This is a genomic window from Actinokineospora alba (assembly GCF_004362515.1).
Classification (GTDB): Bacteria; Actinomycetota; Actinomycetes; order Mycobacteriales; family Pseudonocardiaceae; genus Actinokineospora; species Actinokineospora alba.
On the sequence record NZ_SNXU01000001.1, the window covers coordinates 2,678,671 to 2,736,341 of the forward strand.

The window sequence follows — 57,671 nt, forward strand, 5'->3', positions numbered from 1 at the left end:
ATGGGCGCTGTGCTCGTCGTGCCTATCCATGGGATTGCTCCTAGCCCGCCGCGGTGTCGCTGTCGGCGTCGCCGTTGGTCAGTTTCACGATCTTGTTGATGTCCAGCGGCTTGTGCGGGTCGATGGTGACGCCGTAGCTGCGCAGGGTGCCGTCGATCGCGGCCCAGATGGTCATGGTCAGGTACTCGACGACCGCGTCACGGCCCATCGTGCGCCGCTCCAGCCACCACTCGCCGACGTTCTGCACCATGCCGACGATGCCGTGGCCCCAGACCTCCGCGCCGCCGGAATCGATCTTGAACGCGCGCATGTAGTCGCCGAGCAGGCTCGACAGGGCGTTCGCGATGACCTCTTTGTCCTCGGCGACGATGTCCGCGTCGATCTTGCGGTCGGCGAACGTGCTGCGCACGAGCAGGCGGTAGAGGTTCGGGTACTCCTCGATGAAGGAGAAGAACGCGTCGAGGCTCTTGCGGATGCGGGGCATCGGCGCCTCTTCGCGGTTCATCGCCGGGATGAGCCGCTCGAAGAGGATCTCGGTCGCCCGGTGGCCCAGGGCCAGGAACAGATCCGCCTTGTCGGTGAAGTGGCGGTAGAGGACGGGCTTGGTGACCCCGGCCTCCGCCGCGACGTGCTCCATGGCCAGGTCCGGCCCGTGCGTCGCCAGCGCCCGCAGCGCGGCTTCGACGAACTCCTCCCGCCGGGCGGCGCGGTGCGACTTCCACCGGTCCCGCCGGGCGTCTCCGGAATCCGCCGAGCTGTGTCCCTTGACACGATCCGTCATGGATTGCATGCTACCAGAAGTAACTGTTACCTGCAGTCACACGCATGCCGAGGAGATGACTCGACGATGAGCCGCGCTCTACAGATCGCCAAGGTAGCCGACCGGGAGAAGACCGCGGGTCGTTTGCTCAAGTCTTCGGCTGAAAAGTTCTACGACCCGGACATCGACATCGACTGGGAAGCGCCGGTCGTCGACGGGCTGCACTACCACCCGGAACACCGCATCTCGCTCTACGGCACCGAGCTGTGGGACCGGATGACCCCGGAGCAGCGCATCGAGCTGGGCAAGCACGAGATCGCCAGCATCGCCAGCACGGGCATCTTCTTCGAGGTCCTGCTCATGCAGATGCTGCTCAAGCAGGTCTACCGCAACGACCCGACCACCAACCACGTGCACTACCTGCTGACCGAGATCGCCGACGAGTGTCGGCACTCGACGATGTTCGGCAAGGCGTGCAAGCGCTTCGACGTGCCCGCCTACGGCCCGCGGGTGTGGGTCAAGCAGCTGGCCAAGATCCTGCCCGTGATCGGCCGCGGCCCCTCGACCTACGCCGCGATCCTGGTCGCCGAGGAGGTCCTCGACCGCATGCAGCGCGAGGCGACCGCCGACGAGACCATGCAGCCGCTGATCCGCATGGTCAACCGCATCCATGTCCTCGAAGAGGCCCGGCACGTGACCTTCGCGCGGGCCGAGGTCGCCAACGGCATGGCCGAGGCGGGCTGGTTCGCCAAGAAGTACCACCGGCTGCTGACCGCGCTGGTGTCCTACTTCGTGGCGCTGAGCCTGGTGAACCCGAAGGTCTACAAGGCCGTCGGCCTGGACCCGCGGGCCGCCCGCAAGGCGGCGCGGAACAACCCGCACTTCCAGGCCACGATGTCATACTGGGGCGAGCGAATCATGGGCTTCCTCCGCGAGGCCGACCTGGTCGGCGGACCCGGGATGGTGCTGTGGCGTCACTCGATGTTGCTCCCGCGATGACCTTCCACACCTCGGACGGCGTCCGGCTCAACGTCGTCGAGAGCGGGTCCGGGCCGGACACGCTCGTGCTGCTGCACGGCTGGGTCATGGACCACCGCTCCTGGGACCACGTCGCCGCCGAGACGCGCGGCGTGCGGGTCCTCCGGTACGACGCCCGCGGGCACGGCGCCTCCGGTGCCGCGCCGAAGTCGGCGGCGACCATCGACCGGCTCGCCGACGATCTCGCCGAGCTCATCACCCACCGCGCGCATGGCCGGGTCTTCCTCGCGGGCCATTCGCTGGGCGGGATGACGATGATGGCGCTGGCCGACCGCCATCCGAAGCTGGTGGCCGAACGCGTCGCAGGGGTCGCGTTCGTCAACTCGGCCTCGGGTGGGCTCGCCGAGCTGACCTTCGGGCTGCCCAGGTGGGTCGCCGCGCCGATCCTGTTCATCGAGATGCTGGCGAACCTGCTGATCGTGCGGCTGCGCGGCCGCAGGCTGCTGAGCCCGCGGCTGTGCGGGGTGACCAAACCGGTGGTGCGGTTCCTCGCGTTCGGCCGCAAGCCCGGCAAGGGGCACGTGGCCGCGGCGGCGAGCCAGCTCGGCGCGTGCAGCCCGTCCGGGATGGTGGCGTTCCGGGAGGAGCTGAAGTCGCACGAACGGGCGCACGCGCTGCGGGTGTTCAGCGACGTCCCGGCGATCGTGCTGGCGGGCGACCGCGACCGGCTGTGCACCCTGGCGCAGGCCCAGGCCATCACGGACGCGCTGCCCAAGGCCGATTTGGTGGTCTATCCGGGCGCCGGGCACATGCTGCCGTACGAGCGGACGGAGGAGGTCGTGTCGCACCTGTCGAGGCTGGTTGCTCACACGGGGCTTCTCACCAAAGCTACTGCCTAGTAGGTTAGGTGGGTGGCTGACTCTTTCCGCACCTCGGACGACCTCGACCTGCACGTCGTGGAAACCGGTCCGCCGAACGCGCCGGTGACCGTGCTGCTGGCCCACGGCTGGACGAGCTCGCAGGCCGTCTGGGACCACGTCGTGCCCGAACTCGGCCCGGACGTGCGGACCATTCGCTACGACCACCGGGGCCACGGTCGGTCGATGCCCGCGCCGGTGGACGCGGCGACCATCGCGCACCTCGCGGACGACATGGCCGAGCTGATCAAGGCCAAGGTGCCGTCGGGGAAGCTGGTGCTGGTGGGGCACTCGATGGGCGGCATGACGATCATGGCGCTCGGCGAACGCCACCCCGAGCTCGCCCGGCGGGTCAGCGCGGCGCTGTTCGTCTCGACTTCGGCGGGGCGGATGAGCGAGGTGACCTTCGGGTTGCCGAAGCCCCTGGTCCGGGCCTATGTGAAGCGGACCAGGCGGCCCGCGGGCGCGAAGCCCTCCTCGGCGTCCAGGGTCCCGCGCAAGCGGGCGGTCAAGGTGGAGGTGCCCGTGCCCGTCCAGCGCGCGCTTTCGCTGGCTCTGACTCGTTGGCTGGTGTTCGGCAGCCGATTCCGGATGATCGACGTTCGCGCGACCGCCGACCACGCGGCTGCCGTTCACCGTCGGACCGCCGCCTTGTTGCGGCGCAGCATCGGGAAGCACGACGGGGTGTCGGCGCTGACCGCGTTCGCCCATGCCGATGTGCGCGTGCTGGTCGGGGACCGCGACCGGGTCACGCCGGTCGACCACGCCCGGGCGATCGCCGACGCTTTGCCGGACGCCCGGTTCGTGCTCTATCCGGCGGCGGGCCACATGCTCCCGTATGAGCGCGTTCGTGAGGTCGCGGCGCAGATCCGTCGAGCCGCCGCCGCGTGAGGGGCTAGGTCCTGTGCCCGCAGTGCTTGTGGGGCACCAGTCGCTGGTCGGCGGCGACCAGAAGTCGTTCGCTGATCAGGTAATCCGGCAGTTCGTGCCGGTGTCCCTGTGGGGCGCCCCAGATCTCGGTGACCACCTCGTTCAGTGCCCGTTCCAGCTGGGTGAACGACGTCAGTCCCATGCACAGCCGGGTCTGCATCCGGTCGAGCGGCGCGGGTGAGGCGATGCCGGGGGTGAAGTACTCCCGGTAGTACGCCGCCAACACCGTGCGGTGGCGGGGTTTGCGGCTGAGCAGCAACTCCACCCGCACCGCCGCGCCCGAGAGGCCGAACGTCGTCGGTGGTCCGATGTGGACAGTCTCGGTGGTAGTCGGTGTGTCGCTGACGATCAGGCGCACCCGATATCGGGAGTCCCACACGTGCAGCTCGGATTCCCCGTCCGGCAAGGGAAAGGCGCACCGCTCGCCGACCGTGAACCTGCGGCTCTCGCCTGCCACGTACACGGCCAAGGGTGCCTGTTTGCTGTTGACCACCCACCAGCGCCCGTTCATGTGCCGCAGATAGGGCGCGTTGCAACCGCGCGACAGGCGCTCGTCGGTGCCGGCGCTGAGGAAGTCGCGGTCCAGCGTCAGCTGTTCGTCCGGTGACAGCGGGCGTGGTTCGGGCAAGCAGTGGTAGTCCACTGTCAGACAGGCCATGCGCACCTCAGACGATGTCGGCGACGACCACCGTCACGTTGTCGTGCGCGCCGGCGTCGCATGCGAGCTTCACCAACGTGGACGTGCAAGTCTGCGGGTCCGTTGCCCGCAGGTCCGCCAAGATCGGCCCGAGATCCTCGCCGAGGGCGTCGGTCAGGCCGTCCGTGCACAGGACGTAGCGCTCGCCGAGGACCGCCGGACGCGACCACGTCTCCGGTTCCACCTCGGTGTCCAGGCCCACCGCCCGCACCAGGGCCGCGCCCTTCGGGTGCCGCGCGGCCTGCTCCGGGGTCAGGTGCCCGGCCGCCAGCAGTTCGGCGGCCAGGCTGTGCGGCCAGGTGACGCGCTCGGACTCCACGAACGTCACGCTGTCGCCGACGTGGGCGCCCAGGACGTGGCCGTCCCACAGCACCGCGATCTCCAGGGTCGTGGCCATTCCGGTGGTCGCCGGGTCCTTGGCCGCCCGGGCCCGGACCGCCTCGTTGGCCCGCCGGGCGGCCGTGGCCGGGTCCACGAGCGGACCCGCCGCCACGACCGCGTCGACCGCCAGTCGGGACGCGACCTCGCCCGCGGGTGCCCCGCCGACGCCGTCGGCGACGACGATCAGCGGGCCGTCCGCGTGGAACGAGTCCTGGTTGTTGGTCCGTCCGCCGAGCACACTGGCGCCCGCTACCCGCATCCTCATGAGTCCACCGTGCCGCATTTCGGCCGAAGTCAGCAGGGGGAGCGCTCTCCCTGCCCGGTCAGTCGTGCGGCTGCAGCGGGAAGCCGCCGCCGATGCCGCGCCACGCCAGGTTGGAGATCAGTGCGATCGCCTCGTCCTTCGGCATCGCCCGGTTGTCCTCCAGCCACGCGCGGGCCGCCACCTGGCTGACCCCCACCAGGCCGACCGCGAGCAGGCGCGCGCGGTGCACGTCCAGGCCCGCGTCGGCGGTGATGGTCGCGGTGATGGCGTCGACGCTGGCCGTGGTCGCCCGGTCGATGGCGTCGCTGACCAGCGGCTCACCGCGCAGGTCGGACTCGAAGACGAGCCGGAACGCCTGGCTCTCGCCGTCGACGAAGTCGAAGTACGCGCCGACGGCGTTGCGCACCCGGACCTTGTTGTCGGTGGTGGAGTCCATCGCGGCGTTGACCCGGCGGATCAGCTCGTCGACGTGCTTCTCCAGCAGCGCCATGTACAGCTCGAGCTTGCCGGGGAAGTGCTGGTAGAGGACCGGCTTGCTGACCCCGGCGCGCTCGGCGATCTCGTCCATCCCGGCCGCGTGGTAGCCGTTGGCCGCGAACACGTCCTGGGCGGCGGCGAGCAGCTGTGCCCGGCGCGCGGTCCGCGGGAGTCTGGCCCCCCGGCCGACCCCGTTCTGCTGAATCGTCTCAGACATTCAAGTCTCCACCCTCGGTTGTGCCTACGGGCCGGGATCGCCAACCCGCGACGGGTGGTTCGACCGTACTACTCGGTAACCCCATTCGGGGTCAGTGTCCAGCCATACGGACAGCCCGTCCAGTATCGGACGTGACGCAGGTCTCACCCGAGCGAGGGCCTGAATCACACTGCACACTGGTCAGGTGTCCCTTTCCACCACTTTCCGCGCGCCGCTGACCCGGGTTCCGCTGTCGGAGACGCCGCTGCCGCCCCTGGACCTGTCCAGCCCGGCGTGGCCCGGGGAGGAGATCACCTCCGGCGGCCACACCCTGCATGTGCGGCGCACGCCGGGCGCGGGCGACGAGACGGCCGTCTACGTGCACGGCCTCGGCGGCTCGGCGATGAACTGGACCGACCTGGCCGGGCAGCTCAGCGGACGCGCTCCCGGGCTGTCGGTGGACCTGCCCGGGTTCGGCCGGACCGCGCCGTCCGAGGGCTTCCCGTACACCCTCGAAGCGCACGCCGACACCCTCGCCGAGTGGCTGCGCGGCCTCGACCTGGGCCGCGTGCACCTGCTGGGCAACTCGATGGGCGGGGCGATCTCGATGGTGCTCGCCGCCCGCCACCCGGACCTGCTGCGCACCCTGACCCTGGTCTCCCCGGCCGTGCCTGACCTGCGGCCCAGCGTCAACCGGATGTCCGACCCGCGCATGGCGCTGGCGTTCCTCCCGCTCGTCGGCCCGCCGATGCGCAGGCAACTAGCCATGCTCAGCCCGCACCAACGCGCCAGACAGCTGCTCGACCTCTGCTTCGCCGATCCCACCCAGGTCACCCAGGAGCGTCTGGACGAGGCCGCCCACGAGTTCGCCGAGCGGGCGAAGCTCGCCTGGGCGAACCCGGCGCTCGCCCGCAGCACGGTCGGGCTGATCCGCGCGTGGATGGTCCCGCGCACCCGCTCGCTGTGGTCGCTGGCGCCCAAGATCACCACGCCGACGCTGGTCGTGTGGGGCACCGAGGACAAGCTCGTGACCGTCCGCAAGGCGCCCCGGATCACCCGGCTGCTGCCGCACGCGCGGCTGCTGGTGCTGCCCCGGGTGGGTCATGTCGCCCAGATGGAGCGACCCGTCACCGTCGCCCGCGCGGTACTGGGCCTTTGGGAGACGGCGGCGCTGGGTGAGTGGTAGCCCAGGGTGGCGCCTAACTGACAGTGCGCTTACCCCTCAGTGCACTGGTCCGAACCGGTGATGTGGCACCCTAGATGCCGTGAGCGACACCTCCCAACGTGAGCGCGACGCGCGCACCCGGGATCCGCGTCGCCCGCAGGAGCGCCGCACCTCGGGTGAACCGCTGGCCGCCTCCTGGGCCCCGAAGCCACCGCCCCGCCGCCGTCCCGCCAGGTCACGAGGCGCGCGCGGCATCCTCGCCACCTACGGCTGGCGCGTCTACGCCCTGCCCGTCCTGCTCGCGGTGACCGCGCTCGTCGCGGTCCAGACGGCGGGGGAGAAGGTCCCCGACACCACGGCCGCGGCCAACACCGAGGCCGTCATCGGCCCCGGCCCGACCGAGGAGACCTCGCTCCCGCCGGACGTCCAGGAGACCCCACCGGCCCCCGTCGACGTGAACATCCCGTCGGCGGAGCTGCCCAACGGCGGCCCGTACACCCAGACCGGCGCGGGCAAGTGGCACGTCGTGCCCGGGGAGACCGCCAAGGTCGGCACCGGGACGAAGTTCTTCACCTACACCGTCGAGGTCGAGGACGGGATCGACGCGACGGCGTTCGGCGGCGACGACAGCTTCGCCAAGCTCATCGACCAGACCCTCGCCGACCCGCGCGGCTGGACCGCGGGTGGGCAGATCTCGGTGCAGCGGGTCTCGGCGAACTTCCCGAACCCCACCATCCGGATCAGCCTGACCAGCCCGGACACCGCCCACCGCAGCGACATGTGCGGTTACTCGATCAAGTACGAGTCCTCCTGCTGGCGCGGCACGGAGAAGCGGCTGATGATCAACCTCGCCCGCTGGGTGCGCGGCGCGGTGGCCTTCGGCGGCGACATGCTGACCTACCGGCAGTACGCCATCAACCATGAGATCGGCCACGCCTTCCGCAACGGCCACGTCGGCTGCGCCCAGGAGGGCGCGCTCGCGCCGGTGATGATGCAGCAGAGCTTCGGGGTGGCGAACAACTACGTCGCCCAGCTCAACCGGGCTGTCGGCGTGCGTGACGCGGTCAAGGAGGACGGCCTCACGTGCAAGCCGAACGCGTGGCCTAACCCGACAGCCAAGCCCGCGGGCTGATTCCCGCATGCTGGAACCCGGGGAAGCTCGGGTGGGATTTGGGTGTTGCATCGGACGACAATCGAGCACATATCCGTGTTCTAGGAGGACCTGATGCCAGGCACTTTGCCGCCGCTCGTCGAGCCGGCGCAGGAGCTGACCAAAGAAGAGGTCGAGCGGTACAGCCGCCACCTCATCATCCCGGACGTCGGCATGGCCGGGCAGAAGCGGCTGAAGAACGCCAAGGTCCTGGTCGTCGGCGCGGGCGGCCTCGGCAGCCCCGCGCTGCTGTACCTGGCCGCGGCAGGCGTCGGCACGCTCGGCATCGTCGACTTCGACGTGGTGGACGAGTCCAACCTGCAGCGCCAGGTCATCCACGGCGTCTCGGACGTGGGCAAGCCCAAGGCCCAGTCGGCCAAGGAGTCCATCGCCGAGATCAACCCGCTGGTCAACGTGATCCTGCACCAGGAGCACCTGAACTCGACCAACGCGCTGGACATCTTCGAGCCGTACGACCTGATCCTCGACGGCACCGACAACTTCGCCACCCGCTACCTGGTGAACGACGCCGCGGTGCTGCTGGGCAAGCCGTACGTCTGGGGGTCGATCTTCCGCTTCGAGGGCCAGGTGAGCGTCTTCTGGGAGGACGCCCCCAACGGCCAGGGCCTCAACTACCGCGACCTCTACCCCGAGCCCCCGCCGCCCGGCATGGTCCCGTCCTGCGCCGAGGGCGGCGTGCTGGGCGTGCTCTGCGCGTCGATCGGCTCGATCATGGTGACCGAGGCGATCAAGCTGCTGACCGGCATCGGCGACCCGCTGCTGGGCAGGCTGATGGTCTACGACGCGCTGGACATGACCTACCGGACCATCAAGATCCGCAAGGACCCGGAGACCAAGCCGATCGAGGGCCTGATCGACTACGAGGCCTTCTGCGGCGTGGTGACCGAGGACGCGCAGAACGCGGCGGCCGGGAACACGATCACCCCGCGCGAGCTCAAGGAGAAGTTCGACAAGGGCGAGGACTTCGCCCTGATCGACGTCCGCGAGCCGCACGAATTCGAGATCGTCAAGATCCCGGGCGCCATCCTGATCCCGAAGGACCGCATCCTCTCGGGTGAGGCGCTGGCGGAGTTGCCGCAGGACAAGCCCATCGTCCTGCACTGCAAGTCGGGTGTCCGCTCGGCCGAGGCGCTGGCCGCGCTGCACAAGGCGGGCTTCGCCGACGCGGTGCATGTCGGCGGCGGCGTGCTGGGCTGGGCGCGGGATATCGACACCAGCCTGCCGACGTACTGAACCAATGAAGCTCGGCACGCACAGTGTCGATGAGCCGCGGGGAGGCGGAGTCCGGGTAGCGTGCGCGCCCGTGAGTACTCCGCCTCCCCAGCACGTCCGGGCCGCCTTCGGGGCCAAGAACGCGGAGCCCGTGCTGATCGAACACGGGCCGGTCTGGCGGTGTGACGACGTCGCGCTGCGCCCGGCGGCGAGTCCGGCCGAGGCCTCCTGGGTGGCGCAGACCCTGGGCGACCTCGACGTCCCGGACCTGCGGATCGCGCAGCCGATCCGGTCCAGCGATGGCCGCTACGTCGTCGGCGGCTGGGTGGGGTTCCGGTTCATCGACGGCCGGGCGGAGCCGCGCTACGACGAGGTGGTCGCCGCCTCCATGCGCCTGCACAAGGCGACCGCGGACCTGCCCAAGCCGCGGTTCATGAACCTGCGCACCGACGTGTTCGCGCTGGCCGACCGGGCGGCGTGGAACGAGGAGCAGGCGCCGCTCGACCCGGATCTCGGCGGCAAGCTGTTCGACAAGTTCGCCCCGTCCCGGGAGAAGATCCAGGCCCGCCCCCAGGTCGTGCACGGCGACCTCTTCGGCAACGTCCTGTTCGCCGGGGACGCGGCGCCCGGGATCATCGACTTCAGCGCGTTCCACCGGCCCGCCGAGTGGGCGGCCGCGGTGGTCGTGGTCGACGCGATGGCGTGGGGCGGCGCCGACGACGGCATCGCCCAGCGCTGGTCGCACCTGCCGGACTGGCCGCAGTCGCTGCTGCACGCCTTACTCTTCCGGCTGGCCGTCCACGCCCTGCACCCCAAATCCACGACCCGGTCCATGCGCGGTCTGGAACGCGCCGCACACCGAATCGCAGATTTCCTTTAGGCCACCCGCGGCCCGCACCTAAGGGGACCGTGACGTCACTTGACCACGGTTACCGCCAATCCGCAGGTATCGGCGTCGGGTGACCAATCGTCAAAATTTCGGGGTGGCGGACTAGTTTCGCTGTGATGTGGGCGACGTTACCGAAACCGCACATCCGGGCACAGAGCGTCGATTTGTGTGGCGCGGGTCGCTTCTCACGGCCCAAAACAGGGCGCTGGGCAGGCAAGTTGTCCTGCACGAAACATTGCCGAATCGTCAGGTAACACCGCGTCCTTAACGTCTGGATCGACCCACAAAGCCGATCCGGGAGCCCGGGATGACGCAGCTGGCCGCGCCCGCAGTCGACACGCACTGCCCGTACTGCGCCCTGCAGTGCGGTATGCGGCTGACCGGCGCCCGCGTGGAGCCGCGCCAGTTCCCGACCAACGGCGGCGGGCTGTGCCAGAAGGGCTGGACGTCGGGGTCGCTGCTGACGTCGCCCTCGCGGCTGACCACCCCGCTGGTGCGGGTGGACGGCGAACTGCGCCCGGCGAGCTGGGACCTCGCCCTCGACCTGATCGCCCACAAGATCAAGGCACTGCAGGGAGCGCACGGCGCCGACGCCATCGCCGTCTTCGGCGGCGGCGGGCTGACCAATGAGAAGTCGTACGCGCTCGGCAAGTTCGCCCGGGTCGCGCTGGGGACCTCGCAGATCGACTACAACGGCCGCTTCTGCATGTCGTCGGCGGCAGCCGCGGGCATCCGGGCGTTCGGCCTCGACCGCGGGATGCCGTTCCCGGTCACCGACCTCGGTGCGGCCGACGCGGTGCTGCTCGTCGGGGCCAACCCGGCTGAGACGATGCCGCCGTTCATCCAGCACCTGACCAACGCGGCCCGCTCCGGCGGCCTGATCGTCGTCGACCCGCGCCGCACGCCGACCGCCGAGCAGGCCACGCTGCACCTGCAGCCCCGGCCGGGCACCGACCTGGCGCTGGCCCTGGGCATCCTGCACGCCGTCGTCGCCGACGGGCACCTGCGCCACGACTACATCGCCGAGCGCACCACGGGCTTCGACGCCGCCTGGCGCATCGCCGCGGCGTGGTGGCCGGAGCGGGTCGAGCGGGTCACCGGTGTCGCCGCGTCCGACCAGCGCCGCGCCGCGGCCATCCTGGCGGCCGCGAGCAAGGCCTACGTGCTCACCGCGCGCGGCACCGAGCAGCACTCCCGCGGCACCGACATGGTGGGCGCCTGGATCAACCTGGCGATGTCGCTGGGGCTGCCCGGCACCCCGGGCTCCGGCTTCGGCTGCCTCACCGGCCAGGGCAACGGCCAGGGCGGACGTGAGCACGGCCAGAAGGCAGACCAGCTCCCCGGCTACCGCAAGATCGACGACCCGGCCGCTCGCGCGCACGTCGCGGGTGTCTGGGGTGTGGACCCCGACTCGCTGCCCGGCCCCGGCCGCTCGGCCTACGAGCTGCTCGACGCGCTCGGCACCGAGAACGGCCCGAAGGCGCTGATGGTGTTCGGCAGCAACGTGATCGTCTCCGCGCCGAGCGCAGGCGCGGTCGGCGACCGGCTGTCCTCTTTGGACTTCCTGGTGGTGGCCGACTTCGTCCTGTCGGAGACCGCCGCGCGGGCCGATGTCGTCCTCCCGGTCACCCAGTGGGCCGAGGAGGACGGGACCATGACCAACCTCGAAGGCCGGGTCCTGCTGCGCACCAAGGCCCTTTCCGCTCCCGATGGCGTCCGTAGCGACCTTGAGGTCCTGCGCGAGTTGGCGATCCGCTTGGGGCAGCCCGAAGAGCGGTTCCCGGTGGAGCCCGAGACCGTGTTCGCCGAACTGCGCCGCGCGTCGGCCGGGGGAGTGGCCGACTACGCCGGTGTCACCTACGACCGGCTGCGCGCGGGCGAGGCGCTGCACTGGCCGGTCCCGTCGGAAGACCACCCCGGCACGCCGCGGGTCTTCCTCGACCGCTTCAACACCCCCGACGGCCGGGCCCGCTTCGCCGCGGTCGACCACACCGGCCCCGCCGAGCCGATCGACGACGACTACCCGCTGCTGGCGACCACCGGCCGCGTGCTGCAGCACTATCAGTCCGGGGCGCAGACCCGCCTGGTCGAAGAACTTCTCAACGCGGTGCCGGAAGTCTTCATCGAGATTCACCCGGACACCGCGGAGCGCGCCGGTCTCGCGGAGGGTGTGCTTGCCCGCGTCGTCTCCCGCCGAGGCGAGATGAAGGCGCGGGTGCGGCACGTGTCGTCCATGCGCACCGACACGGTGTTCCTGCCGTTCCACTTCCCCGGCGAGCAACGCGCCAACCTGCTGACCAACCCCGCGCTGGACCCCACCAGCCGGATGCCCGAGTTCAAGGTCTGTGCCGTCCGACTGGAGGTCTCATGAACGCACGACGGGTTGTCGTCGTCGGATACGGGATGGCGGGGTCGCGGCTCGCGGAGGAGATCCGCCGCCGGGACCGTGACGGAGAGCGCACCTCGGTCACCGTGATCGGCGCCGAGCCGCACCCGGCCTACAACCGGGTCCTGCTCTCGGCTGTCGTCGCCGGAACCATGACCCCGGAGTCCACCCGGCTGCACGACGCGGGCTGGGCCGCCGAGCACAACGTGGACCTGCGCCTGGGTGTGTCGGTCACGTCGATCGACCGCGCCGCCCGCCGGGTCGCGCTCGACGACGGGTCCACTGTGGACTACGACGCGCTGGTGCTCGCCACCGGCAGCCGGGCCTGGGTTCCACCGACCGAGGGCCTGCAGACCGAGGACGGCTCGCTGGCGCCGGGTGTCGCCACCTTCCGCGACCTCGACGACTGCGCCGCGATCCTCGAGCACGCCCGCCCCGGCGCCCCCGTCGCGGTGCTGGGCGGCGGTCTGCTCGGCCTGGAAGCCGCGCGTGGCCTGGCGGGCCGCGGCGCGCTGGTGACCGTCGTGCATCCCGTGGGGCACCTCATGGAACGCCAGCTCGACCCGGCGGGCGGCAGCGTCCTCGCCCGCACGCTGGGCGAGATGGGCATCGAGTTCCGGCTCGGCCGCTTCGCCGCGCGCTACGTGCAGGGCGACGGGCTCAAGCTCGACGACGGCACCCACGTCCCGGCCGATCTCGTGGTGGTCTCCGCCGGTGTGCGGGCCGACACCGCGCTCGCCGAGTCGATCGGCCTGACCGTCGACCGCGGCGTCGTCGTCGACGACTCGCTGCGCACCAGCGACCACCGCATCCACGCGATCGGCGACTGCGCCAATCACCCGATGACCATCTCGGGTCTCGTGCAGCCGGCGTGGGAGCAGGCCGAAGTGTTGGCGGACCTGCTGACCGGGGTCGACCCGGCGGCTCGCTACCGCGGAACCCCGGTCGTGACCCGGCTCAAGGCCAAGGGGGTCGACCTCGCCGCGCTCGGCGACGTGCACGCCGAAGTGGGCGGTGACGCGGAAGTCCTGTGCCTGCAGGACCCCGTGCGCGGCCGCTACGCCAAGCTCGTCATCCGCGACGACCGGGTGACCGGTGCCATCGTCCTGGGTTCCCCGGACGCGGCGGCGACCATCACCCAGCTCTACGACGCGAAGACTCCCGCGCCCACCGACCGGCTGGGCCTGTTGCTGGGCCGGGCTTTGTCGTCCGCCGGTCCGGTGGCGCACAGTCCCGCCGACCTGCCCGCGTCCTCCGTTGTCTGCCGCTGCAACACGGTCACAAAGGGACAGTTGGTCAAGGCGTGGCGGGGCGGCGCGGCCACGGTTCCCGAGTTGGCCACGGCGACCCGGGCGACCACCGGCTGTGGTTCTTGTACGGACGCGGTATGCGGAATCGTCGACTGGTTGGCCAGGGCCTGACCTCACAGGCCTGCTCACCCAAACGTGCGGACATCGTGCCTTCGGTGTCATCGCGTGGCACATAAGCGAAATTTCCGGCCCGTAGCTTCTGCCGCAACGGCAGTACGAGGAGGACAGCAATGAGCGTGGTAGCCGAGTCCCCGCCCACGAGCGACCAGAAGACCAAGTCCCGCGGTGGTCGCTGGATCGACCACTGGGAGCCCGAGAACGAGGAGTTCTGGGAGAAGACCGGCAAGCCCATCGCGCGCCGGAACCTGATCTTCTCGATCTTCGCCGAGAACCTCGGGTTCTCCATCTGGGTGCTGTGGTCCGTCGTCGTGCTGAACCTGTCGAACGCCGGTTTCGGTGGCGGCACGCCGTTCGCGGCCAGCGAGCTGTTCTGGCTGACCGCCCTGCCGAACCTGGTCGGCGCGACGCTGCGAATCCCCTACACCTTCGCCGTGCCGAAGTTCGGTGGTCGCCTGTGGACGACGATCAGCGCGGCCCTGCTGCTGATCCCGACGACCGCCCTGGCCGCCATGGTGCACTTCGACTTCGTGCGCAGCCAGTCCCACGACACGCAGTTCGTCATCCTGCTGATCGTGGCGTCGCTCGCGGGCGTCGGCGGTGGCAACTTCTCGTCGTCGATGGCGAACATCTCGTTCTTCTACCCGGAGAAGCGCAAGGGACTCGCGCTCGGCCTCAACGCCGCGGGCGGCAACCTCGGCGTCGCCACGGTGCAGCTGCTGACCCCGCTGGTCGTCATCATCGGCGTGCCGTACTCGATCGCGAAGAACCCGATCCACCCCGTGCACCTGGCCTACGCGGGCATCATGTGGATGCCGTTCATCATCGCCGCTGTCGTGGGCGCGTGGTTCTTCATGGACAGCCTCACGATGGCCAAGGCGGACACCAAGTCCTACTCGTCCTGTCTGAAGCAGTCGCAGACCTGGGTCATGTCGATCCTCTACATCGGCACCTTCGGCTCGTTCATCGGCTTCTCGTTCGCGCTGCCGCTGGTGATCAAGCTGACGTTCCCGGAGTTCCTGATCCAGAACCCGTTCATCGGGACGTACCTGGCGGGCCTCGGCTTCCTGGGCGCGCTGATCGGCTCGGTCACCCGGCCGTTCGGCGGCTGGCTGTCCGACCGCATCGGCGGCGCGAAGGTCACCCTGTGGGTGTTCGCCGCCATGGCCGGTTTCACGATGCTGGCGATGTACGGGGTCAACCAGCGCAGCTTCCCGCTGTTCTTCGCCTCCTACATGGTGATCTTCGCCCTCTCCGGTGCGGGCAACGGCTCGACCTACCGGATGATCCCGGTCATCTTCGGCGCGCTCGGCCGCAAGGAGCACGCGGAGAAGGGCGGCGACCTCGACGCCACCCTGCTGAGCTTCAAGCGCCAGTCGGCCGCGGTCATCGGCATCGCCGGTGCGATCGGCGCCTTCGGCGGGTTCCTCATCCAGCAGATCTTCCGGCTGGCGAGCGTCCCGGTCAGCAGTGCCGTGGCGAGCGCGAAGACCGTGGAAGCCAAGGCCGAGGCCGCGGCGGCCAACGCCACCTGGTCCACCTCGGCCCTGGGTGTCTTCATCGTCGCCTACGTCATCTTCGGCGCGATGACCTGGTTCTTCTACCTGCGCAAGACGTCGGAGACCTCGCGGGTGCCGAGCCTGGCCTACGCGGGAGTCTGAGATAGGGGAAAGCCGATGGCCCGCACTCGTGGAGTGCGGGCCATCCGGCTGTTCAGGCCCGGTGGGCTTTCGCCGCGGCGAAGCAGTACACGCCGAACGCGGCCAGGCCCAGCGCGATCAGGATCAGCAGCGCCGCCCCGTAGGGCTGGTCCGCGACCGTGTGCAGCGCCTTGTCCATCCCGCCGGACTCCTCCGGGTTGGCCGTGATCGCCGCCAGGCCGACGAGCATGCTGATCACCCCGTACGCCACGCCCTTGCCGATCCAGCCGATACGGCCGATGCGCTTCACCCACCGCTGCGTGCCGTCCGGCAGCTCCGACATGTCGAGGTCCTTGGTGAAGGACCGCTTGACCCCCTTGTGGAAGATGACCGCCGCGGTCACCAGGATGCCGACCGCGACCGCGCCGACCAGCCACTGACCGTACGGAAGCGCGAGCACACGCGCGGTGAGCTCCTGCTGCTCACCGGTGGTATTGGTGCCGCCCTTGCCGGTGACGATCTTGATGGCGCCGACCCCGATCAGCACGGCCGTGGTGGCTCGCGCACCCGCACCCACCCGTTTGCCCACCCGCTTGCGCTTCTCCGGGATGTAGCGGAAGCCCGAGGCCGCTTCGGCGTACTGCCACAGGGCGAAGAGGAAGAGGCCGATCGCCACGGTCCAGAGCAGGACCGGGCCGATGGTGGTCGACGCGATCTCGGCCAGCGCGCCCTTGGAGTCGGACTGGGCGCCGTCGCCGAGGACGATCTGCAGGGCCAGCCAGGCGACCAGGACGTGCACCGCTCCGTAGAAGAGCATGCCCACTCGGCCGAGCACCTGCACCGCGTTGTTGGTTCTGACTAAATCGGCAGGGTTGTCCACCGAAAAGTAGTACCCCGTTGGGAGCCAGGTCACACGCACCACCTTTTGACCTGCGGCGGGAGGGATACGTAACAGCGGCGCAACATCAGAGACGTCGACTCGACACGGGCGGACCGCAGCATTACGGAAGCACCCAAACGAGGAGGCAGCAGTATGACGCGGACACTCGTCGTCGTCGGCAACGGGATGGTGGGGCACCGGCTCGTCCAGGCCCTGCGCGACCGTGACGCCGAAGGCGGCTGGCGCGTCCTCGTCATCGCCGAGGAAGCCCGGCCCGCCTACGACCGGGTCGCCCTGACGTCCTATGTGGACTCCTGGGACCCGATGACCCTGCAGCTCGAAGGCGCGGAGTTCACCGACGACGACGGCGTGGAGCTCCGGCTCGGCGACCCTGTCGTCACGATCGACCGCGAGTCGAAGGTCGTGCGCACCGCAGGCGGGCTCACCCAGTCCTACGACGTGCTCGTGCTCGCCACCGGCTCGGTCCCGTTCGTCCCGCCGGTGCCCGGCAGGCACCTGCCCGGCTGCCACGTCTACCGCACGATCGACGACCTCGACGCGATCCGCGACTCCGCCGCCCGCGCCGCCAAGGGCAAGGGCCGTGGCGCGGCGATGGTCCTCGGCGGCGGCCTGCTCGGTCTGGAGGCCGCGAAGGCCCTGCGCGACATGGGTTTGTCGCCGCACGTCGTCGAGCTCGGCCCGCGCCTGATGCCGCTGCAGGTCGACGAGGGCGGCGGCGCGCTGCTCAAGCGCCTCATCGAGGGCCTCGACGTGACCGTCCACGCGGGAACGTCGACGACCTCCATCGAAGAGGACCGCGGCAGGCTGCTCGCCAAGCTGTCCAACGGTGTCGAGCTCGACCTCGACCTCGTGGTGTTCTCCGCGGGCATCCGCGCGCGCGACCAGCTTGCCCGTGAGTCCGGCCTGACCGTCGGCGAACGCGGCGGCATCGTGGTCGACGAAGGCTGCCGTACCAGCGATCCCGACATCTACGCCATCGGCGAGTGCGCCAACCTCGACGGCATGGTCTACGGCCTCGTCGCCCCCGGCTACTCCATGGCCGAGGTCGCCGCCGACCGGATTCTCGGTGGCACGGCGAGCTTCCCGGGCGCGGACCTGTCGACCAAGCTCAAGCTCATGGGCGTCGACGTCGCCAGCTTCGGCGACGCGCACGCGGCCACCGAGGGCGCGCTCGAGGTCGTGTTCAACGACGCGGTCAAGGGTTCCTACAAGAAGCTCGTCATCTCCGACGACGCCAAGACGCTGCTCGGCGGTGTCCTGGTCGGCGACGCGAGCGACTACGCGATGCTGCGGCCCATGGTCGGCCGCGCCCTGCCCGGCGACCCCGGCTCCATTCTGGCGCCGTCCGGCGGCGGTGGTGGGGGAGTCGGCATCGACGCGCTTCCCGACGAGGCGCAGGTGTGTTCCTGCAACGGTGTCACCAAGGGCGACATCAAGCACTCGATCCTCGAAGGCGGCTGCGCCGACGTCCCGGCGATCAAGTCGTGCACCAAGGCGGGCACCTCCTGCGGGTCGTGTGTGCCGATGCTCAAGCAGCTCCTCAACGCCTGCGGTGTCGAGCAGTCGAAGGCGCTGTGCGAGCACTTCAGCCAGTCCCGCGCCGAGCTGTTCGAGATCGCCCGGGTCACCGGGATCACCACGTTCAGCGAACTGGTCGCCAAGCACGGCAGCGGACGCGGCTGCGACATCTGCAAGCCCGCGGTCGCCTCGATCCTCGCTTCCCTTGGCAACGGCCACATCCTGGCCGGTGAGCAGGCGGCGCTGCAGGACACGAACGACCGCTACCTGGCCAACATGCAGCGCAACGGCACCTACTCGGTCGTGCCGCGCATCCCCGGCGGCGAGATCACGCCGGAGAAGCTGATGGTCATCGCCCAGGTCGCCCAGGACTACGGGCTCTACACGAAGATCACCGGCGGCCAGCGCATCGACCTGTTCGGCGCCACCGTCGACCAGCTCCCCGCGATCTGGAAGCGGTTGGTGGACGCCGGTTTCGAGTCCGGCCACGCCTACGGCAAGGCGCTGCGCACGGTGAAGTCGTGTGTCGGCGACACCTGGTGCCGCTACGGCGTGCAGGACTCGGTCGGCCTGGCCATCGAGCTGGAACTGCGCTACCGCGGCCTGCGCGCACCGCACAAGCTCAAGTCCGCCGTCTCGGGCTGTGCCCGCGAATGCGCCGAGGCGCGCGGCAAGGACTTCGGCATCATCGCCACCGAGAACGGCTGGAACCTCTACGTGGGCGGCAACGGCGGCATGATGCCGCGCCACGCCGACCTGCTGGTGTCCGAAGTGGACAAGGAGACGCTGCTCAAGGTCATCGACCGGTTCCTGATGTTCTACATCCGCACCGCCGACCGCCTGCAGCGCACCTCCACCTGGCTCGACGGCCTCGAAGGCGGCCTCGACCACCTGCGTGACGTCGTCGTCAACGACAGCCTGGGACTGTGCGCCGAACTCGAAGCGCAGATGGCGCAGCACGTCGACGACTACGCCGACGAATGGGCCGGTGTGCTCGCCGACCCACAGAAGCTCGCCCGTTTCAGCTCGTTCGTCAACGCGCCCGGCACGCCGGACCCGACGATCACCTTCCGCGAGGAGCGTGGCCAGAAGGTTCCGGTGCTGCTCGGCATCCCGGAGGTGAGTGCCCGATGACCGCTGAGGCCGTGCTGATCGAGACCAGCTGGACCGAGGTCTGCCCGGTGGACGCCCTGGCCCGCGAGCAGGGGGTCGCGGTGCTGCTGCCCGACGGCACCCAGGTCGCGGTGTTCCGCACCCACGACGACGCGCTGTACGCCGTTTCCAATGTGGACCCGTTCAGCGGTGCGGCGGTGCTCTCACGCGGTATCGTCGGGGACATCGGTGGAACGCCGGTCGTGGCTTCGCCGATGCACAAGCAGCACTTCGATCTCCGAACAGGTGCCTGCTTGGAGGACGCCGACGTGTCCGTCCCCACATACCCGGTCTGCGTCTGCGATGCGACCATCCTCCTGGGGCAGCCATGACCATGCTCCTGGAGGTACCCGAGGTGACCGAGAGCCAGATCTCTCCCCTAGCCGGCTACACCATCGGCGTCACCGCAGCCCGCCGCGCGGACGAACTGGGTGCCCTGATGGAGCGTCGCGGCGCCACCGTGCTGCACGGCGCCGCGATCCGGATCATCCCGCTCGCCGACGACAGCGACCTGCTGGCCGCCACCACCAGCCTGATCGAGGGTGGCCCGGTCGACTTCGCCGTGGCCACCACCGGCATCGGTTTCCGCGGCTGGATCGAGGCCGCCGACGGCTGGGGCCTGGGCCAGGACCTGCTCGACGTCCTGCGCAAGGCCGACGTGCTCTCCCGCGGCCCCAAGGCCAAGGGTGCCGTGCGGGCCGCGGGCCTGGTCGAGAAGTGGTCGCCGGAGTCCGAGGCCAGCGCCGAACTGCTCGACTACCTGCTCGACGTGGGCGTCGAGGGCAAGCGCATCGCGGTCCAGCTCCACGGCGAGCCGCTGCGCGAGTTCGTCGAAGCCCTGCGCGAAGCCGGTGGCGAGGTCGTCGAGATCCCGGTCTACCGCTGGACCGGCCCGGTCGACCCGGGTCCCCTGGAGCGGCTCATCGACGCCGTCCTCGCGGGCCAGGTCGACGCCATCACCTTCACCAGCGCGCCTGCCGCGGCCAGCGTCCTGGAGACAGCCGACCGCCTCGGCCGCCTGGACGCGCTGCTCGACGCCCTGCGCTCGCGGGTGCTCGTCGTCGGCGTCGGCTCGATCACCGCCGGGCCGCTGACCAGCCTCGGCATCCCCGTGGTCTGCCCGGAGCGCGCCCGCATCGGCGCCCTGGTCCGAGAGCTGGCGGTGACCCTGCCCCAGCGGGCCGTGCGGCTGTCCGTCGAGGGGCGTGATCTGGAACTTCGCGGCCAGGCGGTCGTGTTCGACGGTGAGCTCCGTCCGGTCCCGCCTGCCCCGATGGCCCTGCTGCGCGCACTCGCCGCGACCCCCGGCCGGGTGCTGTCCCGCCCGGCGCTGGCTGGCGTCCTGCGCAGGCACTCGGGCCGCGAGGCGGGTGTCGACGAACACGCCGTCGAGACCGCTGTCGGCAGGCTGCGTGCCGCCCTGGGTGAGCCGTCGCTGGTGCAGACCGTGGTGAAGCGCGGCTACCGCTTGGCGGTGCCGATCGCATGACGCTGGTCCTGGTGGCGCACGGAACCCGAGCGGAATCCGGCGCCCGAACAACGCACGCCCTGGCCGACGAGGTGCGGGCCCTGCTGCCCGAGGTCCCCGTCAAGGTCGCTTTTGCCGACGTCCGCGCCCCCGACGTCACCACGGTCCTGCGCTCGGTGCGCGGCCCCGCGGTGGTCGTCCCGGCCTTCCTGGCCTCCGGCTACCACGTGCGCGTCGACGTCCCCGCCCAAATCGCCCTGTCCGGCGCGACGGAGGTGTCGGTCACCCAGGCCCTGGGCCCGGCCCCCAGCCTGGTCGCCGCCATGCACGACAGGCTGAGTGAAGCAGGCTGGCGCCCCGGCGACGCGGTGGTCATGGCCGCCGCAGGCTCATCGGACCCCCGCGCCTTGGCCGACGTCCGCCGCGCGGCCACCCTGCTCAGCCACCGCACGGGCTCCATCGTCCGCATCGGCTACGCCGCCACGGCCGCCCCACGGATCTCCGACGTGGTGGCGGAAGTCCGCGAGACGGCGGACCGGGTCGCGGTCGCCTCCTGGCTGTTGGCCCCCGGCTTGTTCCAACGCGCCGTCGCAGGCTGCCCGGCCGACGTGATCGCGGAACCGCTTGGTGACCACCCCCGCGTGGCCGACTTGGTAGTCCGCCGCTACGCCGAAGGCCTGTACTACCGCGCCGCCGCTTAGCTCAGGAATTCACGAGCTGGTTGACCCGCTGGAATGAGAGCCCGAGAATCTCGCCTGCCTCGCGCTGCGATAGCCCTTGGGAGAGCAGTTCACGGACGGCGGCCCGGGACTCCATCGCCGCTTCGGAGTTCTTCTGCGCCGCCTCCGCGCGGAGGACTTCCGCCCGGGCGAGGTGGTCTTCCACCGCGCTTGGGAGTGCCACTGTCACCTTGAGCTCGTATTCCTCGGTCTCACCCATGATCTCGATGAGTTCAGCCGCCATCGGTCGCACGTCCCGGTAGCGCAATGCCTGAGTCGACCGCCCGACCTCGGGGATCCGGATGAGCCAGAACTTTCCGTCGCGCGATACCTCAGCGTGGAATGTCTTCATTTGCGCCACCATCCCTTCCCGAGCACGTCCTGGCACTCCTTGAAGATCTCCACCGCGAGCCGCTCGCCTCTCTTGACCAAGTCGCGGCGCTTCAAACCTACGTCTATCCCGAGCTAGACGTAAGCGTCAAGCCCGGGGTGGACTATCCACGCGATCGTGAACAAGCGGCGGACGCGCGCATGGGGAATAATTGAACGCGCAACTAAGTTGCAGCGTCCAGATGGCCGCCAAGCCCGGTGGCCGAGAGTGAGAGGAGGCCGAGATGCCTGCGATCACCGCCGACACCTTGACCCTGCCCCGCCTGCCGGAGCTGCCGGAGTCGGCCACGTCCTGGCGTGGGGTCCGCAAGGTCGTCACCGTCCAGAAGTTCTTCGAGGGCGAGGGCTTCCCGGTGCGCAGGCCGTTCCCGGGCGTGGACCTGCCCGACGCCGACCCGTTCCTGCTGCTCGACCAGATGGGTGCCGTCGAGTACGGCCCCGGTGAGGCCAAGGGCGCCCCATGGCACCCGCACCGCGGCTTCGAGACGGTCACCTACATGATCGACGGCGCCATGCAGCACACCGACTCCATCGGCGGCGGCGGCCTGATCACCGACGGCTCGACCCAGTGGATGACCGCGGGCTCGGGCATCCTGCACAACGAGATGCCCCCGCAGGACCTGGTCGCCAAGGGCGGCCTGTTCCACGGCGTGCAGCTCTGGGTGAATCTGCCGCGCTCCCTCAAGATGGCGCAGCCGCGCTACCAGGACATCGAGGCCCGCGACGCCAAGCTGCTCTCCAGCGACGACGGCGGCGCGCTCGTCCGGGTCATCGCCGGTGACCTGGACGGGCACAAGGGTCCGGGGTCGACGTACACGCCGATCACGTACCTGCACGCCACCCTCAACGCCGGGGCGCGGCTGACCATGCCGTGGCCCGAGGACTTCACCGCGATGGTCTATGTGTTGTCCGGCAACGGAACCGTCGGCATCGAGCGCCGCCCGCTTAACGAAGGCCAGCTGGCCGTGTTCGGCGCGGGTGAGGCCCTGACGCTGCGCGGCGCCGACCGTCAGCCGGGCAACTCGCCGACCGGGTGGGAAGTCCTGGTGCTCGGTGGCAGGCCCATCCGTGAGCCGGTCGCCCGCTACGGACCGTTCGTGATGAACACGCGGCAGGAGATCCTGCAGGCGTTCGAGGACTACGAAGCCGGGCGGCTGGGCCAGGTCCCCGCCATCCACCGCACGAGTTCGGACGAGGAGTTGACGTGACCGACGTGATGACACTGCTCGAACAGGGCCGCCTGTACCGCGAGAGCGGCAACCCGTCGGCCGCCGCCCGCTACCTCGCCCAGGCCGCGGAGCTGGAGCCCACGTCCCGCTCGGTGCTCACCGAGTTGGCCCTGGCGCACTTCCACTCCGCCGCGCTCGGCCCGGCGGAGGCGGTCGCCCGCAGGCTGGTCGACCTCGACCCGTCGGACGCCTACGCCCACACGCTGCTGGGCCGGGCGCTCGCCCGCCAGAGCAAGCACGGCGAGGCCGTCGTGCACCTGCGGCTCGCCCACGCGATGCTCGGCACCACGGAGTCCGCCGACGCCCTCGCCGCGGCCGAAACCCAGGCGGGCAGGCGGAAAGGCGATCAGTAGCGCCCGCGCACCCGAACTGTCCACACTCGACATCGATTGACCTGGACGGCGAAACTCGCTGCCCTGCCGAAACCTCGGCGGGGCAGCGTTCCAGGGACCACTACCCTGGCGGCGTGCGAACTGGGCAACATCAAGTCACCTTCACCGGCACCGGCGGCGAGACCCTCGCGGGCACCCTGGACCTCCCGCCCAAGGAGCCCGAGGCATACGCGCTGTTCGCCCACTGCTTCACCGGCGGCAAGAACAACCAGGCCACCCGCCGCGTCTCCCGCGCGCTGACCGACCGCGGCCTGGCCGTCCTGCGCTTCGACTTCACCGGCATCGGCGACTCCGGCGGCGAGTTTGCGAACGCCACCTTCTCCTCCAACGTCGCCGACATCGTCCGCGCCGCCGCCTACCTGCGCGACAACTTCACCGCGCCCTCGCTGATCATCGGCCACTCCCTCGGCGGCGCCGCCGTGCTGGCGGCGGCGGGGCAGATCCCCGAGGTCCGCGCCGTGGTCACCGTCGGCGCCCCCAGTGACCCGGCGCACGTGGCCCACCTGTTCGAACACGCCCTCACCGACATCGAGCACGCGGGAGAGGCCGAGGTCAGCCTCGGCGGCAAGTGGTTCCGCATCCGCCGCGAATTCCTCGAAGACCTTCGCGAACAGCGCCTGGCCGACCACATCGCCCGGCTCGACCGCCCCCTGCTCATCCTGCACTCACCCGACGACGACATTGTCGACATCACCAACGCCGCGGGCATCTACACCGCCGCCCGCCACCCCAAGTCCTTCATCTCCCTCGACGGCGCCAACCACCTGCTGACCTCACCCCTGCACGCCAAGCGAGTGGCCCAGCTGATCGCCGCCTGGGCGGACCCCTACCTGCCGGAGTCCTTCACCCCCGAGATCGACTGACCCCGCCCTCGCGGACCAAGCGCGACGACGACAGTCCAACCAGCCTGCAAGCCGGACGGAACCGACCCCACCGCCACCGCGTCTTTGACTACATGGGCATTGGTCTGGTCGCGGCCCTCGTCGGTGCCGCGTATCTCATCGTCGGCCTTGTCTCATTCTTGCGCCAACATCGCTCGTGACCTGGGCGAACACCCAGTGACCGGCCGATGACCCAGCGGCACGACTCCGTCTGGGGGGTTGTGGCGACCCCTATTGGGCTGAAAGAGTGAGGTCGTATTCCCGGCCGGCACGCTGTGGGATTCCCTGTGAGCAACCTCGATGCTCTTCGCGCGGCGGCCGCCCTTAGGAAGGTTGCCTTCATGACGCTTGCCCACGAAGCACCCACGGTGGGTCGGATCGCCGCCGCCCGTGAAATCGAGTCGATGCACAACGCCGAGCAGTGCCACCGCGCCGCTCGCACCGTGGCCGACCACGCCGCCGACGCAGCCGACTGCCTGCAGCTCCTTGAGATGCTCGGCCTCGACCCCGAGACAGTCAAACGAGGCTAATCAATCACGCACACCCCAGCGATAGGTCCGTAGATCGACCTTGTCGTTGACTGCCGGCACGCCCTCGGCCCGCAGCAGCTCCAGCTGCCTGCGGGCCAGGTGCGGGGCAGGCCTCCCACTCGCTCGGAGCACCCGGTGCCACGGCAGGTCGTGCCCGTCCTCGGACAGCACCCGCCCGACCAGCCGAGGCGTCGACGCCCGCGCGATCTCCGCGATGTCGCCGTAGGTCGCCACGCGCCCCGCGGGGACCGACCGGACGGCGTCGCGGATGCGTTCGTGCAGCTGTTCGTCGACGCTCATCGGATGAACTCGTCGATCAGCGCGGCGATCCCCGCCGGGTCCTCCAGGTAGACCATGTGCCCGAGGTCCAGCGCCGCGTGCCGGAAGTCGTCGCCCAGGGTGAACCGGCACGCCTTCACGAACTCGGGCCCGACGAACTCCTCGCGCGTCGCCTCCACGAGCAGGGTCGGCAGCCCGGGCGGGGGCAGCCGCGGCGCCCGGCACATCTCGCTCCACGCGGTGATCACCGCGGCCGGGCTGTAGCGCGGCCGCCAGTGGCCGTCGACCTCCACCCAGTTCGCCGTGACCTCTTCCTCGATGTGCTCCTCGGGCTCACCCGGCCAGTCGTGCCGCTGCGTCGCCAGCGCTTCGCCGCGGTCGTCGCGGATCACCTCCGCGGTCTGCGCGTACTCCGCCGCGTCCTCGGGAGTCACCTTCACCGCCGGATCCAGCAGCACGAGCTTGCGCACCCGCTGCGGTGCCAGCCGGGCCAGGTGCAGTGCGACCAACCCGCCGAACGAATGGCCGACCACCGGCACCGAGTCGAGGTCGTGGACGTCGAGCACCCGCAGCAGGTCGGCCGCCTGCTGCTCCAGCGTCCACGGCGGCAGCCGGTCGGACAGCCCGTGTCCTCGCAGGTCAGGTGCCACGACGCGGTAGTCGCGGAGGTGGTTCTCGGCGAGCCTGCGGAACCGTGCGCCATGCCCGGCGATCCCGTGCAGGAACAGCACCGGCGGCGATTCGATCGACCCGTACGAGTGAACATGTAAGGCATCGGCCATGGGCGCGATCATGCCATCTCGGCCTGGCCGGGCGTGCCGCGTCCAAGGCTGTCACCCCCTCGTGATGCAATCGGGTGTGGCCGCCGCGAGAACCCCCAACGCGCCGCAGCTCGTGCGCCGACCTGCGGCGCACCGGCAGGCCTCGAACTGGGGCGCCGACGCCCAGCGGGTGCTCGCGGGCAGCGACGGGTTCGTCCGCGTCCTGGGCGGCCCCGGCACCGGCAAGACCACCCTCCTCGCGGAGCTCGCGGCCGACCGGATGCTGCGCGGCGGCGTCGACCCGGAACAGCTGCTCGTGCTCACGTCGAGCCGCCGTGCCGCCGCCGACCTGCGCTCCCGTATCACCGCGCTGCTGACAGACCACGCCGACGAGGGCGCCCCGCGCACGGTCCGCGAACCGCTGGTCCGCACGGTCCACTCCTACGCGTTCTCGGTCCTGCGCATCCAGGCGATGCTCCACGACGAGCCCGGTCCCCGGCTGCTCACCGGCCCCGAGCAGGACACGGTGATCCGCGAACTGCTGGAAGGCGACGTCGAGTTCGGCGCCAAGTACTGGCCGGAGCGGCTGCGCCCCGCGCTCGGGGTGGCTGGGTTCGCCGAGGAACTGCGCGACCTGATTCTGCGTGCCGCCGAGCGCGGCCTCGGCCCCGAAGACCTGATCACCCTGGGCGAGCGGGAGAGTCGCGACGAGTGGGTCGCGGCGGGCCGGTTCGGCATGCAGTACGAGCAGGTCACGCTGCTGCACGGGGCGTCGGACAGCGCCGTCGCCCACACCAGCGCCCCCGCGCTCGACGCCGCCGAGCTCGTCGCGAGCGCCCTGCTGGCCTTCGAGACCGACGACGAGCTGCTCGCCGCCGAGCGGGCCCGCGTGCGGTACCTGCTGGTCGACGACGCGCAGCACCTCGACCCGCTGCAGTACCGGCTGCTGCACCGGCTTGGCAGCGCCGCCAAGGAGTTCGTCGTGACCGGCGACCCCGACCAGGCGATCTTCTCCTTCCGCGGCGCCGATCCCCGGCTGCTGCGTGACGCGGAGTCGCAGGCCACGATCGTGCTCGACACCGGCCGACGCATGGCGCCCGCCGTTCGCCGCGCCGTCTCCCAGCTCGCCGCGCGGCTGCCCGGCGCCGGGCAGCGCCGGGTCGACAAGTCCAAAGACCAGGGCGGCACGGTCCAGGTCCGGCTGCACGCGTCGTCCGCGGCCGAGGCCACCTGGGTCGCCGACCAGCTCCGCCGGGCGCACCTGCTCGACGGCGTGCCGTGGTCGGAGATGGCGGTGCTCGTGCGCTCCGCGACCCGCTCGGTTCCCGTGCTGCACCGTGCTTTGGCGGCGGCGGGCGTCCCGGTCGCCGCCCCCGGCGACGAGCTGCCGCTGGCCCAGCAGCCCGCGGTGCGGCCGTTCCTGGCCCTGCTGCGGTGCGCCGCCGTGCCCGCGCTGCTCGACCCGGCGATGGCCGCCATGCTGCTCAGCTCGCAGCTCGGCGGCGCCGACCCGCTGGCGCTGCGGCGGTTGCGGCGCGGTCTGCGCAGGCTCGAACAGGCGGCGGGCGGCGACAAGTCCAGCGACGACCTGCTCGTCGAGGTCCTCACCGACGACGACCGGCTCAGCGCCCTGGAAGCCGCCGAGGTCGGGCCGGTCCGCCGGGTCGCGACCCTGCTTTCCGCCGCCCGCAAGGGAATCGCCGATGGCGCGGGCATCGAGCAGATCCTGTGGGAGGTCTGGCAGGGCAGCGGCCTGGAGGCCCGCTGGGTGTCGACGGCGGCCCGCGGCGGTCCGGTCGGCGCCCAGGCCGACCGCGACCTCGACGCCATCGTGGCGCTGTTCCACGCCGCCGAGCGCTACGCCGACCGGCTGCCCGGCTCCGGCATCGCGGGCTTCGCCGAACACCTCATCAGCCACCGCATCGCAGGCGACACCTTGGCTCCTTCGGCGCCCCAAGGCGAAGCTGTCGCCGTGCTGACCGCCCACGCGTCCGCTGGTCGCGAGTGGACAGTCGTCGCCGTGCCCGGAGTGCAGGAAGGCTCCTGGCCCGACCTGCGGCTGCGCGGCTCGCTGCTCGGCGTCGAGCGGCTCATCGATCTGCTGTCGGGGGTCACCAACTCGGATTCGCTCTCCGCCACTGCTCCCTTGCTGGCCGAGGAACGCAGGCTGCTGCTCGTCGCGGCGAGCCGGGCCCGGGGCATGCTCCTGGTGAGCGCTGTCCGCGGCGAGGAGGAACAGCCGTCACGGTTCCTGGCCGAGCTTTCCGGCGTCGACGCGACCGACCCGGAGGCCGAGTCGCTGATCCCGGTGGCCCAGCCCGAACGCGCGCTCGTGCTCGCGGACCTGGTGGGGGAGTTGCGCCAAGTCGTCTGCGACGGCGCCGCCGACCGCGGCCGCCGCGCGCTCGCCGCCCGCCAGCTCGCCCGGCTCGCCGCGGCCAACGTCCCCGGCGCCCACCCCGACAGCTGGTACGGGCTGCCCGAGCTGTCGAGCATGGAACCCTTGCGCGCCAGGGCGGAGCCGGTACGGGTCTCACCGTCCACTGTGGAGGTTCTGGCCAAGTGCCCGCTGCGGTGGGTCGTCGAGCGGCACGGCGGGCAGGACCCGGTCGAACTCGCCGCTGTCACCGGAACGCTCGTGCACGCCCTGGCTCAGGCCGCCGCCTCCGGCGCGTCGCGTGAGGAACTGATGGCGGAACTGGACAAGGCGTGGACCCGGGTCGACGCGGGCGCGCCGTGGTTCTCCCGCCGTGAACAGCAGCGCGTGCGCGCCATGGTCGACACGTTCCTGACCTGGGTCCGCGACACCCGCGGCGAACTGACCCAGGTCGCCGTCGAACGTGACGTGTCGGTGGACCTGCCCGACGGCATCACCGTGCGCGGCCGGGTCGACCGGCTGGAGGTCGACAACGAGGGCCGCCCGGTGATCATCGACCTCAAGACCGGAAAACAGCCGATCAGCGCCGACGACGCCAAGGAGCACCCGCAGCTGGCGGTGTACCAGCTGGCCGCCGCGTATGGCGCCTTCGCGGGCGACGGCCTCGCCGACCTCCCGGGTGGCGCGCGCCTGGTTTATGTCGCGAAGAAGAGCCGCGGCAAAGCAACCGAACGAGGTCAGGAACCGTTGCACGGCGAGGTTGTGGACCACTGGCTCAACATCGTCCGCGACGCCGCGGGGTCCATGGTGGGCCCGGAATACAACGCGTTCGAAAGCCCGGACTGCCCACGTTGTCCGGTGCGTTTCACCTGCCCACTGCACTCCAGCGGCAGGCAAGTGACCGAATAACACTCGAACAGGTGATCGAATGGTTGGTGACCCGGATTCGGCCGTTCGGCGGGGTAGATTAAGCCCCATGAACTCGGTCCGGCCACTCCGCACCGCCTACGATCCCCGCCGCCGATATTCGGCGGCGGAGTTCACGGTGTTGACCGTGGACGGTGACGATCGGCATGAACTTCACGATGGACTGGTGACAGTGAGCCCAACCCGCACGCCGATCCACATGCGAGTCCTCGCCAGGATGTTCAGCCAGATCGACTCGCAGATCTCCCAGGGTCTGCGGGTGTTCCCCGAGGTCGGCATCGTTGTCGACGTGTCGTCGCCGACCGTCCGCGTGCCCGACCTCGTGATCACCACCGCCGCTGTCGATCAAGATGAGCCGCTGGTGAGAGCGGAGGATGTGGTGCTCGCGGTCGAGATCGTCTCGCCAGGTTCGGAACTTGTCGACACCACGGTCAAGCCGTTCGAGTATGCCGATGCGGGCATCCCGAACTTCTGGCTCGTCGACCCCGCCCCACCCGTGACCGTAACCGTGTATTCGCTGGCAGACGGGAACTACGAGGAATCTCAGCGCGCCGAACGCGGGCTGGAAGTCGTGGCTCCCTGCGAGCTGCGGATCGATCTGGCCGCGCTGTCGCGATGAGGGCGTATCCGTTGTGAGCCTTCCGCTGCCCGGGCTGGCCCTTGTCGGTCCCCGTGAACTCGCCCACGAACTCGGCCTGCCGCCGCCGACCGCCGAACAGTGCCTGGTCATCGCCGCCCCGCCCGATCCGGCGCTCGTCGTCGCGGGTGCGGGCGCGGGCAAGACCGAGACGATGGCCGGGCGCGTGGTGTGGTTGGTGGCCAACGGTTTGGTCACCCCGGAGCGCGTCCTCGGCCTGACCTTCACCCGCAAGGCTGCCCGTCAGTTGGCCGACCGGGTGCGGTCCCGGCTGCGCAGGCTCGCGGGCTCGCGGCTGCTCGACAAGCTCGACCCGTCGGGGGAGCGGCGCGCCGCGGTGTTCGCGGGTGAGCCGACGATCCTGACCTACCACGCCTACGCCGGGCGCATCGTCGCCGAGCACGGGCTGCGGCTGCCGGTCGAGCCGGGTGCGCGGCTGCTGACGGAGACGGCGTCCTGGCAGCTGGCGCACCGGGTGGTGTCCACGTGGAACCACGACCTCGAGACCGACCTCGTTCCCGCGACCATCACCAAATACCTGCTCGCCGTCGCGGGGGAGCTGTCCGAACACCTCATCGACGAGGCGGCGCTCGCCCGGCACGCCGAGACGATGTGCGCGCTGATCGAGTCCGCGCCGCGGGCCAAGGGGCAGCGCGCCGACCTGTCCCAGGACCTGCAGAAAGTCCTTGTCACCCAACGCTTCCGGGTCGCGCTGCTGCCGATGGTCGCCGCCTACTCCGACCGGAAGCGGCGCGAGGGCGCGGTCGACTTCGGCGACCAGATGTCGCTCGCCGCCAAGCTGGCCGCCGGGCACATCGAGGTCGTGCGCGGCGAGCGTGAGCGGTTCGGCGCGGTGCTGCTCGACGAATACCAGGACACCGGCCACTCCCAGCGAGTCCTGCTGCGGTCGCTGTTCGGCAGCTCGCTCGAACATCCCGACGCGGAGCCGATGCCGGTCACCTCCGTCGGCGACCCGGCCCAGGCGATCTACGGCTGGCGCGGCGCCAGCGCGGCCAACCTGCCGCGCTTCACCACCGACTTTCCCCGGCGGGACAACGGGAAACTCGTCCCGGCCACCCGCTACGGGCTGCTCACCAGCTTCCGCAACCCGCCGGAAGTGCTCGACCTGGCCAACGCCGTGTCCGCCCCGCTGCGCGCCCTCGGCCTCGAAGTCGACGAGCTCCGCGCCCGGGACGGCGCTCCCGCGGGCGACATCCGGCTCGCCCTGCTGTCCGATGTGGACACCGAGGTGCAGTGGGTGGCCAACCAGGTCGCCGACCGCTGGCACGCGGCCATCGAGGAGCACGACAAGCCGCCCACCGCCGCCATCCTCGTCCGCCGCCGCGCCGACATGGCCGACCTGGCGAGCGCCCTGCGTGAACGCGGGCTGCCGGTGGAGGTCGTCGGACTCGGCGGCCTGCTCGACGAACCCGAGATCCGTGACCTGGTCAGCGCCCTGCGCGTGCTCATCGACCCCCTCGCGGGCACTGCCGCCGCCCGGCTGCTGACCGGCTCCCGCTGGCGCATCGGCGCCGCCGACCTTGCCGCACTGTGGGGGCGCGCCCGCAAACTGGCCGAGGCGTTCGCGGGCGAGCCGATCAGCGACGCCGCGGCATCCGACGTCCTGCCCGGCGAAGGCGTCGAACAGGCGGGCCTGGTCGACGCCATCGACGACCCGGGCCCGCGCGAGGCGTACTCCGAACTCGGCTACGAGCGCATCCGGTCCCTGGGTTCTGAGCTGACCATGCTGCGCCGCAGGCTCGACCAGCCGCTGCCCGAACTGGTCGCCGACGTCGAACGCACCATGCAGCTCGACATCGAGGCCACCGCCCGCCGCGGCGGCGCGGGCCGCGCCCACCTCGACGCCTTCGCCGACGTCGTCGCCGACTACGCGCGCGCCAGCCCCTCGGCGAGCCTGCCCGCCCTCCTCGACTACCTCGCCACCGCCGAAGCGGCCGAGGACGGCCTCGAACCCGGTGAGGTCGAGGTCGCCGAAGACCGCGTCCAGATCCTGACGGTCCACTCGGCGAAGGGCCTGGAGTGGGAGATCGTCGCCGTCCCGCACCTGGTCCGCGACGTCTTCCCCAGCGGCAGGCGCGGCGGAAGCTGGCTGCGCGCGGTCACCGAGATGCCCGCCGACCTGCGTGGTGACGCCGCCGACCTGCCCAAGCTCGACCTCACGAGCGCCGCCGACCGCAAAGAGGTCGAGCAGGCCCTCAAGGCGCACAACGAGGACTTCGCCGAACGCGGCCTCGTCGAGGAACGCAGGCTGTTCTACGTCGCGCTCACCAGGTCCGAGCGGTCGCTGCTGGTTTCCGGGCACTGGTGGGGCCGTACCGGGGCCAAGCCGCGCGGCCCGTCGGACTTCCTGACCGACCTGGCCGACTACGTCACCGAGCAACAGTGGCCGCCCGAACTCCTCGACGTCTGGACCCCGCAGCCCGAGGAGGGCGCCGACAACCCGATCGCCACCGCGGTCAAGACCGCGACCTGGCCCGCCGACCCGCTGCGCGACCGCCGCTCCGACGTCGCCACCGGCGCCGCCCTCGTCCGCGCGGAACTCACGGCCATGCGCGAAGGCGAGGAGTTCGACGACGAACCCGACGACCCCGACGGCTGGGTCCGCGACACCGACGTCCTCCTCGCCGAACGGGCGGCCGCGTCCGCCCGGCGCGAGCAGGTCGTGCTCCCGGACCAGCTCTCGGTGAGCCAGCTCGTCGAACTCGCCGCCGACCCGGAAGCCCTCGCCCGGCGCCTGCGCCGCCCACTGCCGTTCCCGCCGAACCCGGTGGCCCGCCGAGGCACCGCCTTCCATGCCTGGCTGGAGAAGCGGTTCGGCTCCCGCGCCCTGCTCGACCTGGATGAACTCCCCGGCGCCGCCGACGACGGCGCCGCCCCCGACGAAGACCTCGACGCCCTGCGCGAGGCTTTCCTCCGCAGCGAGTGGGCCGACCGGGTGCCGCACGAGGTCGAGGTCCCGTTCTCCACCGAGATCGACGGTGTCGCCGTCCGCGGCCGCATGGACGCCGTGTTCCTCGACCCGGATGGCGGCTGGACCGTCGTCGACTGGAAAACCGGCCGTGTCCCCGACGAGGAGCACCTGCCCGCCCTCACCGTCCAGCTCGCCGCCTACCGCCTCGCCTGGGCAGGTCTGTCCGGAATCGACATCGCCGAGGTCAGGGCCGCGTTCCACTATGTCCGGCACGGCACGACGCTGCGTCCGGTCGACCTGCTCGACGCCGACGGACTGCGGGCCCTGCTGCGGTCGGTGCCCGTGCCCGAGCCCAAATAGGGCAAAGCGGGCAGCCCGAATGAACGCCGTGAGCCCGCTCAGCCGACAGGGCCGTGATCCGGCTAACCTGCCCACGTGAGTCAGTGGATTCGGCGGGGGAACCCATGAAGCGCAGCCTGAAGACGTTGGGCCTCTCCGAGCGAGCTGAACATGAACTCGTGGGCATCCTGCGGATGCCAGAGTCCAGCGTCAGCCCCGTCACCGCGATCGCCCGGCGCCTCGTCTGGGCCGTGCTCGCCCTGTTCGCCGCGGTCCTCATCGTCTACTTGGACCGTGACGGCTACCGGGACGTCAACGAGGACGGCATCTCCTTCCTCGACGCCGTCTACTACGCCACCGTGTCGCTCTCCACGACCGGATACGGCGACATCACGCCCGCGAGCGACTCGGCCCGGCTGATCAACATCCTGGTGATCACCCCGCTGCGCATCCTCTTCCTCATCGTCCTGGTCGGCACCACGCTCGCGGTGCTGACCGAACGGTCCCGTCAGGTTGTCAAGATCCAAAGGTGGAGGTCGAAGGTGCGCGATCACGTGGTCGTCGTCGGCTACGGCACCAAGGGCCGCTCCGCGGTCAGCGCCGTGCTGTCCGACGGGATCGACCCGAGTCGGATCGTGGTGGTCGACACCGACCAGGCCATGCTCGACGCGGCGTCGCTGCTGGGCTTGGTCACCGTGCACGGCTCGGGCACCCGGTCCGACGTGCTGCGGGTGGCGGGGGTGCCGCGGGCCAAGTCAGTCGTGGTCGCCGCCAACCGGGACGACTCGGCCGTCCTGATCACCCTGACCGCGCGCGAGATGGCGCCCAAGGCGCAGATCGTCGCCGCGGTGCGGGAGACGGAGAACGTCCACCTCGTGCGCCAGTCCGGCGCGAACCAGGTCGTCGTCTCCAGTGAAACCGCGGGCCGCCTGCTGGGCATGGCCACGCACACCCCGACCGTGGTCGACATGGTGGAGGACCTCATCACCCCCGACGCGGGTCTGGCCATCTCCGAGCGGGAGGTCGAGGACAGCGAGGTCGGTGGCTCACCCCGGCACCTGCCCGACATCGTCCTGGGCATCGTCCGCGCCGGAAAGCTCTTCCGCGTCGACTCGTCGGAAGCCGACGCCATCGAAACCGGCGACCGCATCTTGTACATCCGCAAGGTCACTCCGGCAGACGACTAGGACCCTTGCGCGGTCTGCGACGATCCGTGGGTGCGTCTGCCGCCTGAGCTAAGAGTGCCCGCCGCCCAGGCGGCTGGGTCGGCGCTGTTCAGCATCCTCGTGGCGGTCCTCATCTCGCTGACCGGCGCACTCGGCCTCTGGTCGAACTCCGACGTGCGCGTGGAAGTCGACGCCAAGGTGGTTCAGGCGGTCGGCTGCGCCAAAGCGGACCAGCCCGAGGAGGTCACCTACCAGCGGGACGGCCGCGAGGAGCGGATCAAGCTCGACGCGTGCGGCCACGAGGTGGGCGAGCCCGTCCGAATCGCTCTTGGTGAGGAGACCGCCAGCCTCGCCCACGCCCGGACCTCCGCGACCACCGACGCCCGACCGCTCGGCGTCGTCCTGTGTGTGTTCGCGGGGATCGCGGGCGCGGGCTTCGCCGAGTTGTTCCGGCGGACGGCGGGCGAGTCGCTCAGGACACGTGCTGTGGGTCCATGACCCACGTGTTGCACTGGTAGGTCCGGTTCTCCTTGAACCCCTGCTCCATCCACGCCCCGTTGTGCTGCGGTGTCCCGTGGTCGCGGATGCGCCCTTCCCAGTCGCCGCGCTGGTAGGCGTCGGCGATGGCGTCACCGATGATCGGGTTGGTCATCGACCCGCCACCGTGTTGCGCGCCCGCGAACCACATGCCCGCGAAGCAGGACGCCTCCAGTTCGAGCCTGCGGGACTGCTCGAGACCGGCCGGGGTCTGGTCGCCCGCCTCGTACCGCGCCTCGAAGTAGGTCTCGAGGATGCCGGTGAGGTGCTGCACGTGGTGGCCGAACTCGTGCGCGAGGATGCCGAGGTAGGCACCGGTCTTGTTCCCGTACCGCTCGGTCAGCAGTCCGGCGAAGGGCATGTAGAGCGTGTTGTCCTTGTAGCAGTAGAACGCAGGCGCCTGCCCCTTCGTCACCGAACCGCATGGCGTGCTCCACGACGTGCCCGCCGGGGACTTGATCGCGGGCCGCCGGTAGGGCAGGCCGGCGCGCGCCATCGCGGGCTGCCACGCCTGCTCCAGGCACGGCAGGGCCGCGTTGAGGTAGGCCTCCGCGGCCGCCGGTTCGCTGCGCCACGCGGGCAGGCTGCAGGTGGCCGCGTTGACCCCGTTGGTCGTGCTGAAGATCGGGTTGTCGCCGAGGCGGTAGACCGGCTGCGGCTCGGCGGGCGTGGTCTTCGTCGGCGTCGTGGTCGTGGTGGTCGTGCGATCCGTCTCGGACGTGGTCTCCGTGGTGGTGGTCGTGGTCTCCGTAGTGGTGGTGGTCTCGCGCGTGGTCGTGCTGTCGTACGTCGGCGTCGAGTAGGTGGTGGTCGGCGAGGAGTAGCCGATGTCATCGGCCGAGCTGCGGCGGTTCTTCTGCACGAAGCCGAAGGCGCCCGCCCCCACGACCAGCAGGGCGACCAGGGTGATCGCGACGATCGGCCCGGTGTTGGACTTCTTCGGCATGGGCGCGTACATCGGCCGCCACGGGGGCTGTCCGCCCATCGGCGGTCCGTAGGGCCCACCCGGCGGCGGTCCGTACGGCGGTCCGGACATCGGTGGCCCGTAAGCGGGGCCGCCCATCGGCGGGCCCGCCATCGGCGGCCCGTACGGCGGCCTGCCGGGTTGGGGCTGCCCAGGGTGGCCGAACTGCCGGGTTCCGGTCGGCGGCTGCGCGCCCATCGGCGGCGGGCCCGCGGGCCTGTTCCCATGTGGAGGGTGCCCGGGCGGGGGGAGCGGCCGCGCGAACGGCGGCGGCGCGACCGGCATCGGTGGCGGGTAGGGCCCTTGTGGACGCCACGGCCCCCCAGGCGGCTGAGTCATTGTTCCCCCGTCGTAGATTTCGCCAGACGGTGCGTGAGCATATGGGCGCTCGGCTATCGTTCGCTGGCGTGTTCACGAATTGGGGGGTAGCCACCGCGATTGTGGTGGCCGGGATCTCGTTGTCCGCAGCTCAGCCGTCGTTTCCGTCGCCACCGTCGGACGCGCCCACGATCGACTTCCCGGTGCCGAAGCCAGGTGCGACGCCGGGGCCGACCAAGTCGGGCGCGCCGTCGATCGACCCGCGGCCGCCGACCGAGAGCAGGCCGGGGCGGCCGGAGGGCCAGGGCGTCCCGACCACGCTGCCGCGCAGCGTCAACATCCAGCTCAAGGTCGAGCGCGACGGCAGGCTGACGGTGATCGAGCAGGTCATCGTCCAGGCGAAGAACACGATGACCCGGGTCGCGCCGCTGCGCATCGGCGACCGTGTCTTCGCCGTGCGCGACGCCACGGTGGACGGCAACGGGACCGCCGAGGCCACCGCCGACACCTTCACCATCAAACTCGGCGAGGGCGCGTCGACCGTCAAGTACACAGTGGACGGTGCGGTGGCCGACTTCGGCGACCACGTGCAGGTCCGATGGCAGGTCGCGAACGGCTGGGACACCAAGCTCGTCTTCCTGCGCGCGTCCCTGCTCACCCCCAAGCCGGGCAACGACTTCGTGTGCCTCGCGGGCCAGTCGGGCACCGAGGACCCGTGCGACTCGGCGCTGATCGACTCCAGTGGGGTCCTGCGGGTCGTGCAGTCCGATCTCGACTCCGGTGCCCGGGTCGACCTGAGCGCCACCCTGCCCGCCGGGCTGGTGCCCGCCAACGCGCGGTTCGAGAACGTGAAGGCCGGCGCGTTCGCGCTGACCCCGGTCAGCGGCGCCGCGCTGGGGCTGCTGGCGCTGCTCCTGCTCGGCGGCTTCGGCGCGCTGTGGGTCGCGCGGGGCCGCGACACCAAGGCCGCCGCGGCCGACGTCGAGCCGGTCGAGGTCCTCGTCACCGAGGGCGGCCGGGTCGTGTTCGCCTCACCGGACGGCGTGCTTCCCGGCCAGGCGGGCACCGTCATCGACGAGGTGGTCGACGCCCGCGACCTGACCGCCACCGTGATCGACCTCGCGGTGCGCAACTACCTGTGGATCACCGAGTCCGGCGAGGACTGGCAGGTGGTCCGCCGCAATCCCGCCGACTACGCCCTGACCGACTACGAGCGCGCGGTCTACCAGGCGCTGCTCCCCGAGGGCACGGAGTCGGTCACCGTCTCCGCGCTGCGGTCGGCCCCGCCGAACACCGCAGACGCGCGCTCCGCCATCCACGCCGACTCGGTGGCGCGCGGCTGGCTCAGCCGCACGCCTGCCAAGCTCCGGTTGGCCGGAGCGGTGCTCGCGGTCGTCGGCGTCGCCGCGACCGTCGTGCTCGCCCTGACCGTCGGGCACGCTCTGGCCGGTGTCGCGCTGGTGATCGGCGGCATCGCCCTCGCCGTCGGCGCACGGTTCCTGCCCGCGCGAACCAAGCGGGGCGCGCTGCTCGTCCAGCAGGTGCGTGGGGTTCATGGGTACTTGAAATCAGTGCCGCCCGAGTCCGTGCCCGCCGCCGACCGTGAACTGGTCTTCTCCCGTTCGCTGCCCTACGCGGTCGCACTGGAAGAGGCCGAGCAGTGGCTGAGCCGGTTCGCCGCACTCGACGTCGCCGCGGACGGCACCCCGGGTCTCTACTGGTACGGAACCCAGGACGACGCCTACGACCAGGCCCGATTCGCGGAGCGCTTCCACGCCCTGATCGACAGCGTGGACGGGGTCTTCGGCAAGCGCTGATTATCGCCGCTGATCACGATCGTGTTACCCCCGTCTGAGCAGCGGAAACTCAGACGGGGGTGGGCTGGTGATCCGATATCTACGCGGGGTACCGTTCGCGCACTTTCGAACGTCGACCATTCACTCGATTGGTCATCTCCAGGGGAGGCGCGTTGCTCACTACCGTGACCCGTGTCGTCCTCGCGGCAGCGGTAGGCCTCACCATGGCTCTCACCGCGTCCCCCGCGATGGCGCAGGAACAGCCGGCCCCGCCGGTGGCCGAAGAGCCCACCGAGGCGGAGCCCCCACGACCGCTCCTGTCGGCCGTGGCTTTCTGCGCCGAGAAGGTGGCGAACCTGGACGTCTACGTCCTCGACACCCGCGAGGAGCCGTACTCGATCACGCTGCAGGGCGTCGGGGTCAACTACAACGAGACCAAGCCGACTGCCCTGCATGCGGTGAAGGACCAGCACCACGTCCTCTTCGAGGGTCTGGCTCCGGGTCAGTACACCGTGCGCGCGGGCGGGAACCAGCCCTCTGACGACGTCGATGTGATGGTCAAGGACTGCGCGGAGGTCGAGCCCGCGAAGGGTGAGCTGAGCGTCGAGGTCGAGTGCAAGGCGGGCTGGGGCATCGTGACCTTCGTCGTCGCCAACCCGACCAGCGGCAAGACCGAGCAGTACACCCTGAGCACGAGCGAATACGGCATCTCGTACGAGACGCTCACCCTTCCTGACGGCATGTTCCTGCGGATCACTGAGAACGGCTTCGATGACGGCGAGTACTTCGCCACGCTGTCCGGCCCGAACCTCAAGGACCCGATCACCAAGGAATTCACGATCGCCTGCGCGGCGGAGAACGCGCCCAAACTCAGCGCCTTCGCGAACTGCGACGGCAAGGACGACCTCAACTCGCCCGCGCCGCTCTACGTCGACGTGACGAACCCCAACCGCACGGCTGTCGATTACACGATCAAGGTCGGCGGCGCCGAGCGGGTGGTCAAGGTCGGCCCCGGGGCGAACGGGTTCGTCGAGCTGGACACGCTGCCCGCGGGCGTACACCGCGTCACGGTCTCCGGGTCCGATGGCACGGTGACGAAGACCGAGGTCGCGGTGGATGACTGCTCGGGCGTCAAGGTGGACGAGGACGGCCTGCAGATCCAGACCCGGTGCGTCGACGGCAAGTCCGACGTGACCTTCCGGTTCTTCGACATCGGCGGCGACTACCCGGTGAAGCGCACGTTCGGCGTCGACGGCACCGACCTCTTCGACTCGACGATCGAGTTCGAGGGTGAGGGCCCGTACCTGTGGTCCCGCCACACGGGCGAACTCGCCGACGGCGAGTACACCGCTCGCCTTACCGGAGCCGGCCTGACCACGGTGGAGAAGTTCACCGTGAAGTGCGCCGACCAGCCCACCACCACGACCGCGCCGTCGACCACCGGCCCGGCCCCCAGCACGACGCCCGCTCCGCAGGGCGGCACCGCCCCGGCGGTCGACGACACCCTGCCGGTGACCGGCGCGGCGGTCGGCACGATGGTCGCCCTGGGCCTCGCGGCACTGGGTCTCGGCGGCTTCCTGGTGATCACCGCGCGTCGCAAGCGCTCGGCCAAGTAGGACTTCCCTCTGGCGGGCCGGCAACGGCCCGCCAGAGTTGTCCACAGGCGAACCCCAGACCCTGACGCGACCCCACCCCGCTCCCGTAGGCTCGTCTGGTGACCGTTTCCGAGCTGCACAGGTACACCCTGTCCAACGGGCTGCGCGTGGTGCTCGCCCCAGATTCGACCTCGCCCGTCGTCGGCGTGAGCGTGCATTACGACGTCGGTTTCCGGTCCGAGCCCGAGGGGCGGACGGGGTTCGCCCACCTTTTCGAGCACCTGATGTTCCAGGGCAGTGAGAGCCTCGAGAAGCTCGCCCACTTCCGGCACATCCAGTCCTCCGGCGGCACGTTCAACGGGTCCACCCACCCGGACTACACCGACTACTTCGAGGTCCTGCCGTCGGCGGCGCTGGAGCGGGCGCTGTTCCTCGAAGCCGACCGGATGCGCGCGCCGAAGCTGACCGAGGAGAACCTCCGCAACCAGATCGACGTGGTGAAGGAGGAGATCCGGCTCAACGTGCTCAACCGGCCGTACGGCGGGTTCCCGTGGATCCTGCTGCCGCCGGTGCTGTTCCAGACCTTCCCCAACGCGCACAACGGTTACGGCGGGTTCGAAGACCTCGAGCAGGCCACCGTCGCCGACTGCGCCGCCTTCTTCGACACGTACTACGCGCCGTCGAACGCCGTCCTCACGGTTGCGGGCGACTTCACCGTCGCCGCCGCCCAAGAGCTGATCGAGAAGCACTTCGGCGACGTCCCCTCGCGTCCACGCCCGGAGCGGCCGTCGTTCGCCGAGCCGCCGCCCGCGGGTGAGATCCGCTCCGACCACGAGGACCGGCTGGCCCCGCTGCCCGCGGTCGCGCTGGGCTACCGCATCCCGGACCCGATCGACGAACTCGACGCGTACATCAACTACCTCGTCCTCGCGGGCGTGCTCGCCGATGGCGACGGCTCGCGCCTGCAGCAGCGCCTGGTCTACGGCGACCAGCTGGTCACCGACGTCGGCGCGGGCTGCGGCCTGTTCGGCCCGTTCGAGGCCCGCGACCCGGACACCTTCACGATCACCGCGATGTACTCGCCGGAGGTCGACGTCGACACCATCCTCGCGGCCATCGACGAGGAGATCGACAAGCTCGCGAGCACCCCGCCGGACGCGGAGGAGCTGGCCAAGGTGACCGCCCGCTGGGCCGCCACGTTGCACAAGGAGCACGACCGCCTGGTCAGCCGCACCCTCGCCCTGGGCGCGTTCGAGCTCCTCTACGGCGACCCGGCCCTGGTGTACTCGCTGCCCGAGCGCATCTCCGCCATCACCCCCGACGCGGTGTCCGCCGCGGCCAAGTCCCTGCGCGCGGACTCCCGCGCCGTGCTGACGATCTCGCCCGCCCCTGGAGCCGCGGAGTGAGGTCCCAGCACACCGCATCCCAGGGCACCCGCGCGTTGTCGTCCGCCATACCCGAGTCCACATCCCAGCGGGCCCGCCAGTCCGCCGTCACCGTCTTCGCAGGAGGAGTCCAGTGAGCCGCAGCGCCGAGGAGATCGGGCGTACCGAGCGGGGCCCGCGCCCCCTGCCGCCCCTGGGCGAGCAGCGGGCGGCCACCGGTCTGTCCTCAGTGGACAAGGTGCTCGACAACGGGCTGCGGGTCATCGCCGTCCACCAGCCGACCGTCCCGATGATCGAGCTCCGGCTCCGTGTCCCGTTCGCGGGCGACGACCCGATGCACGCCGCGCGGGCCGAGGTCCTTGCCGCCACCATCCTCACCGGCACCGACAAGCGGGACCGGATCGCCTTCGACACCGACCTCGCGCTCGTCGGGGGCGAACTGTCCGCCGTCGTCGACCCCGAGTTGCTGTCCATCGGCGGCAACGCCCTCGCCTCCGGTTTCGACACCCTCCTCGACGTCCTGGCCGACGCGCTCACCGGCGCGACGTACCCGGACGACGAGGTCGAGGGCGAGCGCGGCAGGCTCATCGAGCGCATCACGGTCGCGCGCTCGCAGCCCAGCGTGATCGCCCGCCAGGCCCTGCAGAAGCACCGCTACGGCGACCACCCGTTCACCCGGGAGATGCCCGAGGCCAGTGACGTCGCCGTCGTCGAGGCCGCCGACGTGCGCGCGCTGCACACCGCGTGCGTCCTGCCGCGCGGCTCGGTCCTCGTGCTGGTCGGCGACGTCGAACCGGCCCGCGCCATCGCCGCTGTCGCGGCCGCTCTCGGGGGCTGGAAGTCCGACAAGTCCGCTTCGGTGCTGCCCCCGCTGCCGGAGATCACCCCGAAGGACCTCCTGCTCGTCGACCGGCCGGGCTCCGTGCAGTCCCAGTTCCGCCTCTCGGCGCAGGCGATCAGCCGCACCGACCCGCGCTATCCGGCGCTGCAGCTGGCGAACCTCGCCTTTGGCGGTTTCTTCTCCTCCCGGCTGGTGGAGAACATCCGCGAGGACAAGGGCTACACCTACAGCGCCCGCTCGTCGCTGGAGTTCACCCCGGACGGCGCGACCCTGCTGGTCGACACCGACACCGCGAGCGCGGTCACCGCGGGCGCGCTGCTGGAGATCCGCTACGAACTCGGCCGGATGGCCATGGTGCCGCCCACCGAGTCCGAAGTGGACACCGTGCGGCAGTACGCGATCGGCTCCCTGCTCACCTCGACGTCCTCGCAGGGTGGCCTGGCCTCCCAGATCGCCGCGCTGGCCATCCTCGGTCTCGGCGTCGACTGGCTGACCCAGCACCCCGACCGGCTCAAGGCCGTCACCGTGGAGCAGGTCGCCGAGGCGGCGCTGGAGTTCTTCGCCCCCACCCGGTTCACCGGCGTCATCGTCGGCGACGCCGCGAAGCTCACCGCCCTGCGGGCGCTGGGCGGGGTAACCCTGCAATGACAGCGGACACCAGGACCGGCGAGCCCTTCCGGCTCGCCGGTCCGCCCGCGCTCTCCCGCACCACCACCGTGCGCGACGAGATCGTGCGAAAAGACCCCACCCGCCTCGACGCCCTGTGGCGCCACGGCAAGGTTCTGCTCCTCGACCGCACCGGCCGAACCCCAGTCACCGACGATGCCACCGCCCTGGCCCTGCGCGACGCCTCGACCATCCAGGCCGAACGCCCCGAGGAAGCCTCTCTCCTCGGTGAGCAGGGCGAGGTCGCCTACTGGTCCGTCCCAGCCGCCGAACCCATGCGCCCAGACCCGGTGGTCCCACCCAACGCCTGGGGCCTGTGGCCGGGCGCGGTGTCGGAAGCGGGCGAGCAATGGCACGACCTCCGCGGCGTCGGCGCCCTGCTCAACGACACCGACGCGGGCCTGCTCACCGCCGCCGTCGCCCTGGCCAACTGGCACGCCCGCTCCCGCTACTGCGCCAAGTGCGCCCACCCGGTCACTCGCACCTGCGCGGGCTGGGCGACCAAGTGCACCGGCTGCGCCCGCGAGGAATACCCCCGCACCGACCCGGCCGTCATCGTCCTCATCCATGACGACGAAGACGAGTACGTTCTCCTTGCCCGCCAGCCCATCTGGCCGCCCGACCGGTACTCGGTCCTCGCCGGCTTCGTCGAGGCAGGCGAATCCCTGGAAGCCTGCGTCGAACGCGAGATGGAAGAGGAAGTCGGCGCCAAGGTCAGCGACATCCGCTACCTGGGCAGCCAACCGTGGCCCTTCCCCCGCTCCATCATGATCGCCTTCGCCGCCCGAGCCGACCGAACCGCTGACGTCCACCTCGCCGAAGGCGAGATTGAGGACGCCCGCTGGTTCACCCGAACCGAAATCCGGGCCGCGTTCGACGGCGGGGGAGAGGGCGCGGGACTCATCCTGCCGGGCCCGACCTCCATCGCCCACCACATGCTCCGCGCCTGGGTGGGGCAACCAGGCGCTTGAAGGCAGGCACAGCTGTTGATCCGGTAACGGATACTCAGGTGTCCTGATTAACGCCCTCTGTGGCCATCGCAGGGGCGATGATCCGGCGTGGCCAACCGGCGACGAGGACGCTCGTGAACGAGCAACACATCACTGCCTGGTAGACCAGGGACACTGGTGTGCTGCCCGCGATGTACGTCGCCTGCTCGAGCCCGGACGACCACCACCCGGCGAGTGCCCCCAGCGCGAACACGTGCCAAGCCAGGAATGCCGCGCTGAAGGCGAGGAGGGCCGTGCCTGGCACCGCTCGCCTACGGGCGCGCAGCGCGGCGACCACCAACGCGGCGGCGTTTACCGGGAGACCCAGCAGTGCCGCGGCACCCAGCCCCGCGGCGACGATCCTGGTCGGATCGCCCGGCGGTCCGCCCAACAACAGCAGACTCGCGCAGGCCTGCACGGACACAGCGCCGAGCGCCACCCAGGTCGGCCACGGGGCGCGGCTCTCGTTCATCGCTTCCTCTCGATGCGCGTTGCGGCGGCCCAACAGTTCCACCGCACGCGTTGCGCCAATGTGGCCCCCGTCCCCAAGGGCCGGGCACAGTCTGTCGTGCTGGTGGCCGGGTGCTTGGGTTTGGCCTGGTCCGTCATGCCGAGGTGGCCCCGTGCCCAAAAAGGGCTCGGGGCCACCTCGGTCGGTCAGACCAGGGACTCCTCTTCAACCACCGGCCCAGCGAACTGAGCCTGATACAGCGCCGCATAAGCCCCACCCGCGGCCAGCAGCCCATGATGGCTGCCCTGCTCCACGATCCGCCCGTCCTCCATCACCAAAATAAGATCCGCGTCCCGAATCGTCGACAACCGGTGCGCGATCACAAACGACGTCCGATCCGACCGCAACGCCGCCATCGCCTGCTGCACAAGCAACTCCGTCCGAGTGTCCACAGAGGACGTCGCCTCATCCAGGATTAGCAGCGCCGGGTTCGACAGGAACGCCCGAGCGATCGTGATCAGCTGCTTCTCGCCCGCGCTGACGTTCGACCCCTCCTCATCGATCACGGTGTCGTACCCATCGGGCAGCGAGTGCACGAACCGGTCGACAAAGGTCGCCCGAGCGGCCGCCAGGATCTCCTCCTCCGAAGCAGTCGGCCGTCCGTAGGCGATGTTGTCCCGGATGGTGCCGTGGAACAGCCAGGTGTCCTGCAGCACCATCCCGACCTGCCCCCGCAGCGAACGCCGAGGCATCGACGAGACGTCCACCCCGTCCAGGGTGATGTGGCCCGAGTCGAGGTCGTAGAACCGCATGATCAGGTTGACCAGCGTGGTCTTGCCCGCCCCGGTCGGTCCGACGATCGCCACGGTCTGACCCGGTTCAGCCACCAGCGACAGGTCCTCGATCAGCGGCTTCTCCGGCTCATAGCGGAAACTCACGTGCGAGAACTCCACCCGGCCGCGTGACACCGAGGCCGCGGAGCCCGGCGCGTCGGCGGGTTCCTCCGATGCGTCGAGCAGCTCGAACACGCGCTCCGCCGAGGCGACGCCGGACTGCAGGAGGTTCACCATGGACGCCACCTGGGTCAGCGGCTGGGTGAACTGCCGCGAGTACTGGATGAACGCCTGCACGTCCCCCAGGCTCATCGTCCCCGACGCCACGCGCAGGCCGCCGACGACCGCGATCACCACGTAGGTCAGGTTCCCGAGGAACATCATCGTCGGCATGATCAGCCCGCTGGCGAACTGCGCGCCGAAGCCTGCCTTGAACAGTTCCTCGTTCTGGTCGGCGAACTGCCGCTCGACCTCACGCCGCCTGCCGAAGACCTTCGTCAGGGCGTGGCCGGTGAAGGCCTCCTCGACGTGGGCGTTGAGCTTGCCGGTGGCCCGCCACTGCGCGATGAACTGCTTCTGCGAGCGCTTCATGATCGCGCCGGTCACCGCGATGGTGAGCGGGATGGTGACGATCGCGATCAGGGCCAGCGCCGGGCTGATCCAGAACATCATGGCCAGCACGCCGACGACGGTCAGCAGCGAGGTGAGCAGCTGGCTCATCGTCTGCTGCAGCACCTGCGAGACGTTGTCGATGTCGTTGGTGACCCGGCTCAGCAGCTCACCGCGCGGCTGCTTGTCGAAGTAGGACAAGGGAAGCCGGTGGATCTTGTCCTCTACTTCGGCGCGCATCCGCAGCATGGTCCGCTGGACGACACCGTTCAGGAGCAGTCCCTGGGTCAGGCCGAGCACCGCCGACCCGACGTACAGGACCAGCACCACCGTCAGCACGGTCCCGACCGCGCCGAAGTCCACGCCCTGGCCGGGCAGGACGTTCATCGACGACAACATGTCGGCGACCCGGTCGTCGCCCGCCGCGCGCAGGCGCTCGACGGCCTCCTCCTTCGACACGCCCGCGGGCAGTTGCTTGCCGAACAGCCCCTCGAAGATCAGGTCCGTCGCCGTGCCGAGAAGCTTCGGGGCGATGGACATCAGCGCCACACTCGCCACGGCGAGCGCCAGCACCGCGAGCACCTTCACGCGTTCCGGTGCCAGCCGGGCGAAAAGCCGCTTCGCCGACGGGCCGAACGTCATCGACTTCTGTCCGACCATGCTCGACCCGAACGGGCCGCCGCGTCCCGGCCCGCCCATGCCCTGGACGCGCTCGGTCACCTTCATCGTGGTCATGCCGCGTCCTCCGCGCTGAGCTGCGAAGCGACGATCTCCGCATAGGTCGGGCAGGTCTCCAGCAGTTCGTCATGCGTCCCGAGTCCGACGATCTCGCCGTCCTCCAGCACCACGACCTGGTCCGCTTCCAGCACCGTCGACACCCGCTGGGCGACGATGATCACCGTCGAATCGCGGGTGACCGGCCGCAGCGCCGCCCGCAGCCGTGCGTCGGTCGACACGTCGAGCGCGGAGAACGAGTCGTCGAACAGGTAGATCTCGGGTCTGCGAACCAAAGCGCGCGCGATGGCTATGCGCTGACGCTGTCCGCCGGACAGGTTCGTCCCGCCCTGGGCGATCGGCGCGTTCAGCCCCTCGTCCAACGCCTCGACGAAGTCCCGCGCCTGCGCGATCCGCAGTGCCTCCCACAGTTCCTCGTCGGTCGCCTCAGGCTTGCCGTAGCGAAGGTTCGACGCGATGGTGCCGGTGAACAGGTACGCCTGCTGCGGCACGAGCCCGATCTTGCTCCACAGCACGTCCTGGTCGAGCCGCCGGACGTCCTCGCCGTCGACCCGCACGACACCGCCGGTGGCGTCGAAGAGCCTGGGGATCAGGTTGAGCAGCGTGGTCTTGCCCGCGCCGGTCGACCCGATGATCGCCGTGGTCTGCCCCGGCCGGGCCGAGAACGACACGTCGCACAGCACCGGGTCGGTCGCGCCCGGATAGGCGAACGACACCCCGTCGAAGTCCACTTCGCCGCTGGCCTTGACCGACATCACCGGGTCGGCGGGCGGCACCACCGAGGAGTCGGTGTCGAGGACTTCCTTGATCCGCACGGAAGCCACAGCCGCGCGCGGGACCATCATCAGCATGAAGGTCGCCATCATCACGGCCATCAGGATCTGCATGACGTAGTTCAGGAACGCGGTCAGCGCGCCGACCTGCATCAGGCCGTCGTCCACCCGGTGCCCGCCGAACCACAGCACACCGATCACCGACACGTTCATGATGAACATGACAAACGGGAACATGGCGGCCATGTAGCGCCCGGTCTTGGTGGCGACGTCGGCGAGCGCGGTGTTCGCACCGGCGAACCGAGCGGTCTCGAACGGCTCGCGGACGAACGCCCGCACCACGCGGATGCCGGTGATCTGCTCGCGCAGCACCCGGTTCACGTCGTCGACGCGGACCTGCATGTCCTGGAAGCCCGGGACCATCCGCTTGATGATGAAACCCAAGCCCACGAACAGGATCGGCACGCAGACCAGCAGCAACCAGGACAACCCGACGTCTTCCTGCAGGGCCATGACCACGCCGCCGACCATCATGATCGGCGCGGCGACCATCATCGTGGTCGTCATCATCACCAGCATCTGCACTTGCTGCACGTCGTTGGTGACTCGCGTGATCAGTGACGGCGCGCCGAACTTGGACACCTCGCGCGACGAGAACGAGCCGACCTGGTCGAACACCCCCGCCCGCAGGTCACGGCCGAACCCCATCGCGGTCTTCGCGCCGAAGTACACGGCGATGCCCGAGCACGTGATCTGCACCAGCGACACCAGCAGCATCCACGCGCCGACACGCAGGATGTAGCCCGTGTCGCCGTTGACGATGCCGTTGTCGATGATGTCGGCGTTGAGGCTCGGCAGGTAGAGCGACGCCATCGTGCCGACCAGTTGCAGGCCGACCACGTAGGTGAGCCAGGTTCGGTATCTGGACAGGTACTCCTTGAGCACCTTGATCAACATCAGTGTTCCCCCTCTTTGGTGACGCCGTGGAGCAGGACGCGGGCGATCTCGTCCGGTGTGATCTCGTCGAAGTCCATGCCGGGATGCCGCGAGCCGAACACGAGGCTGCGGAGCGCGATCGCGGCGGTCTCGGGCGGTACGGACAGTTCGTCGCGGTGTGCGGCGAACAGTTCGGTCAGGGCGGTGTGGAGCGACCGGTTGGCCTCCACGATGAACTTGGGCGGGCCGTCCGCCGGCCGGTCGCCGGACATCAGGAAGCCGCGGACGGCGATCATCACCGCCATCGTCATGCGGAAGCGTTCGAGCAGGTGAGCGGTGATGCGCTCGACCTTGTCGCGCAGGTCTCCCGCGCCTTCGAGTGCGGCGGCAAACGTTTGCGCCCGGTCTTGCGGATTCATCGTCTCCTCGGCGGCGGCGACCATGAGGGCGCACTTGTCGGGGAAGGCCCGGAAGATGGTGCCCTCGGCGATGCCCGCCGCCTCGGCGATCTGTTTCGTGGTGACGGCCTGGCCGTGCTCGATGAGCAGGGGGACGACCGCTTTGACGATCGCCTTGCGACGGTCGTCGGGGGTCATGCGTGGGGCTCGCTGCCGTTCGGTCACCCGAGCGAGTGTAATGAGTGAGTGCTCACTCATCAACTGGATTATCGGCGTGACCCGTTCGGCAGGCTTCGGGTCAGCTGAGGTCGGCCAGCAGCAGCGGGAGGACGACCTCTTCCTCGACCGCCCACCCCGCGCGCAGGGCCTCGGTCAGGGCGGGCTCCCACGGCGCCGCACCTGGGTCGGGGCCAAGCGGTGGAAGGTCGACGTTCTCGGCCCTGGCCAGGTCGAGGCCTTCGCGGTAGTCGTCGGCGCCCATGCGCCACGGGGTGCCACCGGTCAGGTCCAGAACCTGCCTGGTGAGGAGCAGGCCAGTGCGGTCGAAGTCCGCGTGGCACCGGATCGCCGCGCCGGACGCGGCCAGTCGCGAGAGGAGTTGGCGGGCGACGGTGTTCAGGTGGCCGGAGAGGCAGACCAGCGGCTTCGACAGGCCCGCGTCGATCGAGGCCTCCACCAGTCGCGGGTTCTCGCACACCCAGACGACCGTTCCCGGCTGCACCAGGTCCTTCGGGGCGGCGACCAGGTCCCGCAGGTCCGCGTGGCGCGGCAGGGGCAGGCCCACGGTCAGGACGGTGGTGGACAGGCCGTCCGGCGCGACCCCGCACCGCTCCCACAGGGCGCGCTCGTCTCCTGCGGTCTTCGGAAAGTCGAGGCCGTGCGCCAGGGCCGCGGCGCGCAGCACCAGGCCCGCCACCTTCTGCCCCCGGTCCAAGGCGCGCGGGCCTGCGGCCAGGTCGGTCCGGGCGATCCACTCGCTGGGGATCGCGCCCGGAGTGAGGGTCAGGCGCGACAGGATCGCGGTGGCCTGGGCCGCCGGTTCCGCGAGCCGCTCCGGCGGGATCTTGGCGTACCGTCGGACGTGGTCGATCCACAGTGGAGCCCACGGAGCCGCCTGGAGCCCGGCCGTGGTCAGGGCTTCGGTGAGGATCTCGTCGGACCACTCACGGCGGGAGGCGTCGACCGACGGCTGTTCCGGGCTGAACACGGCGGCTTCGCCGTGGACGGCCGCCAGCACCTCGTCCAGTCCACAGTGGAACTCGCTCGCGCGCAGCCGTTCGTCGAGGTCGGCGACGGCGATCGTCGTGCCCACCAGGGCGGTCAGGTCCCGGCCGATCAGCGCGGACACGGCCGCCGCGGCGGCCGGATTCGGTGCCTTGTAACCGAGTTTGACCTGCCCGCGGGCGACCGCCTTGCGGGCCTGGCGCCACAGGACCTCGTACTCGGGACGGCCGTAGACCTCGGGCATCGTCACCAGGATTTCCCTAGGATGCTCCGGCGTTCGCGCTGGGGAGGGATCGGGTGTGGGAGATCCTCCAAGGGCTGAGCGTGACCTCGTCTGCTGGGTCCCATCGGTGTCTCCTGGTTTTGTCGGTGGTGGTCGCTAGGTTGATCGGCATGTCCCGATTCCGGCTGCAGCCGACACCCGCCCAGGAGCGAGTGTTGCTGGAGCACTGCGGGCATGCCCGGTTCGTGTGGAACCTCGCGGTGGAGCAGCACTCCCACTGGCGGCAGGGGCGCAAGGCGGCGCCGGGGTACACCGAGCAGTGCCGTCAGTTGACCGAGGCGCGGGCGGTGAACCCGTGGTTGGCGGCCGGGTCGGTGATCGTGCAGCAGCAGGCGTTGAACGACTTCGCCCAGGCGAAGGCGAACTTCTTCAGCCGAACCCACCGGCGCCCGACCTGGCGCAGACGTGAGCGGAGCGAAGGCTTTCGGATCGTGGCAGTCAAGCCGGGCGATCTGCGCCGGAGATCCCGCAATATCGGCGAGGTGCGGGTACCCAAGGTGGGTTGGGTGCGGTTCCGCTGGTCGCGTGCCGTTGCTGTAGATGTGAAGTCCTACCGGGTCACCCGTGACCGGGCGGGCCGCTGGCATGTGGCGTTCGCCGTTGCGCCTGAGTCGATCGCCGGACCGGGCACCGGTGCCGTGGTCGGCGTGGATCGCGGTGTGGTGGTGTCGGCGGCCCTGTCCACCGGGGAGTTGCTGTCCGTGCCCACACTTCGCGACAGCGAGAAGGCGCGACTGCTGCGGCTGCGACGCAAGCTCGCCCGGGCGCAACGCGGCTCCAAACGGCGCGGCAAGGTCAAGGCGGCGATCGCGAAGCTCAAGGCCCGCGAAACCGACCGACGCAAGGACTGGGTCGAGAAGACCAGCACCCGCCTTGCCCGAGAGTTTGACGTAGTCGGTGTCGAAGACCTCAAGATCCGCGACATGACCCGGTCGGCGAAGGGCACTGTCGACGCGCCCGGTCGCGGTGTGCGGCAGAAGGCGGGCTTGAACCGGGGCATCCTTGCCAACGGGTGGGGCCAGTTGGTGACCCGTCTGGAGCACAAGGCTCCGGGCAGGGTGGTGACGGTCGACCCGCGTCACACGAGTCAGCGTTGTTCGGCGTGCGGGATCGTGGATCGGGAGGCGCGCGAGAGCCAAGCCGTCTTCCGATGCCGGTCCTGCAATCTCGCGTGCAACGCTGATGTGAACGCGGCACTGAATATTCGACTCGCGGCAGGGCATGCCGTGACTGCACGGGGAGGCCCACCGTTGGGTGGGCCTGCGAACCGTGAACCTCAACGCGACCTCCTCCTTGTGCGGTAGTCGCTGTTGGAATCCCCTGCTTTTCAGCCGGGGGAGGATGTCAAGGGTCGTCCCGCTCCAAGCCGCCGCCGTCCCACGTGGTGTGCGTACACGCGACGCCGTGGCCGGACTTGGGGCGCAGCACGTCGTAGATGTGCATGCGCGGGATGCGGTCGGACACGCCCCAGCCGCTGGGCCAGGTGATCACCCAGTCCATGTCGAGGTCGACCAACAGCCCCAGCATCCGGGCGATGGTCGGGTCGTCGAGCCGCTCGAACGCCTCGTCGAGCAGGACCAGCCGCAGCGGCGACATCCGTGATGTGGCCGCGACGCCCGCGCTGATCGCGCCGTAGAACGCCGCCGCGGCAGCGAAAAGCGTCACGTACGAGATCAGGCGGGTCTCGCCGGAGGAGAGCTGGCGCAGCCGCCGCGAGCGCGGCTTGCCGTCCGGGGCGCTGTCGCGGACCCGCACGGTGAAGGCGAACCAGGAGCGGTAGTCCAGTGCCCGCGCCAAGATCTCCGTGTAACCGCCGGACGCGGAGTCGCGCTCGGCCTCGATGCGGTCGGTGAACACCTGCTGCAGCCGGGCGTCCTGTTCCTCGCTGCGGTCGGCGAACGGCATCCGCAGCAGCTTCAGGGCCTCCACAGTGGACTCGTCGAGCCAGGCGGCGGGCTGCCAGTCGAGCTGGACGTGCACACCCTGGCTGGAGCGTGCGGTGTCGAGCACGTCGTTCATCCGGCGGGTCAGGTCTTCGGCCACCGCGATCTGGCCGGACAGCCGCTCGGCGAGTTCACGGACCAGGTGCAGGGCGAAGATCCCCTGGTACTGCTCGGTGAGGAAGCCTCGACGCTCCGCCAGACGGTCGGCGACCCGCTTGGCCGCGACCGCGACCGGCGCCGGACCTTCCTCAGCGGACACAACGACGGTGAGGATGCCCGCGTGCCGCTCGGGCAGCACGTTGTGCGTGCCCGCCAGCGATGCCTGCAGCGCTTGCAGCTTGGTGAGGACGTTCTCCTCACTCGGCAGCCGCTTCGCCTGCGACACCGCGGTTTCCAGCAGGGCGAACGCCTCTTCGTCGTCGGCCGGGCGGTCGGCGTCGACCGCGGCGGGCCACACCCCGGGAGCGGCCAGCGCGTCGGTGAACGCCCGCGCGGCCGTCGCGGCGGCGGCGCGCTTTCCGTCGATCTCGGCGACCCGGGTGTCGAGCAGGGTCTGCGTCTTCACCACCTGGTTGGACAGCTCGGTCGTGGCCTTGCGGGCCGCGGGAAGCTCCTCGCGGGTGGTCCGTCGCTGCCGTTCCAGTTCGGTGAGCTGGCGGGCCACGCCTTCGGCCTCGCCGCCGATCGCGGAGGTCAGCTCGGCGAGCGCGGCGGCTTCCCGGTGGAATGCCACGCACTTCTCGTTCGCCACGGCCTCGGCGGTGTCGCGGTCGTCGACGGCGGCGTTGTGGTCGTGCAGCGCCTCGACCAAGTCGCGCACGGTCCCGGCGCACCGCTTGGCGAGCGCGTCGCGCAGGCTCTCGGCGGCACCTCGTGCCTGCGTCGCCGCGCGGTGGGCTTGGCGCAGGGCTTCGGTGTCGGCGGGCAGCCCGGCCGCGCCCGCGTCCTGGGCCAGCTCGGTCTCCATCGCCTTGACCCGGCCGTCGGCACTGAGGTGCTCGGCGCGCAGCAGGTCGGCCTTCGCCGAGGTCTCGGCGGCGAGCCGCTCGGACTCGGTCGCGCTGACCCGCCCGGCGATCACCTCGCGGTCGTCGGGGAACGCGTCGAGGTGCGACTCCCACACCTCGACGGCCTGAACGCGGTGGCGCAGCTCGGTTTCCGCCTCCGTGAGCTGCTCGTGCATCGTTTCCAGTGCGGCGCCCAACTCGGTGATCGACCGCTTGCGCGCGGCCTCCCGGGCGCCCGCGCCGACGAATTCCGCGTCCTTTTTGGACAGCGCGCCGGTGAGCACGCCCGCGCGCCACCGGCCCGACGACCACACGGTCAGCCCTGGGTGTTCACCCTCGTAGGACACGGCGTCGAGCAGCCGCGCCACGACGTCGGCGGGAACCGGGCTGTCCGGCTCGACCGCGGGCGTCAGGACCGCGGACAGCGGGCGCGCCGCCTTGGTGTCCACGGTGGCGAGCACGTCGGACACGGCCGGGTCGGCGAGGCCGTCGGCGGTGACCCACGCGTTGAGCAGCCCGCTGGCTTGCAGGGCTGCCTCAAGTCCGGCGTCGGCCTTGCCCGCGGCGAAGTCGACCAGGCGGTAGAACGGCCTGCCCGCGGCGGAATCGCGCTCGGCGTCGGCGTACTGCGGCGGCGGGGGAGTGGCGTCGACACCCTTGCGCAGCTCGATCAGCCGCGCCTCGGTGTCCTTGATCCGGCCCACGAGATCGTCGACGACCTGGCGGGCGCCCACGACCTGCTGGCGCAGCGCCGAGAGGTGCGGCGCCGCCCACTGTCGCGCGGAGTCCCGTGCCTGCCTGCTGGCGTCCGGCACCTCCTCGATGCGGGCGACCGAGGGCTGACCCGGCGGGCGGGGAGCGTGGTCCTCGGCGAACGGGCCCGCCTTGGTCCACGCGCGTGCCTGCTCGCACCACATCTCGGCGGCGACACCGAACCGTTGGCGCGCCTCGTTTCGGCGTCCCGCGGTCTCGGTGGCCTCGATCTGCGCCTCGCGGGCCTTGGTCTGCAGGCGGTCGAGTTCGGCTCGCTCGGCGTCGAGCTTGCGCGCGCGTTCGTGCAGTGACATCGCCAGCGCGCCGCGCTGGGCGAGCTGCGATCCGGCCTCGGTGACCCGTGCGGCCGCGGCGGTCAGCTCCGCGTCCAGCTCGTCCGGCGCGATCTCCGGCGGCGTGCGGCGCTGGATCTCCAGCGGCTCGGCCTCCGGGTCGGGCTTGGCCCGGACCTTGTCGGACATGGTGCGCGGCAACGGCTTCGGCGCCACGGGCAGCGGTGGGCACAGGCTCGGGTCGAGCCCGGCGGCGACCAATCCGTCCACTGTGGAGTGTGCGAGTTCGGTGGCGTCCTCGAGGTCGCCGCCGAGCCTGCGCAGCACGGTCAGCACGGTCTCGACCGCGCGGTCGGCGTGGTTGCGCTGGGTGGCGGCGTTGTCGAGCGCGGCCCCCGCCGCCTCGCGCGTGCGCTCCACCAGCCGCTCACGGTCCTGAAGGTCGCGCAGCCCCTGGTAGGCGGGCAGCGACTTGAGCGAGTCGATGCTGTTCTCCAGCTCGGCGTCGCGCTCCTCCAGCAGCTGGACTTTCTCCTCGGCACCGCGGTGCTTGCCGCTGTCGGTGGCGAGTTTCCCTTGCAGGGTACGGATTTCGGCGTGCGCCTTGTCGAGGACGCCGTTCGCGCCCGCCGCCCGGCTGCCCGCCGCGTGCAGCGCGTTGAGCGCGTAACCCGAGTAGCCCGACAGGAACGCGCTCATGGCCTCGTCGGCCAGGCTGAGCCTGCCGATGTTCTCCCGGATCGACTCCAGGTCCTCGAACGAGGTCGCGAGCTGCTCGACGACGCCGATGTCGAGCGGCGGCAGCGCGTCGGAGAGGATCTGCTCGAGCTGCCCGTCCTGGACCTTCAGGCCGATGTCGGGGTTTCGCAGGGTGCGCTGCAGGTGGAGCAGGTCGCCATAGCGGCCGCCCGGCACGCCGTAGACCGTCTCCGCGACCTTCGCGCGGAACGCGGCCTCGTCGTAGATCCGGTCGGCGCCGAGCACGTCGCGCAGCGCGGCCGGACCCAGCGGGACCCGGTCGGCGGAGGCGAGCTGGAAGTGGGTGCCGACGCGCGAGGGCGTGACGAACCGCCACGAGTCGCTGATCTGCTGCGACGTCGCCGAGGCCTTCACCCCGATGCCGCAGGTCAGGTACTCGTCCTGACCGGCCGCGCCGGTGCGGTGCAGCTCGATCCACGCGTAGCCGATGCGGTTGGGGCCGCCGTCGTAGTCGTCGAGCATGAGCCTGCGGATCGACACCGTGCCCGCGCCCTTGGAGCCCAGGTAGCGCAGGTCGCCGTCGAGGCACAGCGGCAGCAGCAGTTCCAGGGTGCGGGACTTGCCGGAGCCGTTGGTGCCCTGGAAGATCGCGCGGCCGCCGGAGAAGTCGAACGTCTGCTCGCGGTACTGCCAGATGTTGACGATCCCGCCCCGGTGCAGCCGCCAGCGGCCCACCGTCGTCGGATCGGCTGCCGTCTCATCCGGCGTGCTCACGATGATCCTTCCTCGTCGAACAGCGACCACCCCGGTTCGGGGGCGTACTGGACCGGCGTCACGGTGTTGCGCGCGGGTGTGTCGTCCGGCTGCGGCAGCCAGCGGTGCGCCGCCGGGCTGATGAGCCACCCGTCGCCGTCCGGCACCGCCAGCGTGAGGCGGGTCAACAGGTCCGCGATCGAGGCGACAAGTGTCTCCAGGTCTTCGGTGGCCTGACGGGCCCACGCGGCCGGGTAGTCCTCGACCAGGTTCGCGCAGACCTCGCGCAGTCGGGCGGCCGACACCGGTACCCGCCCGTCCGGCCGGTCGGTCTCGTCGAGCAGTTCCGGCAGGGCGAGCAGGGCGATGCGAGCGACCGTACTCGTGCCGGGGAAGACCACGTCGGTCAGGTACTCCTCCGGGTCGGTGACGGCCACGCCCTCCGCCCGGGTCTCGGTGATCAGGCCGAAGCACCGCTCCAGCACGACGGATTCGCGGCGCTGCCTGCGCAGCAGCCAGTCGGCCTCGTCGGCGGGCAGGTCCGCGTGCAGCGTCACCGGGTTCTCGACCAGGCGTCGGCGCACCGCGTGCTCGACCTGGCCCGGCGCCGCGGCGATCGAGACGAGTTCCTCGGCGGACTCGGCCTCGGCGAGCGAACCGGCGAGGAGCTGGCCGAGCAGGTCGGTGTGGATGGTGATCAGCGCCTCCGCCGGGGCCTCGCCGATCAGGCCCGCGACGGTGCCGTCGGTCTCACTGATCACGCCCAGGCCGATGAGGTGGCGCAGCGCGGCGGTCAGGGCGCGGCGGTCGGCGATGTCGTCGACGACCGCGATGCCCGCCTCGCTCGCGGTGGCCCGCACGTCGGCGACCAGCCGCGACAGCAGCACCTGCCTGCCGACGCCGGTCAGCGCGGCCATGGTCAGGCAGACGTAGGCGTAGCCGCGTGGGGTCAGCGCCGGTTCGCCGCGGGTCGGGTCGGTGCCGGGGCCTGCCTTGTAGAGGCGGGCGAAGCGGCGCTCCACGACGAGCCGGTAGCCCAGCAGCGCGGCGAACATCTCCTGCAGCGCGGTGCGGTACCGGTAGACCATGGGCAGCAGGTCGCCGTCCGGACCGCCCGGGCGCAGCAGTGGGTGCCGCAGCAGCACTTTCGCGCACCGGGCGACGTTGGCCGCGTCGATGTCGGACAGCCCGGCGAGTGGATCTCTGGCGTCAGCGCGCACCGCGCACCTCCGCTCTCGCGATCCCGACGGCGGTATCGCGCAGCGTGAGCGTGCCCGACGTGCTGCGGATCGTGGTGGTGCGACCGGACTCCGGCGTCAGCGTCAGGGTCAGGCCGCGGACCTGGTCAGTCGCCGCGCCGGGGTCGTCGGCGCCCTCGCGCTGCGCCATGGCCAGGGTGAGGAGTTCGCAGAACGCGCCGAGCGCCTCACCGGACAGCGTCACGTTGTCCAGGTCGGTGGCCGCGGCGGCCAGTTCGGCGGACGCCGACTCCCGGCGCTCGTCGGCCTCGCGGGCCTGGGCGAGCAGGCCCTGCTCGGTGATCGGGTCGTCCATGATCCGCGAGGTCCGCCCGCGCGCGCCGCGGTCGCCCCGGCCGCGCACGCTCACGGACACGTCGACGGCGGGGCCGTCGCGCCACGGGGTGTGCTCGTCGTCGCCGTCGTGCTCCGGCGCGGGCAGGAGGTTGCGCGCGGAGTACATGCCGAAGGCGGCGGCGTAGATCGAGTGGGCCTCGTCGGGGGAGGCCGCGTTGAACCAGCCGGCGAGCCGGACCAGCTCCGCGCGCCTGCTCGGCAGCAGGCCGCCGCCGGTGGTTGCCCGCCGGACCGTGGCCAGCAGGGCGCCGATGGCCCGGGTGGTCGCGTCGCGCAGGGCGGTCACCTGGCTGGGATTGCCCGGGCGGTCGGCGAACCAGTCGGTCAGGTCCTGCCAGTCCTTGTCGCGGCGGCCTCGGGTGCGCTCGACGGCGGTGCCCAGCTGTTCGGCGGGCCGCAGGAGGCTGAGCAGCTCGGACCGGGCGCCCGCCAGGGCGGACAGGGTCGCGGCGATCTTCGGGGTGTGCCGCAGGACGTCCTCGACGACGACCTGGATGTACTCGACCAGCAGGTTCCGGAACCCGGAGATCTCCTCGGGGGCCAGGTGATGCCTGGTGAGGATCTGCCCGAGGTAGGCGTAGAAGTCGCGGACCGTGGCGGCCAACTCGGCGTGCTGCAGGAACAGGGTGGTGACCCGCTCGGCCAGCAACTCCCTGGCCCGGCGGGCGGGCAGCGACCCGGCGTCGAGCTGGGTGCGCGCCGAGGCCGTGGCCAGCGTCTCACCGAGCTGGACCAGGCCGCGCTCGATGGCGGGCAGCAGCTCACGCGACACCTCGCGGGCGCCCTCGGGGACCCGCAGCAGCTCGTCGACGTCGCGCTGCACGCGCACCGCCAGCTTGCTGACCTGGTAGCGCATGCTGCCCTGCTGGAACTCGGCGATGCTCGCCGCGATCGTCTCGCGGCGGCCGTGCACGAGGTTGCCCCACTCCACGAGCTGCCGCAGCCGGGGAATCACCACGTCGACGTGCGACTCACCGATGTCGATGCGCCCGTCCCGCTCGGCGGCGGCCAAGGCGGAGGACACCTCGCCCGCCGAGAGGTCGGCCAGCAGGGTCGAGGTGAACAGCCGCATGATCGCGAGATACGTGCGGTGGTGCTCACGCGGCTGCAGATAGGCGTAGAGCTGAAGCCTGTGCTCGGTGTCGGTCTCCTGCTCTGGCTCCACGGCGGCCCACGATAGCCAAGGGGGCCGACACCCGCGCACTC

General features: G+C 70.7%; 47 protein-coding genes (1 of these 47 running past the window's edge). 29 read left to right on the top strand and 18 right to left on the bottom strand.

Annotated elements, in window-relative coordinates:
* Together C8E96_RS12820 and C8E96_RS12825 are read right to left on the bottom strand one after the other, a co-directional pair.
* Positions 1-30, bottom strand: partial view of a DUF4873 domain-containing protein gene (locus C8E96_RS12820; RefSeq protein ID WP_091383408.1) — the start only. 318 nt of this gene lie to the left of the window's left edge; the window shows 30 of its 348 coding nt (coding positions 1-30); it begins with the start codon at positions 28-30; the stop codon falls past the left edge of the window.
* Positions 31-40: 10 nt separating this feature from the next.
* Positions 41-790 carry a TetR/AcrR family transcriptional regulator gene (locus C8E96_RS12825; protein ID WP_091383407.1) on the bottom strand — a complete coding sequence of 250 codons (750 nt, stop codon included), beginning with the start codon at positions 788-790 and terminating at the stop codon, positions 41-43.
* Between the two features lie 57 nt (positions 791-847).
* Here C8E96_RS12825 and C8E96_RS12830 point away from each other — a divergent pair, with 57 nt between their 5' ends.
* The 3 genes from C8E96_RS12830 to C8E96_RS12840 are packed head-to-tail and all read left to right on the top strand — an operon-like array spanning position 848 to position 3,546.
* Positions 848-1,759, top strand: coding sequence for an AurF N-oxygenase family protein (locus C8E96_RS12830; protein WP_091383406.1), 912 nt, complete (start codon positions 848-850; stop codon positions 1,757-1,759).
* A complete protein-coding gene (locus tag C8E96_RS12835) occupies positions 1,756-2,637 on the top strand; it encodes an alpha/beta fold hydrolase (protein WP_091383405.1) in 882 nt (293 codons plus the stop codon). Before C8E96_RS12830 ends, C8E96_RS12835 begins: the two co-directional genes overlap by 4 nt.
* A 12-nt stretch (positions 2,638-2,649) precedes the next feature.
* Positions 2,650-3,546 carry an alpha/beta fold hydrolase gene (locus C8E96_RS12840; protein ID WP_091383404.1) on the top strand — a complete coding sequence of 299 codons (897 nt, stop codon included), beginning with the start codon at positions 2,650-2,652 and terminating at the stop codon, positions 3,544-3,546.
* A gap of 4 nt (positions 3,547-3,550) precedes the next feature.
* Here the strand turns inward: C8E96_RS12840 and C8E96_RS12845 are convergent, their stop codons facing one another.
* Genes C8E96_RS12845 through C8E96_RS12855 form a run of 3 tightly spaced genes read right to left on the bottom strand, consistent with a single transcriptional unit; the run spans position 3,551 to position 5,622 of the window.
* Complete coding sequence (locus C8E96_RS12845) at positions 3,551-4,243, bottom strand: hypothetical protein (RefSeq protein WP_133794387.1); 693 nt, start codon at positions 4,241-4,243, stop codon at positions 3,551-3,553.
* 7 nt (positions 4,244-4,250) lie between these two features.
* Positions 4,251-4,928, bottom strand: coding sequence for a PP2C family protein-serine/threonine phosphatase (locus C8E96_RS12850; RefSeq protein WP_166657965.1), 678 nt, complete (start codon positions 4,926-4,928; stop codon positions 4,251-4,253).
* Positions 4,929-4,986: 58 nt separating this feature from the next.
* The gene (locus C8E96_RS12855) at positions 4,987-5,622 is read right to left on the bottom strand and encodes a TetR/AcrR family transcriptional regulator (protein WP_091383401.1); all 636 of its coding nucleotides are present in this window, start codon (positions 5,620-5,622) and stop codon (positions 4,987-4,989) included.
* Between the two features lie 184 nt (positions 5,623-5,806).
* Between C8E96_RS12855 and C8E96_RS12860 the strand changes: the two genes are divergently transcribed.
* The 7 genes from C8E96_RS12860 (at position 5,807) to C8E96_RS12890 (ending at position 15,512) form a co-directional block, all read left to right on the top strand.
* Complete coding sequence (locus C8E96_RS12860) at positions 5,807-6,787, top strand: alpha/beta fold hydrolase (protein WP_228770282.1); 981 nt, start codon at positions 5,807-5,809, stop codon at positions 6,785-6,787.
* A gap of 79 nt (positions 6,788-6,866) precedes the next feature.
* Positions 6,867-7,898 (top strand): DUF3152 domain-containing protein, encoded by a 1,032-nt coding sequence (locus C8E96_RS12865; protein WP_091383399.1) that lies wholly within the window; start codon positions 6,867-6,869, stop codon positions 7,896-7,898.
* Positions 7,899-7,991: 93 nt separating this feature from the next.
* A complete protein-coding gene (moeZ, locus tag C8E96_RS12870; protein ID WP_091383398.1) occupies positions 7,992-9,170 on the top strand; it encodes an adenylyltransferase/sulfurtransferase MoeZ in 1,179 nt (392 codons plus the stop codon).
* A gap of 70 nt (positions 9,171-9,240) precedes the next feature.
* Positions 9,241-10,029, top strand: a complete 789-nt coding sequence (locus C8E96_RS12875) for a TIGR02569 family protein (RefSeq protein WP_228770281.1) — start codon at positions 9,241-9,243, stop codon at positions 10,027-10,029.
* Positions 10,030-10,345: 316 nt separating this feature from the next.
* Positions 10,346-12,409, top strand: coding sequence for a molybdopterin oxidoreductase family protein (locus tag C8E96_RS12880; protein ID WP_091383396.1), 2,064 nt, complete (start codon positions 10,346-10,348; stop codon positions 12,407-12,409).
* Positions 12,406-13,845, top strand: coding sequence for an FAD-dependent oxidoreductase (locus C8E96_RS12885; protein ID WP_091383395.1), 1,440 nt, complete (start codon positions 12,406-12,408; stop codon positions 13,843-13,845). The genes C8E96_RS12880 and C8E96_RS12885 overlap by 4 nt, the downstream gene beginning before the upstream one ends.
* A 119-nt stretch (positions 13,846-13,964) precedes the next feature.
* Positions 13,965-15,512, top strand: coding sequence for an MFS transporter (locus C8E96_RS12890; RefSeq protein WP_091383394.1), 1,548 nt, complete (start codon positions 13,965-13,967; stop codon positions 15,510-15,512).
* A 52-nt stretch (positions 15,513-15,564) separates the two neighbouring features.
* Here C8E96_RS12890 and C8E96_RS12895 read toward each other — a convergent pair whose 3' ends face one another.
* A complete protein-coding gene (locus C8E96_RS12895; RefSeq protein WP_228770280.1) occupies positions 15,565-16,404 on the bottom strand; it encodes a DUF1206 domain-containing protein in 840 nt (279 codons plus the stop codon).
* A gap of 120 nt (positions 16,405-16,524) precedes the next feature.
* On the opposite strand from C8E96_RS12895, the gene nirB reads away from it, so the two are divergent.
* The 4 genes from nirB to C8E96_RS12915 are packed head-to-tail and all read left to right on the top strand — an operon-like array spanning position 16,525 to position 21,231.
* Positions 16,525-19,044, top strand: a complete 2,520-nt coding sequence (gene nirB, locus C8E96_RS12900; RefSeq protein WP_091383393.1) for a nitrite reductase large subunit NirB — start codon at positions 16,525-16,527, stop codon at positions 19,042-19,044.
* Positions 19,041-19,394 carry a nitrite reductase small subunit NirD gene (nirD, locus tag C8E96_RS12905; protein WP_091383392.1) on the top strand — a complete coding sequence of 118 codons (354 nt, stop codon included), beginning with the start codon at positions 19,041-19,043 and terminating at the stop codon, positions 19,392-19,394. Before nirB ends, nirD begins: the two co-directional genes overlap by 4 nt.
* Positions 19,391-20,551, top strand: a complete 1,161-nt coding sequence (locus tag C8E96_RS12910; protein WP_228770279.1) for a uroporphyrinogen-III synthase — start codon at positions 19,391-19,393, stop codon at positions 20,549-20,551. The genes nirD and C8E96_RS12910 overlap by 4 nt, the downstream gene beginning before the upstream one ends.
* Positions 20,548-21,231 (top strand): sirohydrochlorin chelatase, encoded by a 684-nt coding sequence (locus C8E96_RS12915; protein WP_091383390.1) that lies wholly within the window; start codon positions 20,548-20,550, stop codon positions 21,229-21,231. Before C8E96_RS12910 ends, C8E96_RS12915 begins: the two co-directional genes overlap by 4 nt.
* A 1-nt stretch (position 21,232) precedes the next feature.
* Here C8E96_RS12915 and C8E96_RS12920 read toward each other — a convergent pair whose 3' ends face one another.
* The gene (locus C8E96_RS12920) at positions 21,233-21,601 is read right to left on the bottom strand and encodes a hypothetical protein (RefSeq protein ID WP_133794388.1); all 369 of its coding nucleotides are present in this window, start codon (positions 21,599-21,601) and stop codon (positions 21,233-21,235) included.
* A 262-nt stretch (positions 21,602-21,863) separates the two neighbouring features.
* Here C8E96_RS12920 and C8E96_RS12925 point away from each other — a divergent pair, with 262 nt between their 5' ends.
* The 4 genes from C8E96_RS12925 (at position 21,864) to C8E96_RS12940 (ending at position 24,671) form a co-directional block, all read left to right on the top strand.
* The gene (locus C8E96_RS12925; RefSeq protein WP_091383388.1) at positions 21,864-22,847 is read left to right on the top strand and encodes a pirin family protein; all 984 of its coding nucleotides are present in this window, start codon (positions 21,864-21,866) and stop codon (positions 22,845-22,847) included.
* Complete coding sequence (locus tag C8E96_RS12930; protein ID WP_228770278.1) at positions 22,844-23,221, top strand: tetratricopeptide repeat protein; 378 nt, start codon at positions 22,844-22,846, stop codon at positions 23,219-23,221. The genes C8E96_RS12925 and C8E96_RS12930 overlap by 4 nt, the downstream gene beginning before the upstream one ends.
* Positions 23,222-23,334: 113 nt before the next feature.
* The gene (locus tag C8E96_RS12935) at positions 23,335-24,123 is read left to right on the top strand and encodes an alpha/beta hydrolase family protein (RefSeq protein ID WP_091383387.1); all 789 of its coding nucleotides are present in this window, start codon (positions 23,335-23,337) and stop codon (positions 24,121-24,123) included.
* Between the two features lie 359 nt (positions 24,124-24,482).
* Complete coding sequence (locus C8E96_RS12940; protein WP_091383386.1) at positions 24,483-24,671, top strand: hypothetical protein; 189 nt, start codon at positions 24,483-24,485, stop codon at positions 24,669-24,671.
* On the opposite strand, the gene C8E96_RS12945 is transcribed toward C8E96_RS12940, so the two are convergent.
* Entirely contained in the window at positions 24,672-24,971 is a 300-nt protein-coding gene (locus C8E96_RS12945) for an MGMT family protein (RefSeq protein WP_091383385.1), read from the bottom strand.
* Complete coding sequence (locus tag C8E96_RS12950; protein ID WP_091383439.1) at positions 24,968-25,732, bottom strand: alpha/beta fold hydrolase; 765 nt, start codon at positions 25,730-25,732, stop codon at positions 24,968-24,970. The genes C8E96_RS12945 and C8E96_RS12950 overlap by 4 nt, the downstream gene beginning before the upstream one ends.
* Before the next feature lie 64 nt (positions 25,733-25,796).
* Here C8E96_RS12950 and C8E96_RS12955 point away from each other — a divergent pair, with 64 nt between their 5' ends.
* The 5 genes from C8E96_RS12955 (at position 25,797) to C8E96_RS12975 (ending at position 34,587) form a co-directional block, all read left to right on the top strand.
* A complete protein-coding gene (locus C8E96_RS12955) occupies positions 25,797-28,997 on the top strand; it encodes an ATP-dependent helicase (protein ID WP_091383438.1) in 3,201 nt (1,066 codons plus the stop codon).
* Positions 28,998-29,133: 136 nt separating this feature from the next.
* Positions 29,134-29,634: a Uma2 family endonuclease gene (locus C8E96_RS12960; protein WP_228772119.1), complete on the top strand. Its 501-nt coding sequence runs from the start codon at positions 29,134-29,136 to the stop codon at positions 29,632-29,634.
* Between the two features lie 13 nt (positions 29,635-29,647).
* On the top strand, positions 29,648-32,944 hold the full coding sequence (locus C8E96_RS12965; protein WP_228770277.1) for an ATP-dependent helicase: 3,297 nt from the start codon (positions 29,648-29,650) through the stop codon (positions 32,942-32,944).
* A gap of 104 nt (positions 32,945-33,048) precedes the next feature.
* Positions 33,049-34,110: a potassium channel family protein gene (locus C8E96_RS12970; protein WP_091383383.1), complete on the top strand. Its 1,062-nt coding sequence runs from the start codon at positions 33,049-33,051 to the stop codon at positions 34,108-34,110.
* A gap of 30 nt (positions 34,111-34,140) precedes the next feature.
* Complete coding sequence (locus C8E96_RS12975; protein WP_133794390.1) at positions 34,141-34,587, top strand: hypothetical protein; 447 nt, start codon at positions 34,141-34,143, stop codon at positions 34,585-34,587.
* Here the strand turns inward: C8E96_RS12975 and C8E96_RS12980 are convergent.
* A complete protein-coding gene (locus C8E96_RS12980; protein ID WP_166657967.1) occupies positions 34,562-35,662 on the bottom strand; it encodes a neutral zinc metallopeptidase in 1,101 nt (366 codons plus the stop codon). The two genes, C8E96_RS12975 and C8E96_RS12980, sit on opposite strands and share 26 nt — an antisense overlap.
* 335 nt (positions 35,663-35,997) lie before the next feature.
* Between C8E96_RS12980 and C8E96_RS12985 the strand changes: the two genes are divergently transcribed.
* From C8E96_RS12985 to nudC, 5 genes are all read left to right on the top strand, one after another.
* The gene (locus C8E96_RS12985) at positions 35,998-37,725 is read left to right on the top strand and encodes a DUF2207 family protein (protein WP_166657968.1); all 1,728 of its coding nucleotides are present in this window, start codon (positions 35,998-36,000) and stop codon (positions 37,723-37,725) included.
* A gap of 152 nt (positions 37,726-37,877) precedes the next feature.
* Entirely contained in the window at positions 37,878-39,320 is a 1,443-nt protein-coding gene (locus tag C8E96_RS33225; protein ID WP_166657969.1) for an LPXTG cell wall anchor domain-containing protein, read from the top strand.
* A 98-nt stretch (positions 39,321-39,418) separates the two neighbouring features.
* Positions 39,419-40,705 (top strand): M16 family metallopeptidase, encoded by a 1,287-nt coding sequence (locus C8E96_RS12995; RefSeq protein ID WP_091383378.1) that lies wholly within the window; start codon positions 39,419-39,421, stop codon positions 40,703-40,705.
* Positions 40,706-40,817: 112 nt separating this feature from the next.
* On the top strand, positions 40,818-42,173 hold the full coding sequence (locus C8E96_RS13000; protein ID WP_091383377.1) for a M16 family metallopeptidase: 1,356 nt from the start codon (positions 40,818-40,820) through the stop codon (positions 42,171-42,173).
* Complete coding sequence (gene nudC / locus C8E96_RS13005) at positions 42,170-43,162, top strand: NAD(+) diphosphatase (protein ID WP_091383376.1); 993 nt, start codon at positions 42,170-42,172, stop codon at positions 43,160-43,162. Before C8E96_RS13000 ends, nudC begins: the two co-directional genes overlap by 4 nt.
* Before the next feature lie 34 nt (positions 43,163-43,196).
* Here the strand turns inward: nudC and C8E96_RS13010 are convergent, their stop codons facing one another.
* The 5 genes from C8E96_RS13010 to C8E96_RS13030 all read right to left on the bottom strand — a co-directional run bounded on the left by C8E96_RS13010 (position 43,197) and on the right by C8E96_RS13030 (position 49,383).
* Positions 43,197-43,652 (bottom strand): hypothetical protein, encoded by a 456-nt coding sequence (locus tag C8E96_RS13010; protein ID WP_091383375.1) that lies wholly within the window; start codon positions 43,650-43,652, stop codon positions 43,197-43,199.
* A gap of 185 nt (positions 43,653-43,837) precedes the next feature.
* Positions 43,838-45,772, bottom strand: a complete 1,935-nt coding sequence (locus tag C8E96_RS13015) for an ABC transporter ATP-binding protein (protein ID WP_166658240.1) — start codon at positions 45,770-45,772, stop codon at positions 43,838-43,840.
* Positions 45,773-45,804: 32 nt separating this feature from the next.
* Positions 45,805-47,538 (bottom strand): ABC transporter ATP-binding protein, encoded by a 1,734-nt coding sequence (locus C8E96_RS13020; RefSeq protein ID WP_091383373.1) that lies wholly within the window; start codon positions 47,536-47,538, stop codon positions 45,805-45,807.
* Entirely contained in the window at positions 47,538-48,140 is a 603-nt protein-coding gene (locus C8E96_RS13025) for a TetR/AcrR family transcriptional regulator (RefSeq protein ID WP_166657970.1), read from the bottom strand. Before C8E96_RS13025 ends, C8E96_RS13020 begins: the two co-directional genes overlap by 1 nt.
* Before the next feature lie 73 nt (positions 48,141-48,213).
* Positions 48,214-49,383: a DUF2399 domain-containing protein gene (locus C8E96_RS13030; protein ID WP_228770286.1), complete on the bottom strand. Its 1,170-nt coding sequence runs from the start codon at positions 49,381-49,383 to the stop codon at positions 48,214-48,216.
* Between the two features lie 149 nt (positions 49,384-49,532).
* Here C8E96_RS13030 and C8E96_RS13035 point away from each other — a divergent pair, with 149 nt between their 5' ends.
* Positions 49,533-50,726, top strand: coding sequence for an RNA-guided endonuclease InsQ/TnpB family protein (locus tag C8E96_RS13035; protein ID WP_091383436.1), 1,194 nt, complete (start codon positions 49,533-49,535; stop codon positions 50,724-50,726).
* Between the two features lie 40 nt (positions 50,727-50,766).
* Here the strand turns inward: C8E96_RS13035 and C8E96_RS13040 are convergent, their stop codons facing one another.
* The 3 genes from C8E96_RS13040 to C8E96_RS13050 are packed head-to-tail and all read right to left on the bottom strand — an operon-like array spanning position 50,767 to position 57,630.
* Positions 50,767-54,891, bottom strand: a complete 4,125-nt coding sequence (locus C8E96_RS13040; protein ID WP_228770276.1) for a TIGR02680 family protein — start codon at positions 54,889-54,891, stop codon at positions 50,767-50,769.
* Entirely contained in the window at positions 54,888-56,090 is a 1,203-nt protein-coding gene (locus tag C8E96_RS13045) for a TIGR02678 family protein (protein WP_176926846.1), read from the bottom strand. Before C8E96_RS13045 ends, C8E96_RS13040 begins: the two co-directional genes overlap by 4 nt.
* Positions 56,080-57,630, bottom strand: a complete 1,551-nt coding sequence (locus C8E96_RS13050; RefSeq protein ID WP_228770275.1) for a DUF2397 domain-containing protein — start codon at positions 57,628-57,630, stop codon at positions 56,080-56,082. The genes C8E96_RS13045 and C8E96_RS13050 overlap by 11 nt, the downstream gene beginning before the upstream one ends.
* Between the last annotated feature and the right edge of the window lie 41 nt (positions 57,631-57,671).

Bases quoted from the DNA above. Each gene is read 5' to 3' on its own strand.
- C8E96_RS13030 (WP_228770286.1), bottom strand. From the start codon at position 49,383: ATGCCCGAGGTCTACGGCCGTCCCGAGTACGAGGTCCTGTGGCGCCAG.
- C8E96_RS12850 (WP_166657965.1), bottom strand. From the start codon at position 4,928: ATGAGGATGCGGGTAGCGGGCGCCAGTGTGCTCGGCGGACGGACCAAC.
- moeZ (WP_091383398.1), top strand. From the start codon at position 7,992: ATGCCAGGCACTTTGCCGCCGCTCGTCGAGCCGGCGCAGGAGCTGACC.
- C8E96_RS12945 (WP_091383385.1), bottom strand. From the start codon at position 24,971: ATGAGCGTCGACGAACAGCTGCACGAACGCATCCGCGACGCCGTCCGG.
- C8E96_RS12955 (WP_091383438.1), top strand. From the start codon at position 25,797: ATGCAATCGGGTGTGGCCGCCGCGAGAACCCCCAACGCGCCGCAGCTC.
- nirB (WP_091383393.1), top strand. From the start codon at position 16,525: ATGACGCGGACACTCGTCGTCGTCGGCAACGGGATGGTGGGGCACCGG.
- C8E96_RS13020 (WP_091383373.1), bottom strand. From the start codon at position 47,538: ATGTTGATCAAGGTGCTCAAGGAGTACCTGTCCAGATACCGAACCTGG.
- nudC (WP_091383376.1), top strand. From the start codon at position 42,170: ATGACAGCGGACACCAGGACCGGCGAGCCCTTCCGGCTCGCCGGTCCG.
- C8E96_RS13015 (WP_166658240.1), bottom strand. From the start codon at position 45,772: ATGGGCGGGCCGGGACGCGGCGGCCCGTTCGGGTCGAGCATGGTCGGA.
- C8E96_RS12845 (WP_133794387.1), bottom strand. From the start codon at position 4,243: ATGGCCTGTCTGACAGTGGACTACCACTGCTTGCCCGAACCACGCCCG.
- C8E96_RS13010 (WP_091383375.1), bottom strand. From the start codon at position 43,652: ATGAACGAGAGCCGCGCCCCGTGGCCGACCTGGGTGGCGCTCGGCGCT.
- C8E96_RS12855 (WP_091383401.1), bottom strand. From the start codon at position 5,622: ATGTCTGAGACGATTCAGCAGAACGGGGTCGGCCGGGGGGCCAGACTC.
- C8E96_RS12825 (WP_091383407.1), bottom strand. From the start codon at position 790: ATGCAATCCATGACGGATCGTGTCAAGGGACACAGCTCGGCGGATTCC.
- C8E96_RS12910 (WP_228770279.1), top strand. From the start codon at position 19,391: ATGACCATGCTCCTGGAGGTACCCGAGGTGACCGAGAGCCAGATCTCT.
- C8E96_RS12915 (WP_091383390.1), top strand. From the start codon at position 20,548: ATGACGCTGGTCCTGGTGGCGCACGGAACCCGAGCGGAATCCGGCGCC.
- C8E96_RS12835 (WP_091383405.1), top strand. From the start codon at position 1,756: ATGACCTTCCACACCTCGGACGGCGTCCGGCTCAACGTCGTCGAGAGC.
- C8E96_RS12980 (WP_166657967.1), bottom strand. From the start codon at position 35,662: ATGTCCGGACCGCCGTACGGACCGCCGCCGGGTGGGCCCTACGGACCG.
- nirD (WP_091383392.1), top strand. From the start codon at position 19,041: ATGACCGCTGAGGCCGTGCTGATCGAGACCAGCTGGACCGAGGTCTGC.
- C8E96_RS12890 (WP_091383394.1), top strand. From the start codon at position 13,965: ATGAGCGTGGTAGCCGAGTCCCCGCCCACGAGCGACCAGAAGACCAAG.
- C8E96_RS13035 (WP_091383436.1), top strand. From the start codon at position 49,533: ATGTCCCGATTCCGGCTGCAGCCGACACCCGCCCAGGAGCGAGTGTTG.
- C8E96_RS12885 (WP_091383395.1), top strand. From the start codon at position 12,406: ATGAACGCACGACGGGTTGTCGTCGTCGGATACGGGATGGCGGGGTCG.
- C8E96_RS12940 (WP_091383386.1), top strand. From the start codon at position 24,483: ATGACGCTTGCCCACGAAGCACCCACGGTGGGTCGGATCGCCGCCGCC.
- C8E96_RS12830 (WP_091383406.1), top strand. From the start codon at position 848: ATGAGCCGCGCTCTACAGATCGCCAAGGTAGCCGACCGGGAGAAGACC.
- C8E96_RS12920 (WP_133794388.1), bottom strand. From the start codon at position 21,601: ATGAAGACATTCCACGCTGAGGTATCGCGCGACGGAAAGTTCTGGCTC.
- C8E96_RS12925 (WP_091383388.1), top strand. From the start codon at position 21,864: ATGCCTGCGATCACCGCCGACACCTTGACCCTGCCCCGCCTGCCGGAG.
- C8E96_RS12880 (WP_091383396.1), top strand. From the start codon at position 10,346: ATGACGCAGCTGGCCGCGCCCGCAGTCGACACGCACTGCCCGTACTGC.
- C8E96_RS12970 (WP_091383383.1), top strand. From the start codon at position 33,049: ATGAAGCGCAGCCTGAAGACGTTGGGCCTCTCCGAGCGAGCTGAACAT.
- C8E96_RS12950 (WP_091383439.1), bottom strand. From the start codon at position 25,732: ATGGCCGATGCCTTACATGTTCACTCGTACGGGTCGATCGAATCGCCG.